The 56285-nt window shown below is 60.5% G+C and carries 52 protein-coding genes (2 of these 52 only partly in view); 35 read left to right on the top strand and 17 right to left on the bottom strand.

Features of this window, described 5'->3' with window-relative positions; all coding sequences use genetic code 11:
* The 3 genes from mnmE to AACH87_RS21705 all read left to right on the top strand — a co-directional run.
* Positions 1-1027 carry the 3' portion of a tRNA uridine-5-carboxymethylaminomethyl(34) synthesis GTPase MnmE gene (gene mnmE, locus AACH87_RS21715; protein ID WP_338796638.1) on the top strand. It extends 428 nt beyond the left edge of the window, so 1027 of the gene's 1455 nt are visible here — the last part of the coding sequence; its start codon lies off the left edge, out of view; the stop codon is at positions 1025-1027.
* Between the two features lie 105 nt (positions 1028-1132).
* Complete coding sequence (locus AACH87_RS21710; RefSeq protein WP_338796637.1) at positions 1133-1624, top strand: cyclic nucleotide-binding domain-containing protein; 492 nt, start codon at positions 1133-1135, stop codon at positions 1622-1624.
* Positions 1625-1733: 109 nt separating this feature from the next.
* Positions 1734-2681, top strand: coding sequence for a hypothetical protein (locus AACH87_RS21705; RefSeq protein ID WP_338796636.1), 948 nt, complete (start codon positions 1734-1736; stop codon positions 2679-2681).
* A 110-nt stretch (positions 2682-2791) separates the two neighbouring features.
* On the opposite strand, the gene AACH87_RS21700 is transcribed toward AACH87_RS21705, so the two are convergent.
* Together AACH87_RS21700 and AACH87_RS21695 are read right to left on the bottom strand one after the other, a co-directional pair.
* Positions 2792-3094, bottom strand: coding sequence for a flagellar basal body protein (locus AACH87_RS21700; RefSeq protein WP_338796635.1), 303 nt, complete (start codon positions 3092-3094; stop codon positions 2792-2794).
* A gap of 73 nt (positions 3095-3167) precedes the next feature.
* The gene (locus tag AACH87_RS21695) at positions 3168-4133 is read right to left on the bottom strand and encodes a LysR family transcriptional regulator (protein WP_338796634.1); all 966 of its coding nucleotides are present in this window, start codon (positions 4131-4133) and stop codon (positions 3168-3170) included.
* 109 nt (positions 4134-4242) lie between these two features.
* On the opposite strand from AACH87_RS21695, the gene AACH87_RS21690 reads away from it, so the two are divergent.
* The 6 genes from AACH87_RS21690 to AACH87_RS21665 all read left to right on the top strand — a co-directional run bounded on the left by AACH87_RS21690 (position 4243) and on the right by AACH87_RS21665 (position 11615).
* Positions 4243-5601: an aspartate aminotransferase family protein gene (locus AACH87_RS21690; RefSeq protein ID WP_338796633.1), complete on the top strand. Its 1359-nt coding sequence runs from the start codon at positions 4243-4245 to the stop codon at positions 5599-5601.
* Between the two features lie 42 nt (positions 5602-5643).
* Positions 5644-6273: a DJ-1/PfpI family protein gene (locus AACH87_RS21685; RefSeq protein ID WP_338796632.1), complete on the top strand. Its 630-nt coding sequence runs from the start codon at positions 5644-5646 to the stop codon at positions 6271-6273.
* A gap of 70 nt (positions 6274-6343) precedes the next feature.
* A complete protein-coding gene (locus AACH87_RS21680) occupies positions 6344-7861 on the top strand; it encodes a CoA-acylating methylmalonate-semialdehyde dehydrogenase (RefSeq protein WP_338796631.1) in 1518 nt (505 codons plus the stop codon).
* Positions 7862-8169: 308 nt separating this feature from the next.
* Entirely contained in the window at positions 8170-10485 is a 2316-nt protein-coding gene (locus AACH87_RS21675; protein ID WP_338796630.1) for an NADP-dependent malic enzyme, read from the top strand.
* Between the two features lie 155 nt (positions 10486-10640).
* The gene (locus AACH87_RS21670) at positions 10641-11051 is read left to right on the top strand and encodes a ribonuclease (RefSeq protein ID WP_338796629.1); all 411 of its coding nucleotides are present in this window, start codon (positions 10641-10643) and stop codon (positions 11049-11051) included.
* 138 nt (positions 11052-11189) lie between these two features.
* The gene (locus AACH87_RS21665; RefSeq protein ID WP_338796628.1) at positions 11190-11615 is read left to right on the top strand and encodes a barstar family protein; all 426 of its coding nucleotides are present in this window, start codon (positions 11190-11192) and stop codon (positions 11613-11615) included.
* A 414-nt stretch (positions 11616-12029) separates the two neighbouring features.
* Here the strand turns inward: AACH87_RS21665 and rsmA are convergent, their stop codons facing one another.
* From rsmA to AACH87_RS21650, 3 genes are read right to left on the bottom strand one after another with little or no spacing between them, the layout of a single operon-like run.
* Entirely contained in the window at positions 12030-12809 is a 780-nt protein-coding gene (gene rsmA, locus AACH87_RS21660; protein WP_338796627.1) for a 16S rRNA (adenine(1518)-N(6)/adenine(1519)-N(6))-dimethyltransferase RsmA, read from the bottom strand.
* 5 nt (positions 12810-12814) lie between these two features.
* Positions 12815-14233, bottom strand: a complete 1419-nt coding sequence (locus tag AACH87_RS21655; RefSeq protein WP_338796626.1) for a peptidylprolyl isomerase — start codon at positions 14231-14233, stop codon at positions 12815-12817.
* A gap of 12 nt (positions 14234-14245) precedes the next feature.
* The gene (locus AACH87_RS21650) at positions 14246-16606 is read right to left on the bottom strand and encodes an LPS-assembly protein LptD (protein ID WP_338799056.1); all 2361 of its coding nucleotides are present in this window, start codon (positions 16604-16606) and stop codon (positions 14246-14248) included.
* Between the two features lie 238 nt (positions 16607-16844).
* On the opposite strand from AACH87_RS21650, the gene AACH87_RS21645 reads away from it, so the two are divergent.
* The 4 genes from AACH87_RS21645 (at position 16845) to AACH87_RS21630 (ending at position 21221) form a co-directional block, all read left to right on the top strand.
* A complete protein-coding gene (locus tag AACH87_RS21645; protein WP_338799055.1) occupies positions 16845-18002 on the top strand; it encodes a phosphotransferase in 1158 nt (385 codons plus the stop codon).
* An 88-nt stretch (positions 18003-18090) separates the two neighbouring features.
* Positions 18091-18834: a 16S rRNA (uracil(1498)-N(3))-methyltransferase gene (locus AACH87_RS21640; RefSeq protein WP_338796625.1), complete on the top strand. Its 744-nt coding sequence runs from the start codon at positions 18091-18093 to the stop codon at positions 18832-18834.
* A 246-nt stretch (positions 18835-19080) separates the two neighbouring features.
* Positions 19081-20208, top strand: a complete 1128-nt coding sequence (locus AACH87_RS21635) for a diguanylate cyclase (protein ID WP_338796624.1) — start codon at positions 19081-19083, stop codon at positions 20206-20208.
* A 284-nt stretch (positions 20209-20492) separates the two neighbouring features.
* The gene (locus tag AACH87_RS21630) at positions 20493-21221 is read left to right on the top strand and encodes an SDR family NAD(P)-dependent oxidoreductase (protein WP_338796623.1); all 729 of its coding nucleotides are present in this window, start codon (positions 20493-20495) and stop codon (positions 21219-21221) included.
* 36 nt (positions 21222-21257) lie between these two features.
* Here AACH87_RS21630 and AACH87_RS21625 read toward each other — a convergent pair whose 3' ends face one another.
* The gene (locus AACH87_RS21625) at positions 21258-22169 is read right to left on the bottom strand and encodes a LysR family transcriptional regulator (RefSeq protein ID WP_338796622.1); all 912 of its coding nucleotides are present in this window, start codon (positions 22167-22169) and stop codon (positions 21258-21260) included.
* Positions 22170-22283: 114 nt separating this feature from the next.
* On the opposite strand from AACH87_RS21625, the gene AACH87_RS21620 reads away from it, so the two are divergent.
* From AACH87_RS21620 to AACH87_RS21610, 3 genes are all read left to right on the top strand, one after another.
* Positions 22284-22883, top strand: coding sequence for an NAD(P)H-dependent oxidoreductase (locus AACH87_RS21620; protein ID WP_338796621.1), 600 nt, complete (start codon positions 22284-22286; stop codon positions 22881-22883).
* A 36-nt stretch (positions 22884-22919) separates the two neighbouring features.
* Positions 22920-23759, top strand: a complete 840-nt coding sequence (locus AACH87_RS21615; RefSeq protein WP_338796620.1) for a pirin-like C-terminal cupin domain-containing protein — start codon at positions 22920-22922, stop codon at positions 23757-23759.
* A gap of 272 nt (positions 23760-24031) precedes the next feature.
* Positions 24032-24805 (top strand): DUF6882 domain-containing protein, encoded by a 774-nt coding sequence (locus AACH87_RS21610; RefSeq protein ID WP_338796619.1) that lies wholly within the window; start codon positions 24032-24034, stop codon positions 24803-24805.
* Positions 24806-24932: 127 nt separating this feature from the next.
* On the opposite strand, the gene AACH87_RS21605 is transcribed toward AACH87_RS21610, so the two are convergent.
* Both AACH87_RS21605 and AACH87_RS21600 read right to left on the bottom strand, forming a co-directional pair.
* The gene (locus tag AACH87_RS21605; protein ID WP_338796618.1) at positions 24933-26393 is read right to left on the bottom strand and encodes a sensor histidine kinase N-terminal domain-containing protein; all 1461 of its coding nucleotides are present in this window, start codon (positions 26391-26393) and stop codon (positions 24933-24935) included.
* Positions 26394-26490: 97 nt separating this feature from the next.
* Entirely contained in the window at positions 26491-27165 is a 675-nt protein-coding gene (locus AACH87_RS21600; protein WP_338796617.1) for a response regulator transcription factor, read from the bottom strand.
* A gap of 291 nt (positions 27166-27456) precedes the next feature.
* Here AACH87_RS21600 and AACH87_RS21595 point away from each other — a divergent pair, with 291 nt between their 5' ends.
* Positions 27457-28563 (top strand): esterase-like activity of phytase family protein, encoded by a 1107-nt coding sequence (locus tag AACH87_RS21595; RefSeq protein WP_338796616.1) that lies wholly within the window; start codon positions 27457-27459, stop codon positions 28561-28563.
* Between the two features lie 66 nt (positions 28564-28629).
* On the opposite strand, the gene AACH87_RS21590 is transcribed toward AACH87_RS21595, so the two are convergent.
* Complete coding sequence (locus AACH87_RS21590) at positions 28630-29574, bottom strand: N-formylglutamate amidohydrolase (protein ID WP_338796615.1); 945 nt, start codon at positions 29572-29574, stop codon at positions 28630-28632.
* A gap of 123 nt (positions 29575-29697) precedes the next feature.
* A complete protein-coding gene (locus tag AACH87_RS21585; protein ID WP_338796614.1) occupies positions 29698-30663 on the bottom strand; it encodes a tripartite tricarboxylate transporter substrate binding protein BugE in 966 nt (321 codons plus the stop codon).
* Between the two features lie 108 nt (positions 30664-30771).
* Between AACH87_RS21585 and AACH87_RS21580 the strand changes: the two genes are divergently transcribed.
* Positions 30772-31737 (top strand): LysR substrate-binding domain-containing protein, encoded by a 966-nt coding sequence (locus AACH87_RS21580; RefSeq protein ID WP_338796613.1) that lies wholly within the window; start codon positions 30772-30774, stop codon positions 31735-31737.
* A 98-nt stretch (positions 31738-31835) separates the two neighbouring features.
* Here the strand turns inward: AACH87_RS21580 and AACH87_RS21575 are convergent, their stop codons facing one another.
* Complete coding sequence (locus tag AACH87_RS21575; RefSeq protein WP_338796612.1) at positions 31836-32552, bottom strand: Crp/Fnr family transcriptional regulator; 717 nt, start codon at positions 32550-32552, stop codon at positions 31836-31838.
* Between the two features lie 505 nt (positions 32553-33057).
* On the opposite strand from AACH87_RS21575, the gene AACH87_RS21570 reads away from it, so the two are divergent.
* Both AACH87_RS21570 and AACH87_RS21565 read left to right on the top strand, forming a co-directional pair.
* The gene (locus AACH87_RS21570) at positions 33058-34728 is read left to right on the top strand and encodes an adenylate/guanylate cyclase domain-containing protein (protein ID WP_338796611.1); all 1671 of its coding nucleotides are present in this window, start codon (positions 33058-33060) and stop codon (positions 34726-34728) included.
* A 159-nt stretch (positions 34729-34887) separates the two neighbouring features.
* The gene (locus tag AACH87_RS21565; RefSeq protein WP_338796610.1) at positions 34888-35238 is read left to right on the top strand and encodes a DUF4148 domain-containing protein; all 351 of its coding nucleotides are present in this window, start codon (positions 34888-34890) and stop codon (positions 35236-35238) included.
* 149 nt (positions 35239-35387) lie between these two features.
* Here the strand turns inward: AACH87_RS21565 and AACH87_RS21560 are convergent, their stop codons facing one another.
* On the bottom strand, positions 35388-35888 hold the full coding sequence (locus AACH87_RS21560; protein ID WP_338796609.1) for a MarR family winged helix-turn-helix transcriptional regulator: 501 nt from the start codon (positions 35886-35888) through the stop codon (positions 35388-35390).
* Between the two features lie 210 nt (positions 35889-36098).
* On the opposite strand from AACH87_RS21560, the gene recA reads away from it, so the two are divergent.
* Together recA and recX are read left to right on the top strand one after the other, a co-directional pair.
* Positions 36099-37160, top strand: coding sequence for a recombinase RecA (recA, locus tag AACH87_RS21555; RefSeq protein WP_338796608.1), 1062 nt, complete (start codon positions 36099-36101; stop codon positions 37158-37160).
* A 199-nt stretch (positions 37161-37359) separates the two neighbouring features.
* Positions 37360-37830 carry a recombination regulator RecX gene (gene recX / locus AACH87_RS21550; protein ID WP_338796607.1) on the top strand — a complete coding sequence of 157 codons (471 nt, stop codon included), beginning with the start codon at positions 37360-37362 and terminating at the stop codon, positions 37828-37830.
* Here recX and AACH87_RS21545 read toward each other — a convergent pair.
* Complete coding sequence (locus tag AACH87_RS21545) at positions 37827-38384, bottom strand: hypothetical protein (protein ID WP_338796606.1); 558 nt, start codon at positions 38382-38384, stop codon at positions 37827-37829. The two genes, recX and AACH87_RS21545, sit on opposite strands and share 4 nt — an antisense overlap.
* 269 nt (positions 38385-38653) lie before the next feature.
* Positions 38654-39586, bottom strand: coding sequence for an N-acetyl-gamma-glutamyl-phosphate reductase (gene argC, locus AACH87_RS21540; protein ID WP_338796605.1), 933 nt, complete (start codon positions 39584-39586; stop codon positions 38654-38656).
* Positions 39587-39779: 193 nt separating this feature from the next.
* Here argC and sucC point away from each other — a divergent pair, with 193 nt between their 5' ends.
* From sucC to AACH87_RS21485, 11 genes are all read left to right on the top strand, one after another.
* Entirely contained in the window at positions 39780-40940 is a 1161-nt protein-coding gene (sucC, locus tag AACH87_RS21535; protein WP_338796604.1) for an ADP-forming succinate--CoA ligase subunit beta, read from the top strand.
* Positions 40941-40955: 15 nt separating this feature from the next.
* Entirely contained in the window at positions 40956-41852 is an 897-nt protein-coding gene (sucD, locus tag AACH87_RS21530; protein ID WP_338796603.1) for a succinate--CoA ligase subunit alpha, read from the top strand.
* Between the two features lie 352 nt (positions 41853-42204).
* On the top strand, positions 42205-43926 hold the full coding sequence (locus tag AACH87_RS21525; protein ID WP_338796602.1) for a serine/threonine-protein kinase: 1722 nt from the start codon (positions 42205-42207) through the stop codon (positions 43924-43926).
* Between the two features lie 16 nt (positions 43927-43942).
* Positions 43943-44731, top strand: a complete 789-nt coding sequence (locus AACH87_RS21520) for a Stp1/IreP family PP2C-type Ser/Thr phosphatase (protein ID WP_338796601.1) — start codon at positions 43943-43945, stop codon at positions 44729-44731.
* A 43-nt stretch (positions 44732-44774) separates the two neighbouring features.
* Positions 44775-45425 (top strand): FHA domain-containing protein, encoded by a 651-nt coding sequence (locus tag AACH87_RS21515; protein ID WP_338796600.1) that lies wholly within the window; start codon positions 44775-44777, stop codon positions 45423-45425.
* Between the two features lie 66 nt (positions 45426-45491).
* Positions 45492-47729 carry an adenylate/guanylate cyclase domain-containing protein gene (locus tag AACH87_RS21510; protein ID WP_338796599.1) on the top strand — a complete coding sequence of 746 codons (2238 nt, stop codon included), beginning with the start codon at positions 45492-45494 and terminating at the stop codon, positions 47727-47729.
* 73 nt (positions 47730-47802) lie between these two features.
* Complete coding sequence (locus AACH87_RS21505; protein WP_338796598.1) at positions 47803-48597, top strand: 3',5'-cyclic-nucleotide phosphodiesterase; 795 nt, start codon at positions 47803-47805, stop codon at positions 48595-48597.
* Between the two features lie 225 nt (positions 48598-48822).
* Positions 48823-49359: a pilin gene (locus tag AACH87_RS21500; RefSeq protein WP_338796597.1), complete on the top strand. Its 537-nt coding sequence runs from the start codon at positions 48823-48825 to the stop codon at positions 49357-49359.
* A gap of 203 nt (positions 49360-49562) precedes the next feature.
* Positions 49563-51296, top strand: coding sequence for a hypothetical protein (locus tag AACH87_RS21495; RefSeq protein ID WP_338796596.1), 1734 nt, complete (start codon positions 49563-49565; stop codon positions 51294-51296).
* Positions 51241-51867, top strand: a complete 627-nt coding sequence (locus AACH87_RS21490) for a pilin (protein WP_338796595.1) — start codon at positions 51241-51243, stop codon at positions 51865-51867. The genes AACH87_RS21495 and AACH87_RS21490 overlap by 56 nt, the downstream gene beginning before the upstream one ends.
* Positions 51868-51874: 7 nt before the next feature.
* Positions 51875-52654: a pilus assembly protein gene (locus AACH87_RS21485; RefSeq protein ID WP_338796594.1), complete on the top strand. Its 780-nt coding sequence runs from the start codon at positions 51875-51877 to the stop codon at positions 52652-52654.
* Between the two features lie 45 nt (positions 52655-52699).
* Here AACH87_RS21485 and AACH87_RS21480 read toward each other — a convergent pair whose 3' ends face one another.
* Genes AACH87_RS21480 through AACH87_RS21470 form a run of 3 tightly spaced genes read right to left on the bottom strand, consistent with a single transcriptional unit; the run spans position 52700 to position 55176 of the window.
* Positions 52700-53470 (bottom strand): SDR family NAD(P)-dependent oxidoreductase, encoded by a 771-nt coding sequence (locus AACH87_RS21480; RefSeq protein ID WP_338796593.1) that lies wholly within the window; start codon positions 53468-53470, stop codon positions 52700-52702.
* A gap of 9 nt (positions 53471-53479) precedes the next feature.
* A complete protein-coding gene (locus tag AACH87_RS21475; protein WP_338796592.1) occupies positions 53480-54778 on the bottom strand; it encodes an FAD-binding oxidoreductase in 1299 nt (432 codons plus the stop codon).
* On the bottom strand, positions 54775-55176 hold the full coding sequence (locus AACH87_RS21470; RefSeq protein ID WP_338796591.1) for a GtrA family protein: 402 nt from the start codon (positions 55174-55176) through the stop codon (positions 54775-54777). Before AACH87_RS21470 ends, AACH87_RS21475 begins: the two co-directional genes overlap by 4 nt.
* 40 nt (positions 55177-55216) lie before the next feature.
* On the opposite strand from AACH87_RS21470, the gene AACH87_RS21465 reads away from it, so the two are divergent.
* Both AACH87_RS21465 and AACH87_RS21460 read left to right on the top strand, forming a co-directional pair.
* Positions 55217-56101, top strand: a complete 885-nt coding sequence (locus AACH87_RS21465; RefSeq protein ID WP_338796590.1) for a decaprenyl-phosphate phosphoribosyltransferase — start codon at positions 55217-55219, stop codon at positions 56099-56101.
* Between the two features lie 8 nt (positions 56102-56109).
* Positions 56110-56285, top strand: the 5' portion of a protein-coding gene (locus tag AACH87_RS21460; RefSeq protein WP_338796589.1) for a divergent PAP2 family protein. The gene runs 256 nt beyond the window's last position; only the first 176 of its 432 coding nucleotides appear in the window; its start codon is at positions 56110-56112; the stop codon falls past the right edge of the window.

Here is a 56285-nt window from a genome sequence, read left to right as displayed (position 1 = left end):
GGCCATTGCGGACCTGATCGATGCGAGTACCGAAGCGGCCGCCCGCAGTGCGAGCCGCTCTTTGACCGGTGCGTTCTCGCAGGAAATCCATGGTTTGCGTGATGCGCTGATCCATTTGCGCATGCTGGTGGAAGCCACGCTGGACTTTCCTGAAGAAGACATCGATTTCCTGGAGAAAGCCGATGCCAAGGGGCAGCTGGACCATTTGCACCACACCTTGGCCCAAGTCCGTCAGCGTGCGCAGCAAGGTGCTTTGCTGCGCGAGGGCATCAAGGTGGTGATTGCCGGTCAACCCAATGCGGGCAAAAGCTCGCTGCTCAACGCACTGGCGGGGGCGGAGCTGGCCATCGTCACTCCCATTGCGGGCACCACCCGCGACAAGGTTCAGCAAACCATACAGATCGAGGGCGTGCCCCTGCATGTGGTGGATACGGCCGGTTTGCGCGAGAGCGAGGATGAGGTGGAGCGCATAGGCATCGCCCGCGCCTGGGACGAAATCGAAGGAGCCGATGCAGTCCTCTTTCTGCACGATCTCTCCCGCAGGCATCTGCCCGAATACCAGGCTGCCGATGCGATGGTGGCTGCGTCCATGCAGCACAAGATACCGGCATCGGTCCCAGTGATTGACGTGTGGAACAAGACAGATGCTGAAGTGGCGTTGCCGGACGTGCAGAGTGAGGAATCGGACGCCAGTGGGCAAGGTACGGCGCCCCGATGTTCGGTCCGGATTTCTGCGCGTACGGGCTATGGGCTGGACGTGCTGCGACGGATACTTCTGGAAATTGCCGGTTGGCAGTCTGCTCCCGATGGCGTCTACATCGCCCGTGCCCGCCATGTGCAGGCGCTGGAGAAAGTCCACAGCCATCTGGAACAGGCCTCCATGCAGTTGCATGTACCTTCTCCCGCCTTGGATTTGTTGGCTGAGGAGTTGCGTCTGGCCCAGAACGCGCTGGGAGCCATCACCGGAGAGTTTTCATCCGATGATCTTCTGGGTGTGATCTTCTCCAGTTTCTGCATCGGCAAATAGCGCGTTGGAGGGGGCTTTCCCCTGCCAACGTAGCTCTTCTTTGTTGTAAACGGACGTAAGCAGTGCTTGTGTCCATGCTGTAACGCAGGTACTTTCAGCACCACCATGAATGCCATAACGCCCACAGCCCCACGTGTTGATCTTCGCGGCCTGATCGAGGCCATCGCCCAGGCCAATGCCGACGATGCCATGACCAACCCCTTGTCTCCCGCTCAGTGGGAAGTGGTGGGTCCTTATCTCCAGCCCATGGTGTTCCCCGCCAGCCATACCGTATTCACGCAGGGCACCAATGACCGCACCCTGTATTTGGTGGAAAGCGGCAGCCTCAGCGTGCACTATCAGGATGAGAAAGAGCGTTTGCGCCTCGCCGTGGTAGGACCTGGCTCGGTGGTGGGTGAAGGTGCCTTCTTCTCACATCGGCCCCGTACGGCCACAGTGCAGACCAGCGCACCGTCCAAACTCTGGGCATTGCATGCGTTGCGCTTTACAGAACTGGCCAACCGCCAGCCCGCGGTAGCGCTGGCCCTCTCCATGGCTGCTGGCTCCGTTCTGGCCAAGCGACTGGGTAACCGCAAACGCCGCGTTGCTGCCACCTGACACTGCGCACTGTTTGGGTGCGTATGCGGTGACTACGGACTCGCGGCGTCGCACCCCACGTTACACTCAATTCGGATTTATTACGGCGCATTTCCGAAGAAAGCAAGCCATGTCTCTGTTCAGCTGGTTCAGCCGCAAACCCGCACCGCCCAAGGCCAAGCCACGCAATGCGATGGACCCTTCCGGGCTGATGAATGCCGATGCCACCGTCCCCCTCGGGGCAGGCAAGCCTGGCCAGCCCTTGCTGGAACCCCATCCTCCTGAGCACGCGGTCAACCGCAAGAATGAACGCATGGAGCGGCGCGAGTTGCTGTACACCGTGGTGCGCGACGCCATGGTGCGCGCTGGGGTGCTGTCTGCCAGCTACAAGTTCAAGGTGCTGTCGCTGGACCAGCGTGGACGGCAATTCCTGGTGATGATGGATTTGGCTCGCGAGTACGGTGGCGAAACCACTCGCCTCAGTGAGATCGAGGCCCTGATTGCCCAGACCGCCAAGACCCGTTACGACATTGTGGTGACTGCCGTTTACTGGCGCATCAACGACCATGTGGCGGTGGGCTTGCCACAAAAGGGAATTGCACCCAACACACCTGTGAGCTCGATAGCTCCCCAGCCCGTGCGCAAGCCCGTCGCACCTGTGGCGACTGCCGCACCGGCGCCTGCACCCAGCAGTGCATCTTCTCTGCTGTTTCCTGCAGAGCCACAGGCCCGCTTCCCTTCTGCACCGACGGCAGCGCGTACACCTACCGGCGCTACGGCTCCAGCGCCTTTGCTGCCCGCATCCAACACAGGGCCCGCACCGCTGACCCGCGTTGCACCGCCCGCGCGCTACGAACCCATCGAGGCCGATGAGGTGGCTGCTTTCAAGCGTGCCCTGGCAGATGCCGCCAGCAGCCCCACGGCGGCACCCTCGGCTGCCACCCGCCCGGGTGTGCCCGTGCGCTCAGGGCCACTGCTGCCGCCCTCTACCCACACGGGCTTTGCCGATACCGAAATGCCTGGCTCCGATGGCCCCAGTTCGGACCTGAGCAGCACGCAATATGGCGAACTGAACTGACAGATTTACAAGACCACAATGAAAAAGGCCCCGGGTGCGAACCCGGGGCCTTTTTCATGGATAGCGCGCTGGATCGGCCCAGACACGATATTGCGGGGAAATACTGCGTCTTAAGCCTTGGTATTCAGCAAGCTGCCCATCATCTGGTCTTCAGTCTTGATGACCTGGATGTTCGCCTTGAATGCATAGGTGGCCGACATCTGCTCCACCACGTCTTTTTCCAGGGCGGGGCCTTCCACAGACTCCCGCCGCACTGAAGCCTGCACGCCCGCCCCGCCCGGTGCTTCAGTCTGTTCCACCGTCTGGCGCCGGAAGCCGGGTGTGTTCAGGTTGGCGACGTTGTGCGCCGCCGAGTCCAGTCGCAGCTGGGCGGCTTGCAGACCAGAATTGCCGATGGATGAAACGCTTGCCATAGGTGTGCTTACAAATTGTTGCGGGCTGAGAGATTGTCTCGCGCCACGCTAGCCGCTGCAAGCGACTATTGAATTACGGCCTGCCATGTGCCCGTGCCAGGCATTCCTGAAACGCCTGGGTTGCGCGTGAGGGTGTGGGCGAGCGGCGAATCAGGCTGACGAAGCGGCACTCGTAGTGAAAGCGGTCCGGCTGCACTGCGCGCATGCGTCCAGCCCTTTCAAAGGGCTCGGCATAGTGGTCCGGCAAAAAGCCCAGAAATTCGCCCGACAGAATGAGTGTGGCGATGGATTCCTGGTCAAAACCTGTCGCAGCCCGCGTCAGCTCAGCCCTGTGGCTCAACTCCATGTTCGGCGAGTGGTAGCCGAGACCCGCAAAAGGGTATTTGCGCACGGTGTCCCAGTCCAGCTGCGGCCGGGCGGGGTGAAACAGGGGGTGCCCCTGGCCGCAATACAGCAGCATGGTTTCCGTGAACAGGTCGGTGTAGATGAGGCTCTGGGAGCTGCGGTGCGCGGGGATGATGCCTACGTGGTAGCTCCCGTCCATCACGCCGCGTTCGATGGTGTTGATGGAGCCCACGTGCAATTGCAGGTTCACATCGGGTGCCTGCCGGGCAAAGGCGGCAATGGCTTCGCTGATGCGCGCGGCCGGGTTGCTGGCCGTCTTGTCAAATACAGCCAGGGCCAGCTGTCCGCCCATGCGCGAGTGGATGTCGTCAATGCTGCTGCGAAACGCGTCCACGGCGCTGAGCAATCGGAGTGTTTCGTCATACACCCGCTGTCCCTCGGCCGTCAGCGCAAAGCCTGCACGGCCCCGGCGGCATAGCGTCAGGCCCAGGCGGGTTTCCAGATCCTTCATGTGCCGACTGACGGTGCTGGTGCCGATATTCAGCTCCAGCTCGGCGGCCGACATGCCACCGCACTCCACCACAGCCTTGAAGACCTGCAGCAGGCGCAGGTCCATATCGCTGAGCTGGCCCAGAACGGCGCGGTGTTTTGCGGTGGCGGCCACAGGCAGTGTGGCAGGGGGTTTTACTTGCATAAATCCTCAAGTAAACATGGATATTGCTTCATTTGAGAGATTAACACCGCCCCCAACAATGGCGCTTCGTGTTCGCTGTGTCGATCGTTTTTATTGCCAGGAGAAAGCCATGAGCTTCGCCGTCATTGACCCCACCCCTGCAGCCGCCGTGCGCACCGACGCCGCGTGGCTCGAAGCCCACTGGATGCCTTTCACCGGCAACCGCAACTTCAAGGCCAAGCCCCGCATGATCGTGAGCGGCCAGGGGGCCTATTACACCGATGCCGAAGGGCGCAAGATTTTTGACGGCCTCTCGGGCCTGTGGTGCGCGGGCCTGGGCCATGGCCGCAAGGATGTGGCCGAAGCCATTGGCCGGGCCGCAGCCACGCTGGACTACGCACCGGCCTTCCAGTTCGGCCACCCTGCCTCGTTCGAGCTGGCCAACAAGCTCAAGGACCTGACCCCTGCGGGTCTGGACTATGTGTTCTTCACCGGTTCGGGCTCCGAGTCGGCCGACACCTCGCTCAAGATGGCCCGTGCCTACTGGCGTGCCAAGGGCCAGGGCACCAAGACGCGCCTGATCGGCCGCGAAAAGGGCTACCACGGCGTGAACTACGGCGGCATCTCGGTGGGCGGCATTGTGGGCAACCGCAAGCTGTTCGGCCAGGGCGTGGAGGCTGACCACATTCCCCACACCCAACCCCCTGCAGGCACCTTCCAGAAGGGCATGGCCGAGGACGGTGGCCGCGCGCTGGCCGACCGCCTGCTCGATGTGATTGCCCTGCACGATGCGAGCAACATCGCCGCCGTGATCGTCGAGCCCTTCTCGGGTTCTGCCGGTGTGGTGATTCCGCCCAAGGGTTACCTCGAGCGCATCCGCGAGATCTGCACGCAGAACAACATCCTGCTGATTTTTGATGAGGTCATCACCGGCTTTGGCCGCTGCGGTGCGTGGACCGGTGCCGAAGCCTTTGGCGTGACGCCTGACATCCTGAACTTTGCCAAGCAGGTGACCAACGGCGCACAGCCCCTGGGTGGCGTGATCGCATCCAAGGAGATTTACGACACCTTCATGGCTGCAGGCGGGCCCGAGTACATGCTGGAGTTTCCACACGGCTACACCTACTCGGCCCACCCCGTGGCCTGCGCGGCGGGCAATGCGGTGCTCGACATCCTGCAAAAAGAAGCCATGCCCGCCCGCGTGAAGGCGCTGGCCCCGTACTTTGAAAATGCGGTGCACGGCCTCAAGGGAGCCAAGCATGTGGCCGACATTCGCAACTACGGGCTGGCTGCTGGCATCACCATTGCCGCTGTGCCCGGCGAGCCTGCCAAGCGCCCCTACGAGATCGCGATGAAGTGCTGGGACAAGGGCTTTTACGTGCGCTACGGTGGCGACACCATCCAGCTTGCGCCTCCTTTCATCAGCACCGAGGCCGAGATTGATCGCCTGGTCAGTGCAGTCGGCGACGCGCTGCACGAAACGGCCTGAGTGTCTGCCTGAGTCTCTTTCAGCCACCGACGCGGCCCGCTCATGCGTATTTCCATCCTTACCTTCGACGCCTTCAACGACCTCGATTCGCTGGTCGCGTTCGGCATGCTCAGCCGCATTGCGCTGCTGGGCGATAAAGACTGGCAGGTGCGCATCGCCAGCCCCACGCCGCGTGTCACGTCCATGAACGGCCTCACCATTGACGCGCACGAAGACCTGAGCCAGCTGGCTCAGGCCGACGCGGTGCTGGTGGGCAGCGGCATGAAGACGCGCGAGGTGGCCAACACCCCCGCGCTGATGGAGCAGTTGCGCGTGCTCAACCCCGAGCGCCAGTTGCTCGCGGCACAGTGCTCCGGCACCTTTCTGCTGGGCCGCCTGGGCTTGCTGGGCGGCACGCCCGCCTGCACCGACCTCACCAGCAAACCGTGGGTGGTGGAGTCTGGCGTGGACGTCGTGCCGCGCGCCTTTACCGCGCGAGGCAATGTGGCCACGGCGGGTGGCTGCCTGTCGTCGCAATACCTCGTGACCTGGCTGCTGGCCCGCCTCAAAGGGCTGGACGCCGCGCGCGAGGTGCTGCACTACTTTGCCCCGGTGGGCGAAAAGCAGGAGTTCATCGACCGCGCGCTGGCCCATGTTCTGCCCACATTGCAAGAGCAAGCCGTTGCCGCCTGAATACTATGATTTTGATAGCTTCTAGCGCTTATTGAATAAGCGCTAGAAGCACTTTTTACTTGAGATCACCATGAACCACGACAAGAACGTCACCCACACCATTGGCCACCTGATTGACGGCAAGATCGTTGCCGACACCGAGCGCACGCAACCGGTGTTCAACCCCGCCACCGGCCAATCGACCACCAGCGTGGCGCTGGCCAGCAAGGCCACGGTCGAAGCCGCCATCGCCTCGGCCGAGGCCGCCTTCCCTGCCTGGCGCAACACGCCGCCGCTCAAGCGCGCGCGGGTGATGAGCAAACTGAAGGTGCTGCTCGAAGAAAACGCCGACAAGATCGCCGCCCTGATCACCGCCGAACACGGCAAGGTGCTGGCCGATGCGCACGGCGAGCTGCAGCGCGGTATCGAGAACGTGGAATACGCCAGCTACGCCCCCGAGCTGCTCAAGGGCGAGCACAGCCGCAACGTGGGCCCTGGTATCGACAGCTGGAGCGAGTTCCAGGCGCTGGGCGTGACGGCGGGCATCACCCCGTTCAACTTCCCGGCCATGGTGCCGCTGTGGATGTGGCCCATGGCCGTGGCCTGCGGCAACACCTTTGTGCTCAAGCCGTCGGAGCGCGACCCCACCAGCGCCTTGTTCATTGCCCAGCTGGCGCTGGAAGCGGGCTTGCCGCCCGGCGTGCTCAACGTGGTCAACGGCGACAAGCTGGCGGTGGACACGCTGCTGCAAGACCCGCGCGTCAAGGCTGTGAGCTTCGTGGGCTCCACGCCTATTGCCGAGTACATCTACGCCGAAGGCTGCAAGCACGGCAAGCGCGTGCAGGCCCTGGGCGGCGCCAAGAACCACGCCATCGTCATGCCCGATGCCGATATCGGCAACGCAGTGAGCGCGCTGATGGGTGCAGCCTACGGCTCGTGCGGCGAGCGCTGCATGGCCATTCCGCTGGTGGTGGCCGTGGGCGATGACACTGCCGAGGCCGTGATTGCAGGCCTCAAGGCTGAAATCGCCAAGATGAAGGTCGGCCCAGGCACTGACAACAGCAACGACATGGGCCCGCTGGTGACCAAACAGCACTTCGAGAAGGTGAAGGCCTATGTGGACAGCGGTGTGGCCGAAGGCGCCACGCTGGTGGTGGACGGCCGTACGGTGAAGGTGCAGGGCCATGAGGAAGGCTACTTCCTGGGCGCTTGCCTGTTTGACAACGTCAAGCCCGGCATGAAGATCTACCAGGAAGAAATCTTCGGCCCCGTGCTGGGCGTGGTGCGGGTGAAGAATCTGCAAGAAGCCATGAAGCTCATTGACGACCATGAATACGGCAACGGCACCTGCATCTTCACGCGCGACGGTGAGGCCGCCCGCTACTTCACCGACCACATCCAGGTTGGCATGGTGGGCGTGAACGTGCCACTGCCCGTGCCCGTGGCCTACCACTCGTTCGGCGGCTGGAAGCGCAGTCTGTTTGGCGACCTGCACGCCTACGGGCCTGATGCCGTGCGCTTCTACACCAAGCGCAAGACCATCACCCAGCGCTGGCCCTCGGCCGGTGTGCGCGAAGGCGCGGTGTTCAGCTTCCCCAGCAGCCGCTGAGCGGTGCTGTAGTGCCTGATGCCTGATGAACGGCCCCGTGGGGCCGTTTTTTTGCGCCCTGCCCCGCAGGCTGGTGGACGGGCCTATGCGTTGCTTGCGCCGAGCCATAGCTTTTATGCATTGACTCGGGTGTAAGACAAGGACTGGGCAGGAGCACAATGCGGGCCCTGTCTTTCCCTGTAAGCAGATACGCTTACTAGGGTTTTTACGTAACGACGCCTACAATCGCAGACCCTTACAAAGCTGACAGCCTTGGCCGGGCCTTGCCCCGGCGATCTTTTCGCTACCTCTCACGCTGGAGACACTGCATGCCCGAGAACACCACGGCCCAGAACAACAACCCAGACAAGCGTGCCCAGCTGCGCCGCGCTGCGCTCGAATACCACGAGTTTCCCAAGCCCGGCAAGGTCGCCATTGCGGCCACTAAGCAGATGGTCAACCAGCACGATCTGGCCTTGGCCTATTCCCCCGGTGTGGCAGCGCCCTGCGAAGAAATCGTCAAGGACCCCAACGCCGCTTTCCGCTACACCAGCCGGGGTAACCTGGTGGGCGTGGTGACCAACGGCACGGCCGTGCTGGGCCTGGGAGACATCGGCCCCCTGGCTGGCAAGCCTGTGATGGAGGGCAAGGGCGTCCTGTTCAAGAAGTTCTCGGGCATCGATGTGTTTGACATCGAAATCAACGAAAAGGACCCTGAAAAGCTGGTAGAGATCATTGCCAGCCTGGAGCCCACCTTCGGCGGCATCAACCTCGAAGACATCAAGGCCCCCGACTGCTTCTACATCGAGCGCAAGCTGCGCGAACGCATGAAGATTCCGGTCTTCCACGATGACCAGCACGGTACGGCCATCGTGGTGGGCGCCGCCATTCTCAACGGCCTGAAGGTGGCGGGCAAGAAGCCTGAGGATGTGAAGCTGGTGACGTCGGGCGCAGGCGCTGCCGCGCTGGCCTGCCTGGGTTTGCTGGTCAAGCTGGGCATCCGCCGCGAAAACATCTGGGTCACCGACCTGGCTGGCGTGGTCTATGAAGGCCGCACTGAGCTGATGGACGAGGACAAGATCCAGTTTGCCCAGAAGACCGACCTGCGCACCCTGAGCCAAGTGATCGAAGGTGCCGACGTGTTCCTGGGCCTGTCGGCGGGTGGTGTGCTCAAGCAGGACATGGTCAAGCGCATGGCTGACCGCCCTCTGATCTTCGCCTTGGCCAACCCCAATCCCGAAATCCAGCCCGAAGACGTGAAGGCGGTGCGCGATGACGCCATCATCGCCACGGGTCGTACCGACTACCCCAACCAGGTCAACAACGTCCTGTGCTTCCCCTACATCTTCCGCGGGGCTCTCGATAGCGGTGCCACCACCATCACCCTGGAGATGGAAATTGCCGCAGTGCACGCCATTGCCGAGCTGGCGCAGGCCGAGCAAAGCGAAGTCGTTGCTGCCGCCTATGTGGGCGAACAACTGGCCTTTGGGCCGGAGTACCTCATCCCCAAGCCGTTCGACCCCCGGCTGATGATGATGATTGCCCCCGCTGTGGCACAAGCGGCTGCAGACAGTGGCGTGGCGCTGCGCCCCATCGCCGACATGGATGCCTACCGCGAGCAGCTGCAGAGCTTTGTCTACGCCTCGGGCACGATGATGAAGCCCATCTTCACGGCCGCAAAGACCGCTACCAAGAAGCGCGTGGCCTACGCCGAGGGTGAGGAAGAACGCGTGCTGCGTGCGGCGCAGATCGTGGTGGATGAGAAGATAGCGCGGCCCACGCTCATCGGTCGCCCCGCCATCATTGCCCAGCGTATCGAGAAGTTCGGCTTGCGCCTGCAGGAAGGGCGCGACTACGACGTGGTCAATGTGGAGAACGACCACCGCTACCGCGACTTCTGGCAGACCTACCATCGCATGACCGAGCGCAAGGGCGTGACGGTGCCCATCGCCAAGATCGAGATGCGTCGCCGCCTGGCACTCATCGGAGCCATGCTGCTGCACAAGGGCGAGGTAGACGGCCTGATTGCCGGCACCTGGGGCCACACCAATCTGCACCTGAACTATATTGACCAGGTGATTGGCAAGCGCGCTGGTGTGACCACATTTGCGTGCATGAACGGGCTTTTGCTGCCCGATCGCCAGGTGTTCCTGGTCGATACGCACGTCAACTACGACCCCACCGCCGAACAACTGGCGGAAATCACCGTGATGGCGGCCGAGGAAATGATGCGATTTGGCATCAAGCCCCGCGCTGCGCTGCTGTCCCATTCCAACTTTGGCTCCAGCAACCAGCCCAGCGCCATCAAGATGCGCCAGACACTGGAGTTGCTGCGGGTGCAAGCCCCGTGGCTGGAAGTGGACGGCGAAATGCACGGTGACGTGGCGCTGGACAGCAAGGCCCGGGCAGCCCTCATGCCCCACAGCGACCTGATCGGTGACGCCAACCTCTTGGTGCTGCCCAATATCGACGCAGCCAATATCTCCTACAACCTGCTCAAGACAGCGGCAGGCGGCAATATCGCCATCGGCCCCGTGCTGCTGGGCGCAGCACAGCCTGTGCATATCCTCACTGCCAGCACCACCGTGCGCCGCATCGTGAACATGACGGCTTTGACGGTAGCTGACGCCAACGCATCCCGTTAATGCGTTAACAGCCCGTAACAGGGCTGATTTTTGTACTTTTTCATTGCAAGCGCCTGCCCATTATTTGGGCAGGCGCTTGCTTTTTGGGGGGTATTACGTCACACTACAGCCTCGAAATTTTCGGGTTAACCCGTGGTTTCTGAAAGGTGTCGTTGATGCTGAAGGCTTTAGCCGCCCAAGTTCGCAGAGTTGTTGTCTGGGGTACTTTGGGTGTTGCGTTTGTGTTGGCTCCGGGGGTGGGTCATGCCCGCCAAGCTCCGTCTGCCGTAAGTTCGCTTCCTTCCATAGCGTTGGCCGATCTGCCCGCTCAGGGGCGAGCAACCTATGTGCTCATCCGTGAAGGTGGGCCGTTCCCTTACGAGAAGGACGGTACTGTTTTCGGCAACCGCGAGCGGATCCTGCCAGCACAAAAGCGTGGCTATTACCGCGAGTACACCGTCAGAACGCCGGGGGCCAGCAACCGGGGGGCGCGTCGCATCGTATGCGGTGGCTTACAGCCCCGAACCCCGGATGCTTGCTACTACACCAGCGACCACTACGCCAGTTTCCGCGAGATCGTCGAGTGAACTCCCCCATAGCGGTATGTGCCTGCCATGTCATGGTGGCACATGGCGTGACTTTTTGAATCCTCCCACCCGCAAGGTGCATGCCCGGCTTGCGGAATGCCAGAAGTTTGTGGACTTTATTAAGAAAGAGTAGCGGAGATGCAGACGCCACTTCGTAAAGACCTGGATACGCCGTTGCGCGGCGTCCGTCCCAATATCGTGCAGTCCATCCGTGCCTTCCGTGTGCAGGATCTGCAAGAGGCGGCCAGTTCGATGGGTCACCATTTTCTGTATGCCAATCTGGCCCACGCGCAGTCCAAGCAGGATGTGCTGGACCTGATTGCTGCGCAATTCACATTTCCTGCCCACTTTGGCAAGAACTTTGATGCGTTGTACGACTGCATGACAGATCCACTGCACAAGTCGGGCCCGCAGCCCGGCTTTATCGTGGTGCTGGAGCAGATTCCCGCCACGGCTAAGTTCGACAAGGAAGCACGCGAGCAACTGCTCGACATCTTCCGCGATGCGGCGGACTACTGGAGCGACCGGAAGATTCCCTTCCGCTGTTTCTATTCTTTTCTGTAGCCCGTTCTGCATCCAACAGCCAGGCAGAACGGGCGAATGAGGCTAATGAAGCACCGAAAGTCCAGCGGATCGAGATTGCGGCAGAGCCCGAAGAAAAAATGCCCACCGACAAGCTGGTCGATGTGTCCCCACTGGCGCTGCGCATGAGCAGCCCTTTCAATGCGGGATACTGGCTTTCGGCAGCTTGAATCCGGTATAGCTCCCTGAGGCGCTTTGCGCCTTCCCGCCTCTTCTCCCGAACTGCTGCGCAACTCGGGAAAGAGAGCGGCCATTGCGCGGTGTCGCTGATGGGGGCTCTGCTTGCCTACCAGGGCAGCGGCGAAATACGGCACTGAAGCTGCTTGCGCGACACCATAGCATCCATAATCAAAATAGCACTTTGCGCTTGCCCATCAAGCGCTGGCAGCTATCAATTCAAGAGCAAGCCTGCGCCAGCGCCACGTACTCAGCCACGGGCACTTCTTCTGCACGACGCTGGGTGTCGAATGCACCAGCGAACTGGCGCTCCTCCAGCCAGCGGCCCAGGGTGTGGCGCAGCAGCTTGCGGCGCTGGCTGAAGGCCACCTGCACCAGCTCTTCCAGCAGCGGCACCGACACCGCAGCAGGCTCGGCGTAAGGCACCATCCGCACCACGGCGCTGTCCACCCGGGGTGGTGGGTCAAAGCTTTCTGGGGGCACGAACAGCACGTTTTCCATGGCGTAGCGCCATTGCAGCATGACCGACAGGCGACCGTAGTCGCCTGTGGCGGGGGCTGCCACCATGCGGTCGATCACTTCCTTTTGCAGCATGAAGTGCTGATCCTGAATGGACTGCACATGCTCCAGCAGATGGAACAGGATGGGCGTGGATATGTTGTAGGGCAGATTGCCCACCACGCGCAGGCGCAAGTCAGGCCTGTTCAGCTTGCTGCGGAAGGTTTCGGCCAGGGCGGTGAAATCCACCTTCAGCACATCGGACTCGATCACGTCGAGTTGCCCGTGGGCGCGCAGCCGCGCCGCCAGGTCCCGGTCCAGCTCGATGACGGTGAGACGGCCCAGGCGTTCTACCAGCGGCTGCGTCAGGGCAGCCAAGCCCGGACCAATTTCCACCATGGGGTCACCGGGCTGGGGCGCAATTTCATGGACGATGCCGTCAATGATTCCCTGGTCCGACAGAAAGTGCTGTCCGAAACGCTTGCGGGGAATGTGCTTCATGCCCTTCATTGGGGGGGCTCGCGATATTCCACGTAAGCACGGCCACGCAGTTCCTGCGCCCAGGTGGCGTAGGCTTCATCCAGCTTTTTCTCGCGCACGGCGTCACGCATCATGTCGCGCTGTTCGCGCTGGTTCAGCTTGGCCTCACGCCGGTCTACCAGCTGGATCAGGTGCACGCCAAACCGTGTGACCACGGGTTCGCTGATTTCGCCGGGGCGCAGGGTGTTCAGTACCTGCTCAAATTCGGGCACATAGCGGCCAGGGTTGGCCCATCCCAAGTCGCCGCCTTGCTTGGCGCTGCCGTCCTGCGAATGTTCGCGTGCCAGGCTGGCAAATTCTGCCTGCCCTACCTGGATGCGGCGGCGGTAGTCGTTCAGGCGAGCTGCGGCGGCGGCTTCAGAAAGCTGGGGGCCGGTGCGCAGCAGGATGTGGCGGGCGTTGGTCTGTGTCACCACCATGCCAGAGCCTGCGGACGTGCGTTCCACCACCTTCAGGATGTGAAACCCTGCTGGAGAGCGGATGGGGCCCACGATGCCACCCACGGGCAGCGACTGGGTGGAGGTGACGAACAGCTCGGGGTAGCGGTCGGTGGGGCGCAGACCCAGCAGGCCGCCGTCGCGTGCGCCTTCCGCTGCATCAGAGTACTCACGCGCCACTTTGGCAAACTCTTCACCGGCACGTACCTTGTCTGCCGCTTGCTGGGCGCGGGCCTGGCGTTCGGCCACGACTTCGGGGCTGGCGTTTTCGGGCACGCGCACCAGCACGTGGGCGAGGTTGATCTCCACGCCCTCGGGGTTGGCTTGCTGTTCGCGGATGAACTGGTCAATGTCCAGATCGGTGACCCGCACCTTGGAGTCCACTTCGCGTTCACGCACGCGTTGAAGCAGCAACTGGTTGCGCAGCTCTTCACGGAAGCGGTCGCGGCTGAGACCTTCGCGCACCAGGCGGCGCTGCAACTCGTCCACCGTCAGGCCGTTTTGCTGGGCCACGCTCGCTTCTGCCTGGTTGACGGAGTAGTCGTCCACCTTGAGCGACATCTCCCGCGCCAGCTGGAGCTGGGCCTTTTCCAGAATCAGTCGCTCCAGCACTTCGCGGGCAATCACTTCACGGGGCGGAGCAGGCGTACTGCCGCCCTGCTGGGCCAGCTGCTGCTCGATCCGGGCGACCCGCGAACTCACCTCATGGTTGGTCACGGGCTCGGAGTTGACGATGGCCACGATGTAGTCGGCAGAGCGCGGGCCTTTGTCTGCCGCTGAGGGCGTGGGCAGGCTCAGCGCCGGGGCGGCGCCTGTGTTGGCGGCGGGCTGGCGCGCCAGGCCCTGGCTGGCATTGCCTGCGGGGCGCAGCCCTTGGGCTGCAGCGCCTTGGGAGACCAGGCAGGCCAGGCTGGCTGTCAGGGCCCATGTCATCACGCGGTGGTTCATGGCAGTGTCGGTTTAGTCGTAGTTGCTGAAACGGCTGGGCGCTCCCACCTGTTCGCGCAGGTATTGGTAGCGCGGCACCAGCCGCTTGAAGGTTTCAAGAGGGCTGGAGCCCAGGCTCAGGCGGGAGAAGCCCACGAATTCAATCTGGAACAGCAGCCGGGTATTGGAGGTGGAGGTGCTGTTTTGCAGGCGTTCAAGCACCACACGGCCAATCCAGCAGCAGCTGTCGTATTCCAGTCCGATCACCGTGTCCACCATCTTGCGGTCCTGGATGCTGTAGTTCAGGCGCGCCACGCTGTACCAGCGGCCGCCGCCCAGGCCGCGCCCAGGCCCCAGGTCCTGGCCCTTGTCGCCCCACAGGTCGTTCAGCGGCCATTGCCAGCCCACGTCGATCTGCTCACTCGTGCCGCGCTGCAGGCGATAGGCGGCACTGATGGTGCGGTAGTTGCCGGGGCTGTAGCGGGCGCTCATGGTGGAGCGGATGGAGCGGCCCGTCTTGGGGTTGTACTGCACGGTGGAGTCAAAAGCCCACTGCTGCGTCCAGTTGAGCCCGGCACCCAGCAGCACGTCCGACAGGCGTTCACTCACCGGTGTTGCGCCGGGCAGGGTCACGTTCTGGTCAGAGAACCGCACCCGTTGGGCAATGCCCAGTCGCACGCTCTCTGCGCCCGTGTTCGGGTCCAGCAGCCGGGTGGTCACCCCCAGCGTCAGCAGGTTGTTGTCTGCGATGCGGTCGTTGCCTACGTAGGGGTTCTCGGTAAACGCCGTGGCAAAGTTGAAGTCCGTGGCGGCGGTGTCATACACCGGCAGCGCGCTCTGGTTGCGGAACGGCGTGTAGGTGTAGAAGGCACGCGGCTCCAGCGTCTGCGTGAACGAGCGACCCAGCAAGGATGCATCGCGTTCAAAGACCAGGCCACTGTCCACACTGAATGTGGGCACGGTGCGGCTGGCGGAGCGGGACCCGTTGGACAGCGCGCCGTCAAACTGGTACTGCGTTGCGTGCAGTTGCAGCTTGGGGGTGACAAAGCCCCCTGGCGAGAGAAAAGGCCTGCTGATCTGGGCGAGGGCGTAGGAGCGGTCTGCGTTGGGCTGACCCGTCAGAGCCCGGGCTGCCTCAAAGCGCGTGGTGTCCAGCTCCACGCTGGCGTCCAACCCGCCTGGCAGGGCTGAGGGCGTGTAGCGCCAGTTCAGCTGCGGCATGCGGTCATAAGGCGGCACGATGGGGGCACTCACGTCCTGCAGCGTTTGCCACTTCAAGGCACGGATCTGCGCCGAGTAGTCGCCCGACCCCCAGCTCAGCGATGCATCGTTGGGCAGTAGGCGCTGGCGCAGCTGCACCGATGCGCGCCCGAAATCACGCCAGTAGTTGTCGTCGCTCACCCGGTTGAGGTTCAGGTTCAGTCCCAGCCCACCGATGCTGGAGTCAATCGTGCCCTGGTGCTTGGCTGTCACGCTCCACCGGTCACGCTCACGCAGGCGGTCTGAAGGCATGTAGTCGCCGCTGATTTCCCCGTAATAGGTGGGCTCCAGATAGCGGAATTCCCCCCCCAGGTTCGCCCCCCGTTTGGCCATGACAGCAGAGCGCAGCGTGGCATCCCGGTTGGGGGCGATGTTCCAGTAATAGGGCTGGATATAGGAGAGCCCGTCGCGGCTGTCCAGGGCCACCGTGGGCGGCAACAGACCGGATTTGCGCTTGTCCGACAGGGGAAAAGTGATGTGCGGAATGGGCAGGATGGGCACACCCTGAAACTCCAGCACCGCCCCTTCGGCGGAGCCCACTTCTTCCTTGTTGTCGATGTGGATGGCGTCGGCTCGCAAAATCCAGGCGGGGCGCCAGCTGTCTTCGTTTTCGCGCTGGCAGGTGGTGTAGGTGGCGCTGTGCACCGTGGCGCGGTCGCGGTCGATGAAGTCGATGCGGTTGGCTTCGCCATGGGCCTGGGTGGCCAGAAAGCGGTAGCGTGCGTCCGTAAAGAAGCCTTCGAACGCCTCCACCTTCAGGTCGAGCGCGGAGCCCTCATAGGTGTTGCCTGCACGGTTGATGCGCACGTTGTCCCGGGCCTTGGCCAGGTCGTCCGGCGCGATGTACTCCAGCCGGTCCGCACGGATGACCGTGTCACCGCGGCGCAACTCTGCATTGCCCTCAATGGTGGCGTTCAGATCCGTCTGGCCGGTGATGCGGTCGCCCCGCACAAACACGGGCAACTGGTTGCGCACCGACTCCGGAATGGTTTCCTGCAGCTGCGGGGACGTGCGCAGCGTCATCGGCGTTTCCGGTGCAGCGGGCGGGGCATCCTGTGCCAGCGATACCAGCGGCAGACCGCACCAGGCCAGCGCAACGCAGTACGCCAGGGCCTTGGGCGCAGGCCGGTGCACGCGCGACGAGGCGGATGCCACTGCGGGCCGGGTCCGGGGGGAAGGTGTCTGCACGGTGATGGGCTGGCGACGTGGCACGTGGGGCGTTGGGACGAGGGCGGATGGAGCAGCCCACGCCGACGGGGCGGCACGGGAACGGGTTTGTAAAATCCGATTATCCATGAGCCACCCCTCCTCCTTCTTTTCCCCTTCATCTGCCGATTCGTCTGCAGTTCCATCCAGTGCAGCCAGCGTTGCCATGCCCAGCCAGGTGACCTGGGCCGACCCCGCCCGCCAGCAGGCTTTTGAGGCCTGGCTCGCCCCGCTGGTGGCCAGCCACCAGTTGCTGCCCGGCACGCTGCGGCCAGCGTCAGCCGACGCGAGCTTTCGCCGCTACCTGCGCATCGACACCGCCTCGGGCGCCAGCTGCATCGTCATGGACGCCCCGCCCGACAAGGAAAACTGCCGCCCCTTCGTGCAGGTGCAGGCCCTGATGGCCGAGGCCGGGCTGAACGTGCCGCACATCCTGGCGTGGGACGAAGCGGGTGGCTTCATGCTGCTGTCTGACTTGGGCAAGCAAACCCTGATCGAGCTGCTGCAGCCCGAAAACCCCCAGGCCGCACTGGCGTGGTACCAGCAGGCTACCGACGTGCTGCTGCAGTGGCAAAAGGCTTCTCGCCCCGGCGTGCTGCCCGTGTACGACGAAGCCTTGCTGCGCCGGGAGCTGTCGCTGTTCCCAGACTGGTACCTGGCCCGCCACCGGGGCGTGACGCTGACGGCCAAGCAGCAGGCCACGCTGGACAACGCCTTCAATCTGATCGTGGCGCACAACCTGGCCGTGCCCAGCGTGTTCGTGCACCGCGACTTTATGACCCGCAATTTGATGGCCCCCACGCTCCCCGCTGCGCGTGGTTCGCTGCCCCCCGAGGGGGCGCTCGCCGCCTTGGGGCGGCCCGGCGGCGGCTCGGGGGCTGGTTCATCCAACGCTCTGGGGGTGCTCGACTTCCAGGACGCCGTCTACGGCCCCATCACCTATGACATCGCCAGCCTGCTGCGCGATGCGTTCATCAGCTGGGAAGAAGAATTTGTCATTGATGTGACCGTGCGTTACTGGGAGAAGGCCCGCAAGGCCGGGCTGCTGGGCGCGAACAGCGCCAGCGGCTGGGGGGCAGACTTTGGCGAGTTCTACCGTGCGGTGGAATGGATGGGCCTGCAGCGCCACCTCAAGGTGGCTGGCATCTTTGCCCGCCTCACCCTGCGCGACGGCAAGCCCAAGTACCTGGCCGATGCGCCGCGCTTTTTGCACTACATCCGCTCCACCGCCAACCGCTACCGCCAGCTGGGCCCGCTGCTGCAACTGGTGGACGAGATCGAAGGCACCACGCCCATCACGGGGTTTGCTTACGGCCGCATGTAGCCTCCGCAGGTCCGAGAGTTCGAATTTGAGTCAAATTGGCCTCCAGCGCTTATGAATCAAGCGGTGGCAGCTATGAAAGTAATAGTAGATGCCCCGCTTCCACTGCCCTGTTGACCTGGCCCCCGGTGCTGAAATCGACCTGCCCCCCGGCGCGGCGCGCCATGTGCAGGTGCTGCGCCTGCAGCCGGGCGACGGCATCACGCTGTTTCACGGCGGGGCAGAGGGCCCTGGTGGAGAGTTCGAGGCCACCGTCTTGCGCATGGGCCGCAGCGACGTGCGCGTGCAGGTCGGCACGCACCACGCCGTCGAGCGCGAAGCACCCCGCGCCATCCACCTGCTGGCGGGCATCACCGCCAACGAGCGCATGGACTGGCTCATTGAAAAAGCCACCGAGCTGGGCGTGGCCAGCATCACCCCGCTGATGGCCGAGCGCAGCGTGCTCAAGCTCAAGGGCGAACGGGCCGACAAAAAGCTCGCCCACTGGCAGGCCGTGGCCGTGGCTGCCTGCGAGCAGTGCGGGCGCAACCGCGTGCCCGTGGTGCACGATGCGGTCGATCTGGCTGGGTGGGTGCGCGCTCACTCGGCCGCGCCCGGCGGCAGCGCTGAAGCCCTGCACCTGCTGCTGTCCCTGCGCGACGGCACACGCCCCCTGCAGGAGGTGGCGCTGGGCGATACGCCCGTGTGGTTCCTGTCGGGCCCCGAAGGCGGTTTGAGCGCCGCTGAAGAGGCCCTGGCCGTGCAGCACGGCTTTGCACCCACCACCCTGGGCAGCCGCGTGCTGCGGGCAGAGACCGCCCCCCTGGCTGCGCTGGCGGCCCTGACACTGGTCTAGCGGCCGCCTTTGAGCGGGTGTTGAGGACCCGGAGGGTCGGCTTCTTTCCTTTACTCCGCTTACATCCCGTCCGCGCAATCCCTGCTTGCCCTTCGGGCCCTGCACCGTAGAATTTGTAAACGACAGCAATACCCGCGCTCCGGCCCTTCGCAGGCCCCCTGATCCGGCGGCAACCCCGTTGGCTCCAGGCCCTGCACAGAGGCGCACCCACGCGCAGCTGTTCATTACACATAGCAGGGAGCCAACTTGGATCTGGGCGCGTACTGGCGGCGATGGACAGACTGGGTGCTGACCACCGACAAGCGCCAGCGCATCCGTCTGGCCATGGCGGGGCTGGCGGCCTTGTTGATGGTGTGCTGCCTGGTGGTGATGAACGCCGTAGCGGCTGCCGGGCTTACCGATGCAGGCCATGTGCGGGTGTGGACGGTGTGCTCGGTCATCGGCCTCATCCTGGTCTATGTGGCCATCCGCAGCGGCTGGTCGCGCCGCTTCAAAGACCCTTCCCTCACCCTGCCGCAAATTCTGTACTCCATTGCCTGCTGCGCCGTGGCCTTTGTGATTGCGGGGCCAGCCCGTGGGGTGACTTTACCCATCCTGGCCATCATCCTCATGTTCGGCATTTTCGGCCTCACCACGCGGCAGATGCTGGGCATCCTGCTGTATGGCCTGGTGGTGTTTGGCACCGCCTCGGTGGCTGTGGCCTGGCGCGACGAGCCCGGCTATCCGCCCGTGGTGGCCGGGGCCTATGTGGGCATGGTGGTGGTGGTGCTGCTCAGCAGCACTTTCCTGACCACTCGCGTGCAGAGCACCCGTGAACACCTGCGCAGGCAAAAGGCCGAGCTGGCGCGGGCGCTGGAGCAGATCCGCGAACTGGCCACGCACGACGACCTCACCGGCCTGCTCAACCGCCGCGCCATGCTCGAGCGCATGCACCAGGAGCAGCGGCGCAGCCAGCGCACAGGCCACCCCCTGCTCATTGCCCAGCTGGACATTGACCACTTCAAGGTCGTCAACGACACCCATGGGCACGCCGTGGGCGACCGGGTGCTGCAGGCTTTTGCCAACACCGTGCGCTACAGCGTGCGCGAAACCGATCTGCTGGCGCGCTGGGGTGGCGAGGAGTTTGTGCTGATGCTGTGCGATACCCCCGCCGAAGAAGCCTGCGCCCTGCTCGAGCGTGTGCGCCGCGCGGTAGAGGCCATGCAGGTGCACGACTCGCGCAGCCCCGAGCCGCTGGCCGTCACCGTCTCCGCAGGCCTGGCCTGCCACCGCGCCGGGGAGCCGCTGGAGCACACCCTGGAGTGCGCCGACCGCGCGCTCTACGCCGCCAAGGCCCAGGGGCGCAACCGCCTGGTGGCGCATCTCGACCCCTGACCTCTGTGCCTCCTGACGCTCTGTCCCTGACGCTGCCTGCGTCATAAGTCTTTCCGCTGCCCACAGCGGGGATTGGTAGCGCTGAAAAAGGCTTATCTATCTGCTGAATCGATGAAATCCATCGAGAAATATCGGCTTCAAAAATACTTGCTGCGGTGCTGGAATGCAGACCTGCGCGCAAAGTCTCTGCACAACTGGGCTGGCTTTTGACAGTGAGCTGCAGGGCTGGTGCTCCAGCCGCCGGGGCATGCGCACTTCCCGCAACTTTTTGAGAACGACTCGACATGACCAAGAAATGCATCGCCATTCTGGGTGCAGGCCCCGGCCTGGGACGCGGCCTGGCCCGCAAGTACGGTAAAGAAGGCTATGCCGTGGCCCTGGTGGCACGGCGCATGGAGCCCTTGCAAGCCCTCGCGGAGCAGCTGGCCGCAGAGGGCATCGCCGCCCAGGCCTACACAGCCGATCTGCGTGACCCGCAGGCGGTAGCTAATGCGCTGGCAGCCATCCAGAGTGACTGGGGCGCGGTCGATACGATCTACTACGGACCGAATGCGCCCGAAGTCTTTGTGCCTGCCGCCACGGTCAGTGTGGAGGCCGTCAGGGACAAGGTCGAACTGTTCCTCTACGGCCTGGTGGTGGCCGTGGGGGCAGTGCTGCCCGGCATGCGTGCAAGGCAGCAGGGCTCCATCCTTGTGGGGTTGGGGGGCTCTGCCGCAGTGGGTCTGCCTTTCATGAGCGGCCCGGGGCCTGCATTGGCGGGGGCGCGCAACTACCTGTATTCCCTGCACGGTGAACTAGCGCCTGAGGGCATTTATGTCGGCATGCTCACGCTCTCGGCCGTCATCCAGCACAGCGGTTGGCATACAGGCATTCAGTCGGGGGCCATTCCGCTGAACCTGCCCCCCGGTTTCCAGATTCCCGAGGTCTCACCCGATGCCTTGGCGGACATGCTGCACAACGCTGCCCAAACCCGCCAGGTGCCCGAGCTGGTGTACCCGCCCTTGCCGCAATGACGCGCTGGCGCACAGCCGCTGGCAGGGGATTACAGTTCAGGCCCCGGCGGCCTCCTGCGCGGCCACGCGCTTGAGTTCTTCCAGCAGCCAGCGGCCCGCAGGGCCGGGGGGCATATCGGTGCGGTGGATGGCCGCCAGCGCCATGCTCACGTTGGCCCGCCCCTCTTCAAACTCCAGCGCCACCAGTGAGCCCTGATCCAGATCGGCCTGCACCATGTGCTGGGGCATGCCGCCCCAACCCAGCCCGGCTTTCAGAAAAGCATGCTTGGCGCCCAGGTCCGACAGGCGCCATGTCTTGGGCGAGACCACGCCCATGTCCATGGTGCTGGTCAAGCGAGAGCGGTCGCTCAGCACCAGCTGCACATGCTGGCGCAACACATGCTGCGGCACAGGTCGGCCCCACTGGGCCAGCGGATGCGTGGGCGCGGCCACCATCAGGTAGGGCACGCTCATCAGGTGTTCGCTGGTCAGCTCGGGCTGGTCTGTGAACAGGGGGGCTCGCACCCCGAAAGAGCAGGTGCCTTCCAGCACCGGCTCCATGACTGCCCCCATGCCCTCCACCGACAGGCGCAAGGGCGTGCGCGGAAACTGCCCCTGAAAAGCAGCCACGGCCTGGGTGAGCACAGACGTGGGCAAAAAGACATGGGTCACCACGGTCAGCTCGGGCTCCAGCCCACCCGCCATGCCTTTGGCCCGTGCCTTGAAGCGGTCCATGTCACTGGCCACCTGCCGCGCATCGGCCAGCAATTCGCGCCCTATGGCAGTGAGCTGTGGCCGGCGAGTGGACCGGTCAAACAGCTGCACACCCAACTGGTTTTCCAGGTTGGCCAATGTCTGGCTCACCACAGACTGCGCGCGCCCCAGCCGACGCCCTGCCGCAGAGAAGCTGCCGCAATCCGCCGCTGCGATGAAGGTGCGTAACTGATCCAGCGTGACGGCATCCAGCATCTATCGGCTCCTTGGATGGTTGGCATCGAAAAATATAGGCTACGCAGATTTTACGGCGCACCCTATCTTCAGCCTGTAGGCCGCTTCGGCCCCAATCAACCTGGAGAAAACACCATGAAACTGCTGCATGTGGACTCAAGCATCCTGAACGCGGACTCGGTGAGCCGTACCCTCACCGCCCACATCGTTGCCACCCTGCAAGACGGCCAGCCCGACCTGGATCTGGCCAGCGCGCCGTTGGGGCACCTCACGCAGCAGCACCTGGCTGCGGCCCAGGGCGCACCTGCCCCGGCAGGTGCCGAGGCCGACATCGCTGCAAGCCAGCGTGCGCTGGATAGCTTCCTGGCCGCAGACACAGTGGTGGTGGGCGCACCCATGTACAACTTTGGCGTGCCTTCGCAGCTCAAGGCGTGGCTCGACCGTCTGGCCGTGGCAGGCAAAACCTTCCGCTATGGCGAGCAGGGCCCTGTGGGCCTGTGTGGCGGCAAAAAGATCATCGTTGCTTCGTCGCGCGGTGGCGTGTTCAGCGAAGGTTCTCCCCTGGCCTCCATGGACCACCAGGAGGCCCATCTGCGCGCGTTCTTCGGCTTTCTGGGCATTCAGGACATCACGGTGGTGCGCGCCGAGGGCCTGGCCATGGGGCCGGAAGCGCGTGCCCGTGCGCTGGAAGTGGCCCGCCAGCACATTGCTGCGTTGGCAAGCCCTGCAGCCTGATTGCGTTCATCGCAGATGGCTGCCCCGAGGTATTCCATGGCCTTGCAGATCTCCGCGCCGCTGCATGGGCGCGTCCATTCCAGCCCGCTGTTCAGCGTGAACAGCCTGCCATTGCACGCCATGGGCGAATCCACCTCGCCCCTGGTCATGCTGGACGACTTTCGCGTCAGCGGCCGCCCCTTTCCACCCCACCCCCATGCCGGATTTTCGGCGGTCACCTACGTGTGGGAAGACTCGGCCACCGGCCTGCGCTCGGTGGACTCGTTGGGCCATGACGTGCAGGTGGGGCCCGGTGGCATCGTCTGGACCCAGGCAGGCCGTGGTGTGCTGCACCAGGAAGCCCCCGCCGTATCGGGGCGTGAGTTGCTCGGCGTGCAGTTCTTTGTGAACCTCAGCAGCGCGCACAAGCTGAGCGCCCCCCAGACCCTGTGGCTGGACGCAGCGCAGGTCCCCGTATGGAGCGACGACGAGGGCAACAGCGTGCGCGTGGTGGTGGGCACGCATGGTGGTCAGGCCTCCAGCCTGCAGCCAGTAGAGCCCTTCACCCTGCTGGATGTAGACCTGCACTCGCAGCTGGAGCTGGAAGTGCGGCCCCCACAGCGGGGTCTGGTGTATGCCCGGTCAGGCCATGTGCGGGTGGCTACACCCGGAGCCGCCACCTTGCTGGAGCCCGGGCAGGCCGCCGCGGTGCGGGGCTCGGGCAAGTTGCATCTCACCGTGGCATCACGGGCGCGGGTGCTTTACCTGGAGGGGGCGGCGATCCATGAACCTGTCGTTTCCCATGGTCCCTTCATCATGAATACGCGTGCGCAACTGGCCGACGCCATCGGGCGGTACGAAACCGGGCAGATGGGGCAGCTTGCGCCCTTGCTGTGAGGGTGACCCTGCACGGGCGCCTCTGGCTTTATGCGCTTCCACAGCGGGTCATCGGCTGATTCACGGACAAGGCGGCAGTTGACACTGTTTCACCTTTAAGGCCGCTTCGCTGGGTTGTGTTCGCCGCTCTCAGAGAAAAAATGCTTCTTGCGCTTGTGAATAAAGCGCTACAAGCTATCAAATAAATAGCAATCGCCAGTGCCTGGGAAAGGAGGGTCGGTCACAATGCGAACCAGACACCGGCCCCTGCGGGCGGCTTTGGCTTTAGCTCCATGACCCATCCCTCTCCCACCCCCTCTGCACCTGCTTCACTGGAATGCGCCACCCATGGCTCCGCTGGTGGGGCCTATCTGTGCGCCCACCTGCTGCAGCAACCGGTGCAGACCTGGTTCTGCAACCCGCCCACTGCCGAGGAGCCCTGCCCCGATGCCTGGTGTGCTGCGTGTGAGCAAGTCTTTCAACAGCAAGGCGAGTGGAACGAGAAGAACGAGGGGCAGGCAGACATCCGCCTGGTGTGCCAGCACTGCTATGACGATGCCCGCGCTGCCAGCGTGCAGGCGATGGACGAGCGCACCCGCAATGCCTGGATAGACACCGTGGCCGCGTGCCACGGCATGCTGGCCGAGAGCCAGGCCCGGCTGACGGCCGACTATGGCCTCTCTGCCCACGAGCGCTGGGATTACGACCAGGGCAGCGGCACCCTCACCTTCTCGAACGGCGGCGTGCCCGCAGTGGTGGCTGATGTGGAGTTCATTGGCTCCATCTCCAAAACCAGCGGCACCTGGCGCTGGTCGTGGGCCAATTTCAGCCTGCATCCGCAGGTGGTGGGCCGCATCAGCGCAGTGCGGCAGTACGGGCTGGACAACGGTTTTGCCCCGCTGGTGGTGCCGCAGTGGAAGGCCGATGTGGTGGACGGCTGGGAGCAGGCGGGCGTGGCCGCCTATGTGTTGCACGCCCAGGGGGTGTACCGCGCGCCCACCGATAACGGCTATCTGTTCATGGCCATCATGGGCATTCGCAAGGTCACTCCGTCAGGCGGGTCTTGATGCGGACTGCTTGCATCTGAAGGCTCCACCGGTCCAACCCTTGCAAACGGTTCACGCCACAGCAGCCAGCGGCGTGCAACGTCGAAAGATCGGCTGGACGCACCCGCCGGGGCTCGGTCTTGGCCCTTCAGCCCGCCTCATCCGCACGCGCCGGAAACCGCACGCTGAACCGTGCTCCGGGCGGTGTCTGGCCGGGGTGGGCGTCTTCCAGTAGCACCTCGGCGTGGTGCTTGGCGGCAATTTCCATCACGATGGGCAGGCCCAGGCCTGAGCCGTCTGCCTCGCTGCCCAGGGCCCGGTAGAAGGGCTGGAAGATCAGCTCGCGCTCGGCCTCGGGCACGCCGGGGCCGGAGTCTTCCACCTGCAGCATCAGCACATGGCCAAAGGTGTCGGCCAGCACGCGGGCCGTCACCACGCCGGGCTTGTCGGGGGTGGATGGCGTGTAGTTGATCGCGTTGTCCACCAGGTTGCGCACCAGTTCCTTGAGCAGCGTGGGGTTGCCATCCACCCACACCCCGCGGCTGCCGGGCTCGGCCCCGTCGTAGCCCAGGTCGATGTGCTTGTCCATGGCGCGGGGCACCGAATCGCGCACCACCTCGATCGTCAGCTCGGCCAGATCGCACGCCTGGCGCGCAATGCCCACGCCGCTGCCCTCGGCCCGCGCCAGCGCCAGCAGCTGGTTGACGGTGTGGGTGGCGCGGATGCTGGAGCGGCCAATCTGCTGCAGCGAGCGCTTGAGTTCCTCGGTGCTCGTGCCCTCGCGCTGCGCCAGGTCGGCCTGCATGCGCAGGCCCGCCAGCGGCGTCTTGAGCTGGTGCGCCGCATCGGCCAGAAAGCGCTTTTGCGTGGCCAGCGACTCGTTCAGCCGCGTGAGCAGGTCGTTGACGGAGGACACCAGCGGAGCCACCTCCAGCGGCACGGCGTGGTCGTCCAGCGGCGAGAGGTCATCGGGGCTGCGGGCGCGGATGCGCTGCTCCAGCTGGTTCAGCGGCTGGATGCCCCGCGCCAGCGCCAGCCACACCAGCAGCACCGCCAGCGGCAAGATGACGAACTGCGGCAGCATCACGCCCTTGATGATTTCGGTGGCCAGCACGCTGCGCTTTTCGCGCGTCTCGGCCACCTGCACCAGTGCCAGCGGGCCGCCCTGCAGCGGCAGCCGCACCCAGATGTAAGCCACGCGGATTTCCACCCCGCGCAGCTCGCCATCACGCAGGCGCACCTCACCGGCTGCGGGCGTTTCATCGGCCGGGGGCTCGGGCAGCTCCCGCTCACCCGACAAAAACTCGCCCCCCGGCCCCATCACCTGGTAGTAAACGATGTCCGAGTCGTCCGCCCGCAAGATCTCGCTGGCAGGCTGGGGCAGGTTGAACTGCACCTCGTTCTTGTCGCCCGTTTTTTGTACGCTGACCAGTTGCGCCAGGGCATGGGCGTTGTACTCCAGCGCGCGGTCAAACGGCTTGTTGGCCAGGCCCTGTGCCACCAGCCAGGTCAGCGCCAGGCTCACCGGCCACAGCAGCAGCAGCGGCGTCAGCATCCAGTCCAGAATCTCGCCGAACAGGGAGCGCTGCTCGCGCTGGAAAATCTTCATCGCGCCCCCGATTCACAATGAAAAAATGCTCTAGCGCTTATAGGATAAGCGCAGGCAGCTATTATTTTCATAGTGGACGCGCCGCGAATGGATACGGCTAGCCCGGAATCTTTTCCAGGCAATAGCCCAGCCCGCGCACCGTCGCAATGCGGATCGGGCCCTTTTCAATCTTCTTGCGCAGGCGGTGGATGTAGACCTCAATCGCGTTGTTGCTCACCTCTTCGCCCCACTCGCACAGGCGCTCCACCAGCTGCTCCTTGCTCACCAGGCGGCCTGCGCGCTGCAGCAGCACCTCCAGCAGGCCCAGTTCGCGGGCCGACAGCTCCACCATCTTGCCGTCAATCGTTGCCACCCGCCCCGCCTGGTCGTACACCAGCGGCCCGTGCTTGATGGCACTGCTGGCCCCGCCCATGCCCCGGCGTGTGAGGGCGCGCACCCGCGCCTCCAGCTCCTGCAGACTGAAGGGCTTGGCCATGTAGTCGTCTGCGCCGTAGTCCAGCCCCTTCACGCGCTCCTCCACGCTGTCGGCCGCCGTGAGGATCAGCACCGGCAACGCCGAGCCCCGGCTGCGCAGCTTCTTGAGCACCTCCAGCCCATGCAGCTTGGGCAGACCCAGGTCCAGGATCAACAGGTCAAACTCGTTGTTGGTCATCAGCGCGGCATCCGCCTCGCTGCCACTGGCCACATGGTCCACCACCGCCCCCGAGGCCCGCAGCGTGCGCAGCAGGCCATCGGCCAGCACTTGGTCGTCTTCGGCGATAAGGATGCGCATGAAAGGTCTCCTGGGGGGTGTCTGGGGCAGCGCCGCCGACGGGGCGTAGGGGCTGCAACGGCATTGTTTTCTATGGATTCTAGGACGATGCCGAGGTCCTCAGGCGATGGCTTGAAGTTCGCAGGCCCTCACCGCAACCGCCCTTCTTGACGGGTACATGTCACATGGTTGACGCACTGCCCACCCACACTCCGGTGCCTTGTTCATTAACGCACAGAGACACTTGGCATGGGCTCTTCACGCAATTTCTTTGGGGGCCGATGGGCCGTTATTTCCACAATCGCAGCCGTTGTGTCCGTGCTGGTCGCCTGCGGCGGCGGTGACGATGCCAACGACGGCAACGAGTCCCGCGTCGCCTCTCTCAAGCTGATCGGCACAGCGTCCATTCCCACAGGCACCCTGTTCGAGGGAGTGGAATTTGGCGGTATCTCCGGGCTGGACCGGGCCACGGATGGCAGCTATTGGGCTATCTCTGATGACCGGGGAGGTGAGCGTGGCACGCCGCGCTTTTACAACCTGAGCATTGACTACTCCGATGTTGGTCCCGTCAACGTCAAGATCAACCGCCAGACCTATATGCAGAGAGAGGATGGCTCTTCTTTCCCGGCAAATGCACGCACGGTTGACCCGGAAGCCATCCGCCAGGCCCCCAATGGCAACCTGTACTGGTCGTCCGAGGGCAATTGGGGCACGACAGCTTCCACCCTGTTCCAGCCGTTCGTGCGGGAGATGACCACCTCGGGCAAGTTTGTTCGCGAGTTCAAGATGCCTGTGATCTACAACTACGTGGACAACACCACGACAGGTGGGCGCAGCAACAAGCTGTTTGAGGCGTTGACTGTGGCTCCCAATGGCACCGTCTTTGTGGCCAATGAAGATGCGCTGATTCAAGACGGCCCCATCACCACCTTGCAGGCCGGTAGCGTCGTGCGGGTGACGGCGCTGGACCCGGCAACAGGCACGGCCAAGGCGCAGTACGCGTACCAGTTGCCGAAGATTCCGGTGGATGCACCCGCTGGAGCACCCTTCGGCCCGGACAATGGACTCTCGGACTTCCTGGCGATTGGCAACCAGCGGTTTATCGCCGTGGAGCGCGCCTTTGCTTCAGGTATCGGCAACACCATCCGCCTGGTGCTCACAGAATTCAACGATGGCACCACCAACGTAGCCAGCATGGCCAGCCTCTCAGGCACTGCGGCTTACACGCCCATGACCCGCAAGCTGCTGCTGGAAATGCCTATCGACTACCAAGGGGTAAAGCTCGACAACATTGAGGCCATCACCTGGGGCAAAACCCTGCCCAATGGGCACCGCACCATTGTGCTGGCGGCAGACAACAACTTCACGGCCAATACCCAGGCCAATCAGTTCATCGTCTTTGAAGTCATGCCTGACTGAGTGGTCGCGACTTGGCGTTACCTGGAGTGACGCTGCAGGTATAAGCCCCCAAGGGCCCCCTGCGCGTTACATCCCGCGCGGATCCGTCCCCAGCAACTTCTCCGTCAACGCCTTCAAATCCCCCTGCAGCCGTGCCATGCCTTCAGGGTTCTCTGCCAGCGTGCTTTCGTCCATGTACAGCTTGCGGTTGATCTCCAACTGGATGCTGTGGCGGTGCTGGGCTGGGGCGCTGTAGCGGCGCACCAGTTCCACGCCTTTGTAGGGGTGGTTGTATTCCACGCTGTAGCCGCAGGCGCGCAGATGTTCGCACACCAGGGCTGACAGGGCGGGGCTGGCGGTGGTGCCGTCGCGGTCGCCCACCACAAAGTCGGCGTGCACCAGGCCCGGAAAATCGGTGGCGTGGCTTGCCGAGATGGCGGGCATGGAGTGGCAGTTGATGTGGATGCTGTAGCCGTGGCGGGCGTGGGCGGCGTCAATGGCCTGGGCCACGGCGGCGTGGTAGGGGCGCCAGCAGCGGTCGATGCGGGCGCGCACCTCGTCCACAGTCAGCAGGCGGTTGTAGATGGCCTCGCCTTCGTCGGTGAATTTCCAGATCAGGCCCTTGCCCAGGCGTACTTTGTTCAGCACCTTGGGGTCTGTGGCCACGGGGTCGGGCCAGGGGGCGTCGAGCAGGGTGGTGTCCAGCTCCAGGGTGTCGCGGTTGGCGTCCAGGTAGATGCGGGGGAAGTGGGCTTCCACCCAGGCCACGCCCAAAGCTGGGGCGAAGGCGTAGATTTTTTCAACGTGCGTGTCTTCAGCGCGGCGCAGCGTGGGCAGGCTGCAGGCGGAGCGGAAGTCTGCGGGGTAATGGGTGCCGCTGTGGGGCGAGTCGTAGACGAGTGGGGTGCTGCCAGGCACGGCGGTGACCATGGCGACGGGTTCGGGCGTTGCAGTGGCACGCCCGGGGCTGCCCGGCGCGCCGGGCTGGGATTGCTGGAATCGATGGTGGATCAGTTTCAAGGCTGCATGCATAGGCAAGGCTCAGTGGGTGGGGGCGGCTGGCCTGGCCGCCCGGACCGGCACGGGAGCAGGAACACTGCGCCCAGTATGCCGGCTTGTGGCCGCGGAGGTGAATGGGGCTAACGCGGGGTGGCGTCAGTCCAGCTTCACCTTGGCAAAGTCCGCCACGCGTTTCATCTTGTCGATCTCGCGGGCGATCTGCGCCGTGAATTCCTTGGAAGTGGTGCCCGAAGGGTACAGGCCCTGCGCGGCCAGGCGTTCTGCCACGGCGGGCTCTTTCAAGGCCTGGGCCACGGCGTGCTGGATGCGGTCTACCGCGGCAGCAGGCGTGCCCGCCGGGGCCACCAGGCCAAACCATGAGGGCTCGTTGGCCTGCTTGTAGCCCAGCTCTGCATAGGTGGGTACGTCGGGCAGCACGTCCAGTCGGCCGGGCCACGACACGGCCATGGCCTTGAGTTTGCCCGACTTGATGTGGGGCAGTGAGGAGGCCACCTGGTCAAAGTAGACCGCGACCTGCCCTGCGAGCACGTCGTTGATGGCGGGGCCTGCACCACGGTAGGGGATGTGCACCATGGAGGTGCCCGTGCTGCTCTTGAACAGCTCGCCCCACATGTGGCCGATGGTGCCATTGCCAGGGGTGGCGTAAGAGACCTGGCCCGGCTTGGCCTTGAGGTATTTGACGAGTTCGCCAAAGTCCTTGACGGGTAGCACCGAAGGGTTGATGACGATGACGCCCGGTGCCTTCACGATCTCGGTCACGCCGACAAAGTCTTTGGTGGGGTGGTAGGGCAGCTTGCTGTAGACGGCAGGGTTGACGCCGTGCGTGGACAGGGTGGCCACGCCGATGGTGAGGCCGTCTGCCGGGGCGCGCGCCACCTCGGCCATGCCAATGGAGCCACCCGCGCCACCGCGGTTTTCCAGCACCACGGGCTGCTTGAGGATGCGGGCCAGCGGCTCTTGCAGGCTGCGGGCAGTGATGTCGGTCGCGCCCCCCGGCGGGAAGGGGATGAGGACGCGCAAAGGTTTGGATTCCTGGCCCCAGGATATTCCAGGAGCGACAGTTGTAGCGGCCAGGGCAGAAAGCAGATGACGGCGTTGCATGGCTTGTTTTCCTTTGAGGTATTCAGAGATTAATGGATTGGGTGCCACCTACCAAGCAACGGATGTGCCTGATAACATTCCAATATGGAATAATTTGAGAACCTGCCGATGTCCTCTTTGCGCCGCCTGTCCCCGCCCTTGCACCTGCTGCGGGCGTTCTCCACCGTCACCCGTTTTGGGGGAGTGTCGCGCGCTGCCGAGGCGCTGCACCTTACCCAGAGTGCGGTGAGCAAACAGGTCAAAGAACTGGAGGCGTGGGTGGGCGTGCCCCTGTTTGAGCGCAGCCGCAAGCGCCTGGCGCTCACCCCTGCAGGCGAGCGGTACGAGAAGGCGGTGCGGGGCGTGCTGGCCCAGCTGGAGGCCGCCACGCTGGAGCTGATCACCAGCGACGACGGAGGGGGCGCGCTGCACCTGTCCAGCCTGCCTACTTTTGCGGCGAAGTGGCTGATTCCGCGCCTGCCGCAGTTCCAGCAGCTGCATCCCCAGGTCACTCTGCACTTTGTGCCCTATGTGCACAGCTATGACTTTGAGCGGCCTGAGCTGGACTGCTCCATCCTGTTTGGCGACGGCCATTGGCCGGGGGCGCATGCCCACTACCTTACGGGCAAGGATGTGGCCCTGATTGCGCCGCGCGCCAAGGTGGCGGATTGGCCCATCCACACCCCGCGCGATGTGGCGCGCTATACCTTGCTGCGGCATGTGACGGTGCCGGAGGCGTGGCTGCGCTGGAGCGAGACGCACGGTGTGGAGGGCGCCATCGACCCGCTGGCCGGGCCGCAGTTTGACCAGTTCCAGACCATGATTCGTGCCGTGATGGCGGGCATGGGGCTGGCGCTGGTGCCGCGTTGCCTGGTGCAGGACGAGATCACCTCAGGCCTGGTGCGCGAGCCGTTGGCACCACTGGCCCAGGCAGGCGGTTACCAGGGCGATGTGGGCTACTGGTTTTGCTACCCCGAGGGACGCACCCAGCTGCATGCGCTGCAGTGCTTCAGGCAGTGGCTGCTGCGCTGTGCAGAGCCCGGTGCCCCAGCGCCCGCGCCCGCCGTGGGCAAGCCCGAGGGGTATTTGGGATAAGGAAAAAAAGCCTTCTGGCGCTTGTAAATCAAGCGCAGGCAGCTATCAAAGTGATAGTGGGTTGTTTGACATGGGGTGTGGCGATGGAGCGATGGATTTCAGTCGCCACGCACCTCTGCCACCAGATTGGCCAGGGCCTGCACGTCCGTCACCACCAGCGTGTGCAGCCCCTCCTTGCGCAGCAGCCCGCGCTTGGTCAGGGCGCTGATTTCGCGGGTGACCTGTTCACGGTTGGTGCTGATCTTGCTGGCCAGTGCGGCGTGGGCGGGGGCCGGGTCGATGCGGGCCGTGTTGTCGCCCTGCACGCCTGCGGTGTGCGCCAGGCGCAGCAGCTCGGCATGCAGGCGGGTTTGCACGCCCAGGGTGCTCAGCTCGATCACACGCTCCGTCAGGCGGCGCACCAGGGCCGTGAGGTTGCGCATCATGCGGGTGGCGACCAGGGGCTCGCGCTCCAGCATGGCCATGAAGGCCGGGGCTGACAGGCTGGCCAGCACCGAAGGCTCCAGCGTGACCACATCGGCAGAGCGGGGCTGCCCGTCAATGGCCGACAGGTCGCCAAAGTGCTCGCCTGCCTCGCTGTCGCGAAAAGTTACCTCCCGCCCGGTGGCCGAATAGGTGGTGATGCGCACGCGGCCCGAGCACAGAAAGTACACCTCGCCCCCTTCAGACGCACGGGTGAACAGGGGGGTGCGGGCATCCACATGGCGCCAGTCGCACTCTGCGGCGATCCGGTCCAGGCAGGCGTCGCCCAGGCCTTCAAACAGCGCAATGCGGCGCAGGGCCAGACTGGATCGGTGGGGTGTGGGTGCGTTCATGGGCTGTGGAACCAAAAGCCATACGAAGGCCCCAAGGAACCTCGCCGCCCGAGACCGCAGAGGCGCATGGCGCGGTGGTTCGGGCAGAGAGTTCTCGAGGGCGCCCGGCCGTGGTGCCGGGTGGGCGGATTATGCTCACAAGGGTTGTTCTGAGAACCTGTTCAAGATCTTTTTGGGGATCGCATTGGAGTGCAATCGGGATGAGTGGATGCCTCGGATGCGCCGCATGGGCTCGTGCCCATGTAAGCAGCCGGGGCGTCAAAGCTCCAGTTCATTGGCCCGATTTCACTCCAACCCTGCGGGCAAGTGGCTTTGCCGGGTGCCCGACCAGGGGCGGTCTGCGTTGTTGCACCGCTTGCCAATAGCACGGGCTATTGGCCGCGCGCTGCGCCTAGCAGCCCATCCCGGCATGACACTTGTGCGACCCCAAAAAGATCTTGAACAGGTTCTGAGAGCCTGTCGCCTCAGCCGGCCTACTGTCTTTTGGTTCAACACCCTCATCCCCATGTCCTTTTTTGCCACCCGCCCGCTTCTGCCTTCACAGCGCTCACTGCGCTGGGTCAGCGGCCTGGTGCTGTGGTGCTATGTGGCCCTGCACCTGAGCAACCATGCGCTGGGGCTGGTGTCGCTGGGCGTGGCAGAGGCTGGGCTGCGCGGCTGGGCGGCGTTGTGGCATTCGGTGCCGGGCACCGTGGTGCTGTACGGCGCGCTGCTCACACATTGGCTGCTGGCATGCGTGGCCTTGTGGCAGCGCCGCAGCCTGCGCATGCCCTGGGTGGAGGCGTTGCGCCTGCTGCTGGGCCTGAGCCTGCCGGTGTTGCTGGCAGCGCATTTTGTGGGCACCCGCTGGACTTATGAAACCCTGGGTGCATCGCCCCCCTACGCACGCATGGTGCAGGCGCTGGCCCGGCCCGAGAACCTGGTGCCCCTGATGTTGCTGCTGACAGGGGCCTGGTGGCATGGTTGCCTGGGCCTGCACCTGGCCCTGCGGGGGCGTGCCCCTGGCTGGCAACGCTGGCAACCCCTGCTGTTGACGGCGGCGGTATTGCTGCCGGTGCTGGCCCTGCTGGGGCTCTTGTCCATGGCCCGCGAGGTGGCGTGGAACGCAGCATTGGGTGCTGCATCCAGCCTGCCGCCCTTGCCTGCCGTGCGGCGCACCCCGCAACAACTGGCGGTGGCCGATGCGCTGGAAGACGCGCTGCGCTGGGGCTGGCTGGTGGCGCTGGCCGCGCTGCTGGGTGTGCGCTGGGCCTGGCAAAAGTGGCAACGCCAGCGTGCAGGCAGCCCCATCCAGCTGCGCTACCCCGACCGCACGGTGCAGGTGCCACGCGGCCATTCGGTACTGGAGGCCAGCCGGGCGCATGGCATTGAGCACCTTTCGCTGTGCGGTGGGCGGGCACGCTGCTCCACCTGCCGGGTGCGGGTGCAGGGGCCTGCCGCGCATCTGCCAGAGCCGGGGGCCGATGAGCGCGCCACGCTGGCCCGCGTGCAGGCCCCGCCGGGGGTACGGCTGGCCTGCCAGTTGCGGCCTCTCGGAGATATTCAGGTCACGCCCCTGTTCCAGCCCGCCCAGCCCCAGTTGCCGGTGCGCATGGGACAGGAGCGGCAGGTGGCCATTCTGTTTGTGGACTTGCGGCGCTGGTCCGGTCTGGCCGAGCGCCAATGGCCGCATGACCTGGCCTGGGTGCTGGACCAGTACTTTGCGCGGGTGGGGGCGGCCGTGCAGGAACGCGGGGGCCTGGCCAACCAGTTCATCGGCGACAGCGTGATGGCCATCTTCGGTCTGCAGTGCGACCTGCCTACCGCGTGCCATCAGGCACTGCAGGCGGCTGCGCTGATCGAGCAGCGCATGGAAGCGTGGGGCGAAACCTTCCGCGACCAGTTCGGCCAGCCGCTGGACTTTGGCATGGGCCTGCACGCTGGCCGCGTGGCGCTGGGGCAGGTGGGCTACGAGGACACCACCACCTTCAGCGCCGTGGGCGAGGTGGTGAACACGGCCAGCCGCCTGCAAGACCATTCCAAGGTGGTGGGTGCGCGGCTGGTGCTGTCGCTCGAATCAGCCCGCTGGGCCGGAGTGGCCGATGCCCTGGGCACGCCTGAAGAGGTGCAGGTGCGCGGGCGTTCGCAGCCGCTGCAGGTGCTGCATGTGCGGCACCCTTCGCAGCATTGGGCATAGGGCTGCGTAGGGGCGGGCGCGAAGGGTAGACCTGGAGTCCCTGGCAGCTCGCAAAACCTGTGCGTTTACGCACATACGCCAGAGGCGCAAAAGCAGAAACTTCTTCCCATGCAGCAAGCAATCACGCCCTGCACATCTCACTCCAAAGGAAGAACTGCCATGACCAACGCCAAGACCCTGATCGCCATTGCCACCCTGGCCGCTGCCACATTTGCTGGTGCTGCATCTGCCACTCCCATCAACGAACAATGGGGTGGTGACGAGCCCGTGGCCCAAGGCCCCGCACTGAGCCGCGCCGAAGTGCAAGCCGACCTGAACCTGTGGAACCGCGCTGGCCTGGGCCAAGCCAACTACAGCGATCGCACCCCCGACGCAGACCCCACCTACGAAGCCCGCCTGGCCGAGTACCGCCGCCTGCGCAGCGGCCCCGAGTTTGTGGCCGAAGTGCGCCGCCTGGGCGGCGAAGTGAGCCAGGTGGCCGGCAAGGGGGCCGCTGCCAGCGCCCACTGATATACGGGATACGGCCCCGCCGAAGCAGCTACCTCAAAGGCTGGGGGCCGTTAACCGCCCGGCCTTTGAGGTTGCGTTGGCAACTCGACTTGCCTGTTGGAACGAACGGGCCTGCTGACCCTGTCTTTGCAGGCGCGTTGACCGGGTCCTCACTCTCCCCCGCTGGCATAAGCCTCCAGCCCGATGGCCACCACGGTGGCCACCTCATCGCCCACCTCGGCGCGAAACTCCGCCTCTGCCTGCGCAACGGCTTCACGAAAGCCCTGCAGCCACGCCAGCCCCGTAGGGGTGAACCGCACCCGCCGCGCGCGCGCATCGTGCGGGTCTGCCTCCCGCGTCACCAATCCCCACGCCTCACATTGGTCCACCAGTTGCGCCATGGACTGCTTGGTCATGCCTGCGCGCTGCGCCAGGTCCGTCAACCGGTCTCCACCCAGCGCCAGGTGCCGCGTCAGGTGGATGTGCGCGGCACTGACCTGGTCACGCGCGGCCAGGTTGGACAGGGCCAGAGGCACATCCACGCTGCGCGCCATGAGCTGCAGCACCCGCGCATCAAAGCGCCGCATGGCGTGCCCCAGCAGCCTGCCCAGGTGGGTCTGGCGCCAGGCATCGTCCGAAGGTGCAAGTGCAGGAGGGGCGGGATTTTTCATGGAGTTTCAGCACCTGTGCGGGCGGAAAACTGGGGTGCACAAATGGTAAGGCAAACTGACTAAAAAACTGTTTACTTGGTCTGCATGGCCATCTACATTACTGGTCAAGCAGCCAGTACTGTTTTTAATAACAGCCTCTCCGCAGAGGCGGCAGATGCTGCAGAGATTGCAAGCCATTTCACAGGTCATCGATTTATTCAGGAGTCATCCATGGACGTCAAAGCCAACAACCCCGCTCTCGCCGCCAACAGTGAAAAAGCCAAGGCCCTGGCTGCAGCGCTGGCCCAGATTGAAAAGCAGTTCGGCAAGGGCACCATCATGCGCCTGGGTGAAGGCGAGGCCATTGAAGACATCCAGGTGGTGTCCACCGGCTCGCTGGGCCTGGACATTGCGCTGGGCGTAGGCGGCCTGCCCCGTGGCCGCGTGATCGAGATCTACGGCCCTGAATCGTCGGGCAAGACCACGCTCACGCTGCAAGTCATTTCCCAGATGCAAAAGCAAGGCGGCACCTGCGCCTTTGTGGATGCTGAACACGCACTGGACATCCAGTACGCGCAAAAGCTGGGCGTGCATGTGCCTGACCTGCTCATCAGCCAGCCCGACACTGGTGAACAAGCGCTGGAGATCGTAGACAGCCTCGTGCGCTCGGGCGCCGTGGACCTGATCGTGGTGGACTCGGTGGCCGCCCTGACCCCCAAGGCCGAAATCGAAGGCGAAATGGGCGACGCCCTGCCCGGCCTGCAGGCCCGCCTGATGAGCCAGGCGCTGCGCAAGCTCACTGCCACCATCAAGAAGACCAACTGCATGGTCATCTTCATCAACCAGATCCGCATGAAGATCGGTGTGATGTTCGGCAGCCCAGAAACCACCACGGGCGGTAACGCGCTCAAGTTCTACGCTTCCGTGCGCCTCGATATCCGCCGCACCGGCACCATCAAGAAGGGTGACGACGCCATTGGCAACGAAACCAAGGTGAAAGTGGTGAAGAACAAGGTGAGCCCACCCTTCAAGACCGCCGAGTTCGACATCCTGTTCGGCGAAGGCATCAGCCGCGAGGGTGAAATCATCGACATGGGCGTGAACGCGAAGATCATCGAAAAGAGCGGTGCCTGGTACGCCTACAACGGCGAAAAAATCGGCCAAGGCCGCGACAACGCCCGCGAATTCCTGCGCGAAAACCCCGACCTCGCCATAGAGATTGAAAACAAGGTGCGGGAATCGCTTGCGATTCCGCTGCTGCCGACGCAGGAGGCAGCGGCCAGCGAGGCGTAAGCCGAGCGGCACCGCAGGTTCGCAAAAACAAGGTGCGGGAATCGCTTGCGATTGCGTTGACTTGCGCTGCTGCCCACGCAGGAAGCAACAGCCAGCGAGGCCCAAGCCATAACACAGCCCTGTCGCCGTAAAGCTTCAGGGCTGAATGCCATCTAGCGCACGTCCATCAAGCGTAAGTAGCTACCAAAAGCATAGCAAAATGGGTTTTGCCACGTTATCCCTCAAAGGCCGTGCGTTGCGCTTGCTGAGCCAGCGCGAGCATTCGCGCGATGAACTGCGGCGCAAGCTGCAGCGGCATGTGGAAGAGGGGGACGATCTGGAGGCGGTGCTGGACGATTTGCAGTCAAAGGACTTCATCAGCGAAACCCGTGTGGTCGAGTCCACTCTGTACCGCCGTGCCAGTCGCCTGGGTTCGGCCCGCATCCGCCAGGAATTGCAGGCCAAAGGCCTTGCGCCCGAGCTGGTGCACCAGGCCCTGGTGACCCTGCAAAGCTCGGAGTTTGAGCGGGCCTATGCACTTTGGCAGCGCCGGTTTGGCGAACTGCCCGCCGATGCGCAGGAAAAGGCCCGGCAAATGCGCTTCCTGATGGCCCGAGGGTTTGCGGGCGATGTGGTGCAGCGCGTGCTCAAGGGGCACCGCCCCGAGGGGGACGCAGATCTGAATGCCTAGCGGGACGCGGGCGGAATCGCAGGCAATGCCTGTGGTGCGTCCGGTGACACACCGTGTGGGATGCTCGTGCCACCTGTCGATGGCTTTCCGCTCGTGCCTTGGGGGGAGCCTTGAGGCATGCCAGGGCGGCTTTGGGGCGATCCGCCCAAAGGCGCTCCCAGGCTTTCTCGGCCCGGCGCTGCGGGCGTATCTGCGGCTTGCGGGGCGGGTGGAGTGGCGGCACCTGAATGGGGTTGCCCCGTGCTACGGTTTGCAGCACCCCCGGCTGCCTTGCCGTCCGGTATGCCCATCTCGCTTCGGGTCGCTCCGGGGTCGGGGCCACCCGTGGTGGCCCCTGCTGGCGACGTGGCCGGGCCATCCCCGATGCCTGACCGTGCAGCCCCTTCCGGCCCCAAGGTGTTGAAGCCCAGCACAATGAGCAGCGCCAGTGCCGCAGCACCGATAAAGAAGTACATCAGACCCGAGTTCTCTCGCCCGCTGGTGGGCTGGGGCAGGCCTCCCTCTCCGTGGCTGCCAGCAGGGCGTGGAGGGTGGTGGGCGGGGGGGGGCGTCATGGGGTACCTCTTGATAGCTTGAAAACTTGAAAACAGACCAGTTCAAGTTAAGAGGTAGGGGTGGCGCCCTTTGTCAGACGAGAGCGTGCATCCACGTAGCCAGGTGAGGCAGCAATCAAGTCAGGCCGCCGTGCAGCGATGCACGCAGAGGCGGATGCAAAAAAGGGAAGGTGCATTGCTGCTCCTTCCCTCTCTTGGATTTCTTTGGCTGAAGTGGCTGGACGGGATCGAAGGAGATCAACACCTCATCCGTTCCGGGCTCTTGCCCCTCAAACGCCCAGCATCAGCCGCATGTTCTGCACGGCGGCTCCGCTGGCGCCTTTGCCCAGGTTGTCCAACCGGGCAATCACTACCGCCTGGCGGTATTGCTCGTTGGCAAACACGCGCAGCTCCAATTTGTTGGTGTCGGCCAGGGTGTCTGCAGCCAGCTTCAGGTCATCCGTCGGGGGTAGCACGCTGACCCATTGCTCGGGGGTATTGGTCTTGGCGTAGTGGCTCGCCAGTGCATCGTGCAGGTCGCTGGCTTTGGGTGCGCCGGGCAGCAAGTCCAGATGCAATGGCAATTGCACCAGCATGCCCTGGCGGAAGTTGCCTACGGCTGGGATGAACACCGGGCGACGTGTCAGGCCGGTGTAGCGCAGGATTTCTGGAATGTGCTTGTGGGCCAGGCCCAGGGCATACGCCTCATAAGGTGCTGCAGTGCCTGCCTCGTAGGCCTCGATCATCGTGCGGCCTCCTCCCGAGTAGCCGGACACGGAAGGCAGGCTCAAAGCTGCGTCTGCAGGAATGAGGCCTGCATCTACCAGGGGGCGCAGCAGTGCAATCGCCCCCGTGGCGTAGCAGCCTGGGTTGGAGACGCGGGTGGCCTCGCGCACGGCCTGGGTTTGCGCGGCATCCAGCTCGGGAAAGCCATACACCCAGCCAGCAGCCGTGCGGTGCGCCGTGCTGGCGTCAATCACCTTCACCTTGCGGCCGGTGGTGCGCTCAATGTCGTCCACCATCGCCACGGTTTCGCGCGCTGCATCGTCGTGCAGGCACAGCACGACCAGGTCCACACCCGCAATCAGGTCGCGCTTGGCGGCAGGGTCTTTGCGCAGTTCGGGGGCAATGCTCACCACTTCGATCTGAGGCAAGGCCTGCAGACGCTCACGGATCTGCAGGCCCGTGGTGCCGGCTTCGCCATCGATAAAGACTTTGGACATGGTGGTGCTCCTGCGAAAAAGGGGGTTCAGCGAGGTGTTCTGGCCCTGCTTGGCTTTACGAAGTACGTAAGTTCCTCACAAGGATGGTGCGTTGCAGCATGATACAGTCGCAGGTTGCCATGTCCCAAGCCCGCGGCCAGACAATTTGTTCATGGCAAACGGGTAACTACCACCCTTCCCTGAGAGAGACCTCATGAAGATTCACGAATACCAAGGCAAGGAAATCTTGCGTCAATTTGGTGTGCCCGTTCCGCGTGGCATTCCTGCATTCACGGTGCAAGAAGCCGTGGAAGCCGCTCAGAAGCTCGGCGGCCCCGTGTGGGTTGTCAAGGCCCAGATCCACGCCGGTGGCCGTGGCAAGGGCGGCGGCGTGAAGGTTGCCAAGACCATTGATGACGTGAAAGCACGCGCCAGCGAAATCCTGGGCATGCAACTGGTCACGCACCAGACCGGCCCCGAAGGCCAGAAGGTTCGCCGCCTGTACATCGAAGACGGCGCCGACATCAAGAACGAACTGTATGTGTCGCTGGTCACCGACCGCGCCACGCAGAAGGTCGCCCTGATCGCTTCGAGCGAAGGCGGCATGGACATTGAGGAAGTGGCCCATTCCACTCCCGAGAAGATCGTCACCGAGATGATCGATCCCCTGGTCGGCATCACTGCCGAACAAAGCAAGAAGGTCGCTGCTGCCATCGGCCTGACTGGCGCTTCCATCGACCAGGCCGTAGACATCTTTGCCAAGATCTACAAGTGCTACATGGACACCGACGCGTCGCTGGTGGAAATCAACCCGCTGAACTGCGACTCCAAGGGCAACCTGATGGCTCTGGACGCGAAGTTCAACTTTGACTCCAACGCGCTGTTCCGCCACCCCGAAATCGTGGCTTTCCGTGATCTGGACGAAGAAGATCCAGCGGAAGTCGAGGCTTCCAAGTTTGACCTGGCCTACATCAGCCTGGACGGCAACATCGGCTGCCTGGTGAACGGTGCCGGTCTGGCCATGGCTACCATGGACACCATCAAGCTGTTCGGCGGCGAGCCAGCCAACTTCCTGGACGTGGGCGGTGGCGCTACGGCCGAGAAGGTCACCGAAGCGTTCAAGATCATGCTCAAGAACCCCAAGGTCAAGGGCATTCTGGTCAACATCTTCGGCGGCATCATGAAGTGCGACACCATCGCCACTGGCGTGATCACCGCCTGCCGCGCCGTGAACCTGTCCGTGCCTCTGGTGGTGCGCATGAAGGGTACGAACGAAGAGCTGGGCAAGAAGCTGCTGGCCGAGTCCGGCCTGCCCATCATCGCTGCAGACACCATGGCCGAAGCCGCGACCAAGATCGTTGCTGCCGTCAAGTAAGCCCGGAGAACATTCATGTCGATTTACATCAACAAAGACACCAAGGTCATCACCCAGGGCATCACGGGCAAGACTGGCCAGTTCCACACCGAAAAGTGCCAGGAATACGCGAACGGCAAGAACTGCTTCGTGGCGGGCGTGAACCCCAAGAAGGCGGGCGAGTCGATCTTCAACATCCCGATCTACGCCACCGTCAAGGAAGCAGCCCAGCAAACGGGCGCTACCGTGTCCGTGATCTACGTGCCTCCAGCAGGTGCTGCTGCAGCCATCTGGGAAGCGGTGGAAGCCGACCTGGACATGGCCATCTGCATTACTGAAGGCATTCCAGTGCGCGACATGCTGGAAGTGCGCAACAAGATGAAGGCCAAGGAAGCGGCTGGCGGCAAGAAGACCCTGCTGCTGGGCCCCAACTGCCCTGGCCTGATCACGCCCGACGAAATCAAGATCGGCATCATGCCCGGTCACATCCACCGCAAGGGCCGTATCGGCGTGGTGTCCCGTTCGGGCACGCTGACATACGAAGCTGTGGCCATGCTGACCGAAGTAGGTCTGGGCCAGTCCAGCGCCGTCGGTATCGGTGGTGACCCGATCAACGGCCTCAAGCACATCGATGTGATGAAGGCTTTCAACGACGATCCAGACACTGACGCTGTGATCATGATCGGTGAAATCGGTGGTCCTGACGAAGCCGAAGCCGCCCAATGGTGCAAGGCCAACATGAAGAAGCCCGTGGTGGGCTTCATCGCGGGCGTGACAGCCCCTCCCGGCAAGCGCATGGGTCACGCTGGCGCGCTGATCTCCGGCGGTGCTGACACGGCTGACGCCAAGCTGGCCATCATGGAAGAGTGCGGTTTCGTGGTGACACGCAACCCCTCCGAACTGGGCAAGCTGCTGAAGGCTCAGCTCAAGTAAATCGGACCTTTTAGTCCACAGCCCGCCTTACGGGTTGTGCCAAGGCTCGAAGCCCGTGATCGCAAGGTCACGGGCTTTTTTGCTGTCCTCTCCGCTCACAGAAACCTGACGCAAGTGGCTGACAAATTTGTCGTATTGCGCGGTTTGGCATGCTGCACATGGCAGTTTTGTGCACCCCGTGGACTGTCTGGCCTTGAAAGCAGCTTTCTCCGCTCTTGGGAAGGGTTGAGAAGCTCGGGCGCGAAACTTGCTGCCTTTACATTCATACACAAATACGTATTGATTGCACGTGGCCAGGAAGACAAGGGAGCAAAAGCCAAAGACAGGGCGGTGGGACGGCTGGGCATGTGCCATGGTCGCACTGGCCCTGACGGGGGCTCTGTGGTTTTCAGGGGTGCTCCCCGGCCTGCAAAACGCCTTGTATGAGGCTGCTCTGGGCCCAGCGCCTGCAGGAGCTTCTGGCGCGTTGTCCAGCCCAGTATGGAGCCTGTACGTTGCGACAGTGGCCACGGCAGGCGTGTTGCTGATGGTGGGCTTCCTGCCGCTGCTACCCCTGTTTTCTGCCGTGGGTATTGGATTCGGTGTGGGGCTTGCCTTGGTCGCTGCGCAGTGGGTGCTGCAGCAGCAGTTTTCGGTGGCGGTACCTCTCACTCCGGCCAGTGCGCTCGCCCTCTTCGGTACGTTGATATGGGCGGGTCGATCTTTTTTACCCAAGCGCCCCTCAACCCCGACAGTTGCTGCACCCGACACGGCAGATGCTGAACGCATGATGGGCATCGCCTTTCACGGGCGCGGGGACCTTCTGGCAGCTTATGCAAAGTTCCGGCCTTTGCCCACGACCGATGCGCTCAAGGACAACCTCTATCACCTTGGCAAGGACTTCGAGCGGCTGAAGGATTACGCGAACGCCAAGAGAGTCTTCAAACACCTGCTGCGCCGTGACATGCAGTACAAGGATGCGCGTGCCCGCTACCGGCATGCCAAAGCCCACTTGCAGGCCCAGGCGGGGTTGGCTGCGGACTCTTCTGTCAGCCATATATCCATGGGTGCTGCCTCATCGCTACCCTCTTCCGTGCAGGAGACGCTGCCCCGCCAGACATCGGAAGGTCAGCTGGGGTGTTACCAGCTCAAGCGCGAACTGGGCAAAGGAGCCATGGGCGTGGTGTACCAGGGCCGGGACTTGCGCTCAGGCCAGAGCGTTGCCGTCAAGACTCTGGCCTTGCAACAGGAGTTTGAGGGGGCTGCCCTGATCGATGCCAAGGAACGCTTTTTCAAAGAGGCTGAGGCGGCCGGCCGCTTGCAACACCCCCACATCGTGGGCATTTACGGCGCGGGCGAGGAAAAAGGATTGGCCTATATCGCCATGGAGCTGCTTGCAGGAACGGATTTGACATCGTTTGCGCGGTCGCCCTACCTGCTGCCGGTGGATCAAGTGCTGGAGATTGGGCGCCGCGTGGCCCTGGCGCTGGACTACGCCCACGCACAACATGTGGTCCATCGAGACATCAAGCCTGCCAACATCATGTTTGATACGGCTACGGACACGGTGAAGGTGATGGACTTTGGGGTGGCTCGCATCACGGATGCCAGCAAGACCCGCACTGGCATTGTGCTCGGCACACCCAGCTTCATGTCGCCCGAGCAACTCTCGGGTGCCAAGGTCGATGGGCGCGCTGACCTTTATGCACTGGGGGTGACCCTGTTTCAGCTCCTGACCGGATCCCTGCCGTTACGTGCCGATTCCATGCCGGAGTTGATGCGCACCATCATGCAGGTCGATGCCCCGGATGTGCGTACGCTGAACCCTTCTCTGCCCCAAGTTATTGCCCAGTTGCTCGCCAAAGCCTTGCGCAAACAACCCGGTGATCGGTACCAGACCGGCATGCAGATGGCGCGTGATTTGGCTCATGCCATAGAGACTGTGCGGAAACAGGGCGGAAGCCCCGGGGCGACAGTCGTCTATGATTCGGGGCGCACCCCGGCCGGGCAAAATATGATGGATCTGGAAAAAACAGTGCTGGAACACCCGAAGGAACGGGCGCCAGTGCAGAGGTCTATGGCCCCTGTGGGATGAAGTGCATCCAAAATCCATGACCTACGAATTTTTCGCCCAGACAGACCGTGGGCGCGTACGCGCTAATAACGAAGATGCTGTGACTGTTGATCGGGACACCCAAGTGGTGGTCTTGGCCGATGGCATGGGCGGATACAACGCTGGAGAGGTGGCCAGCGGTATGGCCATCACCTTCATCCGCACAGAAATGGGCCGTTGGCTCAGCCAGGCAGGGCCGGAACCTTCGGCGACTGATGTGCGTCGGGCCTTGGAGTTGTGCGTGGAAAACGCGAACCATGCCATTTTGGGTGCGTCTCTGTCCAACCCTCAATACGCAGGCATGGGCACGACGCTGGTGGTGGGGGTCTTTCAGCAGGATCGTCTCATCCTGGGCCATATCGGCGACTCCCGTTGCTACAGGCTCCGCAGCGGAGTCTTGCAGCAGATCACGCGAGATCATTCTTGGTTGCAGGAACAGATGGATGCGGGCATATTGACGAAGGAACAGGCCGCAGCCTCCTCCAGCCGCAATCTGGTGACCCGCGCCTTGGGAGTCGAGCCGAATGTGCAGATGGAAGTCAACGAATTCCAGGTGGCACCGAACGATCTTTTCATCATGTGCTCTGACGGTTTGACCGATATGGTCAGCGATGACGTATTGGCGCAACTGGTACGCACACCCGCTTCACTGGAAGAGAAGGCTGCGTTGCTAATTGATACAGCCAACGCCCATGGGGGGCGTGATAACGTAAGCGTATTGCTAGTGCAGGCCGCCGCGGGAGGGAAAAAGCGCGGTCTCATGTCCCGTCTTTTGGGTACCGCCTGACGGGTGGCAACAGAATAAATTACCAAATCAGGAGTAGATCATCATGCCCAGAATGATCGTTTCAATCGACGGTGTTGTCATTAAAGAAGTGCAGCTGACAAAAGAGCGCACCACGCTTGGCCGTCGTCCTTATAACGATATCGTTATTGATAACCTGGCAGTGAGCGGCGAGCACGCTGCCATTCACATGACCCCCGAGGGGGTCGAGATTGAAGACCTTGGGAGTACCAACGGTACTTATGTGAACGCCAAAGCCGTCAAGCGACAGGAACTGCGCAATGGCGACACGGTCGAGGTCGGCAAGTACAAGATCCGGTTCTTGCAAGACGCAGACGCCGAGAATTTTGAGAAAACCATGATTTTCAAGCCGGGCATGATGCCGGCCTTGGGTGCAGTCTCCCGCCCCGCCGGGCTTACGCCTACTCCGGTCCCCATGAATGCGGTGATTCGTGTTCTCTCTGGTGCTGCTGCAGGGCGTGAGGTTTCCCTGCAAAAAGTGGTGACCACCATCGGCAAACCCGGTGTCGCGGTTGCCTCCATCACCAAACGCATCCAGGGCTTTGTGCTGGCCCATGTCGAAGGGCCGGAAATGCCCATGCTCAATGGCGCCGCCATTGGCCCCACGCCAGTGCTGCTCAAGAGCGGTGACAAGCTGGAGTTGGCTGGCACCGAGATGCAATTCGAGCAAAGCTGACGTCTGCAGGCTTGGCTCACAAGGTCTTGCACTGGCGGCTAAGCTGTTTTTCTACGGAACTTATTGGTGTTTCGTCGCTGGCACCGCATTCTCGTCACGCTGGTTCCGCTGCTGCTGGCCCTTTTGCATGTCAGTGGGGTTCTCACCCTGCCGCTGGTTGAGCGGCTGGATCGCATTTTTTATGACACCCGCCTTCGCTGGGCAAGCCCAGCCCAGCTGGATGAGCGCATTGTCATCATTGACATTGATGAAAAGAGCATTGAGCGGATAGGACGCTGGCCCTGGGGCAGAGATAAGGTGGCCACCTTGACCCAGGAACTGCTGGGCAGGCAGCGCGCTGCAGTGGTTGGGTTCGATGTTGTCTTTGCCGAGCATGACCGTAGCTCGGGCCTCGACACCTTGCGTTCCCTGGAACGTGGACCTCTTTCCAAAACGCCCGGCTTTTCGGATCAGCTTGCACGTCTTGCCCCGGCCTTAGACCACGACGCGCTCTTTGCACAAAGCCTGCGCGGGCAAGCGGCTGTGTTGGGCTTCTATTTCACCAGCGATCGCCAGGGCCATGTTCAGGGCGCCCTGCCCGCACCGGTCCTTCAGCCGGACCAATTGCGCGGTCGGCCTCTGGCTGCAACTACTTGGTCAGGGTACGGTGCCAACCTGGATGAATTCAGCCAGGCAGCTGCGGCATCAGGGTTCTTCAACACCATTGGTGATTCGGATGGCGTGATACGAAGTGTGCCCCTGCTGGCGGAATATCGGGGACGGTACTACGAGTCCCTCTCGCTGGCCATGTTCCGGGTGATGATGGGGGGGCCAAAAGTCGAGCCCGGCTTCCCTGTCACCCCGTCGCTTGGGACGCACGATACCTTGGAGGCTTTGGACCTAGTCGATGGCTCACGCCGCATGCAAGTGCCTGTGGACAAAAGCTTGGCCATGCTGGTTCCTTATCGGGGGCTTGGAGGACCTGATGGCGGTTCTTACCAGTACATCTCTGCCAGTGATGTCATCGAAGGCAGACTTGCAGAGGGGAGCCTTGCTGACAAGGCAGTGTTCGTCGGCACCTCCGCTCCGGGTTTGCAGGATGTTCGCGTGACCCCGATGGGGGCCGTATATCCAGGGGTCGAGGTGCATGCCAACATACTTTCTGCCTTGATGGATGGCACTTCTTTGGTGGTGCCGGATTACGCCCCCGGCTTCGACATACTTCAATTGCTGGTGGTCGGGCTATTGCTGGCATTCGGTCTGTCGATGCTTTCTGTGGGCCCAGCCATGTGCCTGAGCCTTGGCGTATTCATGGCTATCCTGGGGCTGAACTTTTGGCTTTACCGTGAGCATGGCTTGGTAATGCCCCTGGCTACTGTTGGCCTTCTGGTGATCACCTCATCGGTGGTGAGCATGTCGCATGGCTATTTTTTCGAGAGTCGCACCAAGCGTGCTCTCGCAACGCGTTTCCGCTCCTACGTTCCCCCAGAGTTGGTGGACGAAATGCTCAAGCAGCCTGAGCACTACAGCATGCAGGCCGACAGCCGAGAGCTGACGGTGATGTTTTGTGACATGCGTGGCTTCACGGCCCTGTCTGAATGCATGCCGCCCGTGCAGTTGCAGAGTCTGCTCAATAACGTCTTTACGCGCCTCACCCGCGTGATCCAGGCAGAGCGCGGCACCATTGACAAATACATGGGCGACTGCGTGATGGCCTTCTGGGGTGCACCCGTGCCCGCCCAAGATCACGCGCAACGCTCCGTCCATGCTGCTCTGGGCATGGTCAAGGCTGTGCAGGAACTGAATGAACAGCACAAGGCGCAAGGGCTGCCCGAAATTGGTGTGGGCATAGGCCTTAACACGGGTTCCATGTGCGTGGGTGACATGGGCTCTGACCTGCGCCTGAGCTACACCGTGATTGGCGACGCTGTCAACCTAGGCTCACGCCTGGAAGGTCTGTGCAAAACCTATGGCGTGCAGATCGTGGCCAGTGAATTCACACAAGCCCAAAGCTCCGGATTCTTGTGGCAGGAGTTAGATTGCGTCCGCGTCAAAGGCAAGGCCCAAGCGGTAACTATCTATACCCCGATGGTTAAAGAGCAGCACGCTACAGTTCAGCAACAGGCAGAGTTGGCGAAATGGGTGCAATTTCTCACACACTACCGCAGTCAAAACTGGGAACAATGTAGGTCGCAACTGAAAGCCCTACTCCAGTTACAGCCCCAATCGGTGCTCTACGCTCTGTATGAAAGCAGGGTGCAACACCTGTCATCCCTGCCGCTTCAAGCTGACTGGGATGGCGCTACAGCCTTTGAGACCAAATGACACGAAAACCCTGCTCGCCCATATGGAGTCGCGCTAAAACAGGCTGTGCGCTCACCTCCATGGTGGAGATGCCATGAAAGTGCGCGTGCTGGGCTGCTCCGGTGCCATTGCCCAGGGCTGCCGTACCACGTCCTTTCTGATCAATCACAACATCCTGATCGACGCAGGCACAGGGGTGGGTGATCTGACGCTGGAAGAGATGCGCCGCATCGACCATGTTTTTCTCACCCATTCGCATCTGGACCATATCGCCGCCCTGCCCTTGATGCTGGATTCGGTCTCATCGCTGCGCAACCAGCCTGTTCAGGTGCATGCCCTGCCTGCCACCGTCGCCGCGCTACAGGCCCATGTGTTCAACAACACCATATGGCCTGACTTTTCCCGCATTCCTTCGGCGCAATCACCGCTCTTGCAGTTCGCTCCATTGGCGGAAGGTGTCCAGGTTTGTGTGAATGACACCCCCATTCAAGTGCTGTCAGCCGTCCACACCGTGCCCGCTGTAGGCTACGCTGTGCAAGGGGAGGACGCGTGGTGGGTATTCACAGGTGACACGGAGCACAACCCTGCCTTGTGGCCCCAGTTGGAAGCTCTACGTACGGGCCCTGCCGCCAAACCCATTGGCATGCTGGTGATCGAAACCGCCTTCAGCAACCGTGAAAGCAGCCTCGCGCGCCGTAGTCTGCATTTCTCGCCTGCCTCCCTGGCGCGAGAGCTTGCCACCATGCCCTCAGGCCATAGTTATCCCGTCTACATTACTCACACCAAACCGTCGGAGTCGGAGCGTATCTTGGAAGAGATCACGGCTGGTTTAGAAGGTCAGCCATACGACATCCGATGGCTCAGGGCAGGCCAAACCTTCCACCTGTAACCTCGCGTGTCGCCTGTGACAAGGATGGCAGAACAAAAATGTCATCTCCTTGGGTTCGAGGACACAAATGGGGTTCAATTGTTAACACCAAGGGCGCAGATTGTTACCAGTAGAGGGCAGTCGGATCCAAAAGCAGGCTGGCACGATCCCTGCTCTTACTATCACAGCCTGAAGACTTATCGACAGGTTTTCATTTGCAAGTTTTTTTACCCTGAGGAGTGAGTTATGAAGCGTTCTCTGCAAAAAGGTTTTACCCTGATCGAACTGATGATCGTGGTGGCCATCATTGGTATTCTGGCGGCTGTGGCTCTGCCTGCCTATCAAGATTACACCGTTCGCACGCGCGTGACCGAAGGTTTGACATTGGCTGCTGGAGCCAAGTCCATGGTTAACGAAGTTGCTACTGCCAACGATCTGGTGGTTGCGGCTAACACATGGAATGCTCAACAAAGCAATACAGGTGCCACGTCCAAGTACGTTAATTCAGTACAAATCAGTTCGACTACCGGACAAATCACCATCACCTACAACAACGCCACAGTTGGTGCTATTCCTGCGAACGCCACCTTGAACCTGAGGCCATTCATCAAGACCAATGGAACTACGTTCCAAACACTGGACGCTGCGATCACCGCTGGTAACTCTGGTGCAGTGGACTGGGCATGCGCTTCTGTGACGCAAACTGCAGCTACTCAACGCACTATGACTGGTACAACAGCGGGCACGCTGCCCGCCAAGTTTGCTCCAGCCGAGTGCCGCTAATTATTACTGTATGACTCGTTGATCAAAAAGGGGGCATTAGCCCCCTTTTTTTTTAAATACTGGCTATGTTTATCAAAGATTATCGTCTACGCCATTTCTTTCTACTTTTTTTTGTAGTCTTGACAGTCTCGTATATTTATTATCCGACGCTAAGTTTTCAGTATGTTTGGGACGATAAGCTATTGATATTGAATGACGCTAGGATGCAGTCTGGAGATTTGACGTGGGGGGCGATTTCACGTCCCGTTTTAGAAAAGACTACCTACTTTCGACCTTTGGTTTTTTTAACCTATTTTTATGAGGTTAAGTTTTTTGGGCTTAATCCGGGTAGTGCCCATCTAAACAATTTAATAATATTTTTATTAAATGTATGTTTGGCTTATTTTTTGTCTGGTGAGATATTTAAGCGCCTAGGGATTGTGAATCTTGATTGGATGGTGGTGCTTTTATATGCCTTTCATCCAGTGCTCGTTGAGTCTAATGCATGGTTGGCCGGCCGTTTTGACTTGATGGTTACGACCTTCATGTTTCTGTCTTTGTACCTCTATTTGAAGATGGACGCTTCAATAAAGCGAGACTTCTTCCTAGCGCTCAGTTTGCTTTTGGGTTTGCTTAGCAAAGAGATGGCTATCACGGTTCCTTTGTTAATAGTCATATTGTATCTAATTTCCAATCCCGGTTTTGGTCTTTGGGAAGCTGTTATTAATTTTGCGAAAAATAATAAGAGGCTAATATGTTTTTATGCCTGTGTAATTATTTTTTACTTCTCTTTGCGATACGCTTCGGTGGGGGGGGTCTATCATTTCAAAGAGGCATCTGAAGCCAGTCAGGGTTATGGATTATTTTATCCTGTTTATACTTTGGCTTTTTATTTGCATCAAATGTTGATTCCTTTTTTTGATATCAATCCCCAGCACAACGCAACTCTCGAATTGGAAAAGGGCTATCAAAACTACTTCACATATTTTTTTGTAGGCTTTTATCTGATTGTATTAGCTCTGGGAGCGCTCAAGAATAGGTCATGGGCATGGGTTGGCTTGCTGGGGATGATAAGTTTATCTCCAGTTCTTAATATTATTCCTATGACTATAGGTGGCAACATTGGTCATGAGCGATTTTTGGCTGCGCCTTTGTTATTTTTTTTGATATTTATCGTTTGCGCCTTTAGTGTTGTGGTGAGGTTGCTTGCAGGAAAAATTCTCTTAAAGGTGGCTCTGACTATTCTTGGCGGAAGTTTTGTAATAGGCTCGATATTTACAACAAGCAGCGTGATTCCCATATGGAGAACAAATTACACACTTTGGGCGTGGATGTACCAAAAAACCCCCGCTATTGATTATGTTTCCACTGCGTATTTTCTGGCTCTTCTGGAAGATAAAAGATTTGAAGAGTTTGAACGCGAATACGAAAAAATTTTGGAAGACAAAGATAATATAACACCTGCTCAAATGGTGTTCTATTCAACTTATCTTTTGGAGCAACGCAGCCCTTTGGCAGCTAAGAGCATTGAGACTGCCATTGATTTGGTAAAGAAAAAGTTGAATGAGAAGAAGAACAATGTTCTGGGTTCTATCAATGCTGCATCGGGCATGCTCTATTTTTTATATATAGATAAGGCGCTTGCTTTGGCAACTATCGATGGAGATGTGAAGTCTGCCTTAGAAGCTAGCTTGACCGCTGATGCCTGGAAATCTGCGGATAGTTCTCCAAACTATGAGGCGCTGTGGCATCGACTTGCATATTTTTATGCATTAGATGATCTTGAAAATGCGCGCAAGCTTTATTTGGAAATAAAAAATTTTTCCAACGTTGGAGGTAAAAATTTAATGCACTCTTATTTTGACGTGGTTTATAGGCACTGTTTAAGGCATCACAAGGAAGATGATATTTTTTGTCAAGAAAAAGCGCGAAATTCTATCAATCACTTTTATCCTTAAAGAGGTGGTCATGAAGTGCAATGCAGCCAATAAAGGTTTCACCCTGATTGAACTGATGGTTGTGGTTGCAATAATAGGGTTGCTTGCAGCAATTGCAGTTCCTGCCTACCAATCTTATATTGTGCGATCTCGCGTTGTAGAGGGATTGCTGTTAACTGCAGAGGCAAAGCAGGAAATCGCTGCTAATGGCATATCTAATGCGGCCGCCCTTGCGGCAACAGCTGAGTTGTGGAATGCCCGTATGAACGCTACAGGTAATCAAAGCAAATACGTGCAATCCACGCTGATGGATTCCATCACTGGAGAATTGACTGTGACTTTCACATCGAATGTCGGTGGTGGAGCATCGTCAAAAACTTTATTGTTAAGCCCCCAAATGCGTACCGGAGCGACGAAAGCTATTTCTCTACCTGCGTATTTCCTAGGTCCCAGTGCGGAGGCTACGCTAGACTGGCTTTGTTTATCTTCTGCTGGAGCGGGCGCAGGTACGCGTGCTCAACAATATGGATTTACAGCTCCTGTTGCGACTGCCACATTGCCAGCTAGTATTGCACCCTCTGAGTGTCGCTAATTTTTTTATGAGTCGTTTTAAGTTTGCTGCACGTTATGCGGCTATTCATTTTTTGATATCTTGTTTTCTTGCTAGTTGTGCGGCACTAATTGTCTTGGTGATATGGTATCCAGCACCCTATGACTTACTTTCTGGGGGGAGGGGTATATTTATATTAATGTTACTCATTGATATTATTTGTGGGCCCCTCTTGACTTTATTGCTTGCAAATCCAAATAAAAGGCGCGTTGCCCTGCGTGTAGATATGGGGTTGATAGCCGTAATTCAATTGTCTGCACTTTTTTTGGGGTTTTGGACTTCTTATCAGGCGCGTCCATTATTTTTGGTGCATGAGATTGATCGATTTCGAGTAATTACACTGAGTGAGCTATCTTCCTCGGAAGATGAAAGAGATTTTCGGAAGTTGCCCTTATCACTTCGGCCGGTATTCTGGAGGGGACCTTCTGTAGTTGGAATTCGTTCTCCATTAAATCCAGAAGAGCGAGGAAAGGTGCTTTTTGAATCATTAATGGGGCGAGCTGATTATGCTCAACGTATTGAATTCTATATCCCCTACGATGATGTTTATAGAAAAAAGGTTCTTGAACGTGCTAAGAGTGTAATGACGCTCCTAGCCGTGTATCCTCACTTGGAAGTCAGTATTAAAAAGATGGCGCACCAAAGCAATTTGGCTGTGAGTGAGTTATTGTTTTTACCCGTCATTCATAGGCAAGATTGGATCGCAATAATGGATAGTTCTGCCAGAATTCTTGGATTTCTTCCAGGGGATGGATTTTTGAGCCAATGAGTGATTTTTCTAGCGGCTCTTTTTGTGATTATGTAATTTGATGATTTATATGCGAATTTTGTTAAAAATAAAAGAAGGGAGGTGGCGTATTAGAAACATAATTATCCCCCATTTTTTTGGGGTATATAATTGTGTCTTGTGTTTATTTGATGCTTCAACAATTTCTAGTGCTACCGTTTCTGCGCTAGCTAGCGAAGCTCCTGCGGCCTGAAGATGTCTGGTCATGGGCGTCGCGGTTGGGCCGGGTTTCACTAAAAGAATGCTTAAATTATGACAATGCCCTGCAATACGATGTTGAAGTCCTTCTATGTATCTATGTACCATGGCTTTTGCTGCCCCATAAACGTAGTTAGACTGACGACCGCGATCACCAGCTACTGAGCCGATGACAATAATTCGACCAAAATCTGCTTTCGCCATAAATTTTGCAAAACCCTCAGTAAATAGAATGGGTGAAATTCCATTGATTTCGAGTGCTGCACGACAGACGTTCAGATTGTGTTGGCATTCTTCTTGATTAGGTAGCGCACCTTGAGCAATGAGCACGATGTCTGGTAGCCGTTCTTCGCAAATTAGTTGGGTAGTTTCTTGAATGGATTTTTCGTCTAGGAAGTTTACAAAAATGCTAGATATAGAAGATTGAGGCGAACGAATTTTTAAATCTGATGTTATCTGTTTCAGCTTTAACTCATCACGACCTATGAGAATAAGCTCTGCTGATTGAGCTGTTAGCCATATTTTTGCGCACTGGTTTGCAATTGCGGATGTGGCTCCGACAATGATGATGCGTCGAAAGAGCGGTTGGGTATCAAGCATAAATAAAAACTAGCTGCCGAAAAGTCGACGTGACATAGAAGATGTAATTCCAGGATCTCTAAAGGGCAAAAATTTCTCAAGACTAGGATAAGTTTTGACGAACATTTTGCTACTCATGCGATTGTCTTTTGCGAGATATAGCGCACCTCCGGCTTCTTCTACGATACTGTCCAATCGCTTAAAGAGCGCCAGAGTTTTAACGTTTCGGTTTGGAAAGTCGAGCGCTAGTGTTACTCCTGGCCGAGCAAAACTCAAGAGTCCAGATGAGGGGCGTTTACCAAAGGTCTTAAGTACTGCAAGAAAAGAACCCTCTCTGGCACGTGATATTTCTTTTAACATTTCTCGTGTTGCATCAAGACCTGTCTCTCTAGGTATCACACTTTGATATTGATAAAATCCATTAGGTCCATACAAGCGGTTCCACTCTAAAACTCCGTCAAGAGGATAAAAGAAATCTTTGTAGTTGACGATGGATTTTCCTGATCTGCCTCGTTGTATCCAATAATATGCAGTGTTAAAAAAACTTAGAGTGAACTTATTTACGGGGGAAATGGGTGGAGTGAAGAATATTTTTTTTGGTTTTGATGCTGTTTTTTCTCTTTCAATATGTTTTGAGGGATTGGCTCGCATGAAAATGCCTCGTGTATTTATGCCAGCCAAGCAGTCGATCCAAGAAACAGTGTGTTCCCATTTGGACTCACTTGAGTCTGATAATGAGAAAAAATCTTCCAGTCCTTGAAATGGAATGGTTTCAGATTCCAGCCATGGGCCGCTGACTTGTTTGAGTTGAATCTCTGCTTTTAGGATGACTCCTGTAAGGCCCATTCCTCCTATGGTCGCCTCAAACCATTCGGAATTAACACTTCTGCTGCATTCAATCTCTTGCCCGTTCGTACGGAGTAGCCATAAGCGAATGATGTGATCGCCAAAGGTTCCAAAGGCATGATGATTCTTTCCATGAACATCATTTGCAATTGCCCCACCTACAGTGACGAGTTGAGTTCCTGGAGTAACAGGGAGCATCCACCCCCGCGATAAAAATGTTTGTTGAACGTCCTTTAAAAGTACGCCAGCCTCAGTCGTCAAGCGACCTGTCTCTGGATTCCAGGAGCAGAAGTTACTGAGCCCTTGAGTATTCCAGAGAAAGCCGTTTGGATTAAGACAAATATCACCATAGCTTCGACCGTTACCGAATGCTAGACCCGGGAATTTTTCTTTAATTTCTATCTTTGATTGTTGAGGTGAGGTTAATAAAACTACTTGATGTAGCTTTGAATCCAGTCTTCCCCAAGATTGAACTAGCTTCATTGACGGGCCTTGAAGACAAATTTTTTATCTAGTTGATATTTTGCAATGTATCCGATTATGAGCCCCAAGGTGCCTCCCAAATATCTGAATACAGCAGATCCATCAGAAATTTTGTGAAAAATAAATTCAAACATCCAAAAAATGGCTGTGGTAAGCACCCCCATCATGGAATAAAGCACGAATGTCTTGGTGTTGTGTGCAGTACATTTTGTCTTGAAATTAAAAATATAATTTTTATCTAGTAGGTATTTAACAACCAAGCCAGCCATTGTGCCGCACAGCACAGAACCCTGAATTGCATACTTATCAGTGTAAATCTCCAAAAAAACATGCTGTGTGGTGATATTGACAATAGTTGCTACTGCCGCGAGCAAAGCGTAGATGAAAGCTAGCTTCATGATGCAGAATTCACACTTCAATAGTCTTTAAATAAACGGTATGGATGATACCCCCTGGCCTTCCTCAGCTCTCTTCAAGTTGGGTGGCTTCCTGAGGCTCATGAGACCCCGGCAATGGATCAAGAACAGTTTCGTCATTGCACCTTTGGTATTTGCCGGTCAATTCAAGGACATGCATGCTGTGGTGCAGGCCTTGGTGGCTGCTATCCTTTTTTGTATCGCCTCTTCTGCCGCTTATATCGTCAACGATCTCAAGGACATTGATAGGGACAGGAGCCATCCATCCAAATCTAGAACGCGTCCGTTAGCCACGGGTGCCGTGTCTGTGCCGCAAGCTCTGGTGTTGTTAGCGTTGCTTTACGGTGTGCTGATTTGGAGCTGGTTCTTCCACCCCTCAGTAGTCGCTGTTATTTGCGTGTACTTGGCAATGAACTTAGCGTACAGCTTTGGTTTGAAACACCAGCCAGTGGTCGATATTTTTACGGTTGCCTTCGGTTTTGTTCTGCGTGTTTATGCTGGTGCGCAAGCACTCGCGGTGCCAGTTTCGTCGTGGATGTTCATAACCACCCTGTGTCTTGCCCTGTACTTGGCTGCAATCAAGCGCCGGCAAGAATTAAGTCAACGAGGTAGCGAAAGCCGTGAAGTGTTGCAACGGTACACGGTGGAGTTGATAGACAGGTATGCAGAGATGGCTGCCACGGGAGCGTTGGTTTTCTACAGCATGTTCGTCATGTCTGCGCAACCGGATTTGGTCATTACTGTCCCTGTTGTGTTGTTTGGTCTGTTTCGCTACTGGTTCGTAGTGGAAAAAATGCAAGGTGGCGAGTCCCCAACGGATGTACTTTTAGGAGATGTTCCTTTGCTTGTCACGGTGGTTACTTGGGTCTCTCTGTGCGTTTGGGTTTTGTGGCCTGCAGCATCATGAGCGTAACCATGACTAACTGGGACTTTGGTTATCCTGCAACGCCATTGATGGCTTGGCTTGTTGCAGGCTCCCTGAAATTTATGGTGAACAGCATCAAGGCCAAGCGTTGGGCGATTGATTTGGTTGGCTATGGAGGAATGCCAAGCACACACAGCGCAATCGTCAGCTCGATGGCTTTCTTAGT

The sequence above is a fragment of the Acidovorax sp. DW039 genome, assembly GCF_037101375.1.
Classification (GTDB): Bacteria; Pseudomonadota; Gammaproteobacteria; order Burkholderiales; family Burkholderiaceae_C; genus Acidovorax.
This window is presented reverse-complemented; position numbering and strand designations above follow the sequence as displayed.

Excerpts from the sequence above, each read along its gene's own strand:
- AACH87_RS21710 (WP_338796637.1), top strand. The coding sequence starts at position 1,133 with ATGAATGCCATAACGCCCACAGCCCCACGTGTTGATCTTCGCGGCCTG.
- AACH87_RS21705 (WP_338796636.1), top strand. The coding sequence starts at position 1,734 with ATGTCTCTGTTCAGCTGGTTCAGCCGCAAACCCGCACCGCCCAAGGCC.
- AACH87_RS21700 (WP_338796635.1), bottom strand. The coding sequence starts at position 3,094 with ATGGCAAGCGTTTCATCCATCGGCAATTCTGGTCTGCAAGCCGCCCAG.
- AACH87_RS21695 (WP_338796634.1), bottom strand. The coding sequence starts at position 4,133 with ATGCAAGTAAAACCCCCTGCCACACTGCCTGTGGCCGCCACCGCAAAA.
- AACH87_RS21690 (WP_338796633.1), top strand. The coding sequence starts at position 4,243 with ATGAGCTTCGCCGTCATTGACCCCACCCCTGCAGCCGCCGTGCGCACC.
- AACH87_RS21685 (WP_338796632.1), top strand. The coding sequence starts at position 5,644 with ATGCGTATTTCCATCCTTACCTTCGACGCCTTCAACGACCTCGATTCG.
- AACH87_RS21680 (WP_338796631.1), top strand. The coding sequence starts at position 6,344 with ATGAACCACGACAAGAACGTCACCCACACCATTGGCCACCTGATTGAC.
- AACH87_RS21675 (WP_338796630.1), top strand. The coding sequence starts at position 8,170 with ATGCCCGAGAACACCACGGCCCAGAACAACAACCCAGACAAGCGTGCC.
- AACH87_RS21670 (WP_338796629.1), top strand. The coding sequence starts at position 10,641 with ATGCTGAAGGCTTTAGCCGCCCAAGTTCGCAGAGTTGTTGTCTGGGGT.
- AACH87_RS21665 (WP_338796628.1), top strand. The coding sequence starts at position 11,190 with ATGCAGACGCCACTTCGTAAAGACCTGGATACGCCGTTGCGCGGCGTC.
- rsmA (WP_338796627.1), bottom strand. The coding sequence starts at position 12,809 with ATGAAGCACATTCCCCGCAAGCGTTTCGGACAGCACTTTCTGTCGGAC.
- AACH87_RS21655 (WP_338796626.1), bottom strand. The coding sequence starts at position 14,233 with ATGAACCACCGCGTGATGACATGGGCCCTGACAGCCAGCCTGGCCTGC.
- AACH87_RS21645 (WP_338799055.1), top strand. The coding sequence starts at position 16,845 with ATGCCCAGCCAGGTGACCTGGGCCGACCCCGCCCGCCAGCAGGCTTTT.
- AACH87_RS21640 (WP_338796625.1), top strand. The coding sequence starts at position 18,091 with ATGCCCCGCTTCCACTGCCCTGTTGACCTGGCCCCCGGTGCTGAAATC.
- AACH87_RS21630 (WP_338796623.1), top strand. The coding sequence starts at position 20,493 with ATGACCAAGAAATGCATCGCCATTCTGGGTGCAGGCCCCGGCCTGGGA.
- AACH87_RS21625 (WP_338796622.1), bottom strand. The coding sequence starts at position 22,169 with ATGCTGGATGCCGTCACGCTGGATCAGTTACGCACCTTCATCGCAGCG.
- AACH87_RS21620 (WP_338796621.1), top strand. The coding sequence starts at position 22,284 with ATGAAACTGCTGCATGTGGACTCAAGCATCCTGAACGCGGACTCGGTG.
- AACH87_RS21615 (WP_338796620.1), top strand. The coding sequence starts at position 22,920 with ATGGCCTTGCAGATCTCCGCGCCGCTGCATGGGCGCGTCCATTCCAGC.
- AACH87_RS21610 (WP_338796619.1), top strand. The coding sequence starts at position 24,032 with ATGACCCATCCCTCTCCCACCCCCTCTGCACCTGCTTCACTGGAATGC.
- AACH87_RS21605 (WP_338796618.1), bottom strand. The coding sequence starts at position 26,393 with ATGAAGATTTTCCAGCGCGAGCAGCGCTCCCTGTTCGGCGAGATTCTG.
- AACH87_RS21600 (WP_338796617.1), bottom strand. The coding sequence starts at position 27,165 with ATGCGCATCCTTATCGCCGAAGACGACCAAGTGCTGGCCGATGGCCTG.
- AACH87_RS21590 (WP_338796615.1), bottom strand. The coding sequence starts at position 29,574 with ATGCATGCAGCCTTGAAACTGATCCACCATCGATTCCAGCAATCCCAG.
- AACH87_RS21585 (WP_338796614.1), bottom strand. The coding sequence starts at position 30,663 with ATGCAACGCCGTCATCTGCTTTCTGCCCTGGCCGCTACAACTGTCGCT.
- AACH87_RS21580 (WP_338796613.1), top strand. The coding sequence starts at position 30,772 with ATGTCCTCTTTGCGCCGCCTGTCCCCGCCCTTGCACCTGCTGCGGGCG.
- AACH87_RS21575 (WP_338796612.1), bottom strand. The coding sequence starts at position 32,552 with ATGAACGCACCCACACCCCACCGATCCAGTCTGGCCCTGCGCCGCATT.
- AACH87_RS21570 (WP_338796611.1), top strand. The coding sequence starts at position 33,058 with ATGTCCTTTTTTGCCACCCGCCCGCTTCTGCCTTCACAGCGCTCACTG.
- AACH87_RS21565 (WP_338796610.1), top strand. The coding sequence starts at position 34,888 with ATGACCAACGCCAAGACCCTGATCGCCATTGCCACCCTGGCCGCTGCC.
- AACH87_RS21560 (WP_338796609.1), bottom strand. The coding sequence starts at position 35,888 with ATGAAAAATCCCGCCCCTCCTGCACTTGCACCTTCGGACGATGCCTGG.
- recA (WP_338796608.1), top strand. The coding sequence starts at position 36,099 with ATGGACGTCAAAGCCAACAACCCCGCTCTCGCCGCCAACAGTGAAAAA.
- recX (WP_338796607.1), top strand. The coding sequence starts at position 37,360 with ATGGGTTTTGCCACGTTATCCCTCAAAGGCCGTGCGTTGCGCTTGCTG.
- AACH87_RS21545 (WP_338796606.1), bottom strand. The coding sequence starts at position 38,384 with ATGACGCCCCCCCCCGCCCACCACCCTCCACGCCCTGCTGGCAGCCAC.
- argC (WP_338796605.1), bottom strand. The coding sequence starts at position 39,586 with ATGTCCAAAGTCTTTATCGATGGCGAAGCCGGCACCACGGGCCTGCAG.
- sucC (WP_338796604.1), top strand. The coding sequence starts at position 39,780 with ATGAAGATTCACGAATACCAAGGCAAGGAAATCTTGCGTCAATTTGGT.
- sucD (WP_338796603.1), top strand. The coding sequence starts at position 40,956 with ATGTCGATTTACATCAACAAAGACACCAAGGTCATCACCCAGGGCATC.
- AACH87_RS21525 (WP_338796602.1), top strand. The coding sequence starts at position 42,205 with ATGGTCGCACTGGCCCTGACGGGGGCTCTGTGGTTTTCAGGGGTGCTC.
- AACH87_RS21520 (WP_338796601.1), top strand. The coding sequence starts at position 43,943 with ATGACCTACGAATTTTTCGCCCAGACAGACCGTGGGCGCGTACGCGCT.
- AACH87_RS21515 (WP_338796600.1), top strand. The coding sequence starts at position 44,775 with ATGCCCAGAATGATCGTTTCAATCGACGGTGTTGTCATTAAAGAAGTG.
- AACH87_RS21505 (WP_338796598.1), top strand. The coding sequence starts at position 47,803 with ATGAAAGTGCGCGTGCTGGGCTGCTCCGGTGCCATTGCCCAGGGCTGC.
- AACH87_RS21500 (WP_338796597.1), top strand. The coding sequence starts at position 48,823 with ATGAAGCGTTCTCTGCAAAAAGGTTTTACCCTGATCGAACTGATGATC.
- AACH87_RS21495 (WP_338796596.1), top strand. The coding sequence starts at position 49,563 with ATGCAGTCTGGAGATTTGACGTGGGGGGCGATTTCACGTCCCGTTTTA.
- AACH87_RS21490 (WP_338796595.1), top strand. The coding sequence starts at position 51,241 with ATGATATTTTTTGTCAAGAAAAAGCGCGAAATTCTATCAATCACTTTT.
- AACH87_RS21485 (WP_338796594.1), top strand. The coding sequence starts at position 51,875 with ATGAGTCGTTTTAAGTTTGCTGCACGTTATGCGGCTATTCATTTTTTG.
- AACH87_RS21480 (WP_338796593.1), bottom strand. The coding sequence starts at position 53,470 with ATGCTTGATACCCAACCGCTCTTTCGACGCATCATCATTGTCGGAGCC.
- AACH87_RS21475 (WP_338796592.1), bottom strand. The coding sequence starts at position 54,778 with ATGAAGCTAGTTCAATCTTGGGGAAGACTGGATTCAAAGCTACATCAA.
- AACH87_RS21470 (WP_338796591.1), bottom strand. The coding sequence starts at position 55,176 with ATGAAGCTAGCTTTCATCTACGCTTTGCTCGCGGCAGTAGCAACTATT.
- AACH87_RS21465 (WP_338796590.1), top strand. The coding sequence starts at position 55,217 with ATGGATGATACCCCCTGGCCTTCCTCAGCTCTCTTCAAGTTGGGTGGC.